The 45,500-nt window shown below is 63.2% G+C and carries 47 protein-coding genes and 1 tRNA gene (1 of these 48 only partly in view); 17 read left to right on the forward strand and 31 right to left on the reverse strand.

Features of this window, described 5'->3' with window-relative positions; all coding sequences use genetic code 11:
* Positions 1–10, forward strand: the 3' portion of a protein-coding gene (locus AC3A4H_RS05810) for a hypothetical protein (protein WP_487765823.1). The gene continues 251 nt to the left of window position 1, outside the view; the window shows 10 of its 261 coding nt (coding positions 252–261); its start codon lies beyond the left edge, outside the window; its stop codon occupies positions 8–10.
* 45 nt (positions 11–55) lie between these two features.
* Complete coding sequence (locus tag AC3A4H_RS05815) at positions 56–610, forward strand: HPF/RaiA family ribosome-associated protein (protein ID WP_487765824.1); 555 nt, start codon at positions 56–58, stop codon at positions 608–610.
* 154 nt (positions 611–764) lie between these two features.
* On the opposite strand, the gene AC3A4H_RS05820 is transcribed toward AC3A4H_RS05815, so the two are convergent.
* On the reverse strand, positions 765–1,085 hold the full coding sequence (locus AC3A4H_RS05820; RefSeq protein WP_348779682.1) for a GYD domain-containing protein: 321 nt from the start codon (positions 1,083–1,085) through the stop codon (positions 765–767).
* Between the two features lie 250 nt (positions 1,086–1,335).
* On the opposite strand from AC3A4H_RS05820, the gene AC3A4H_RS05825 reads away from it, so the two are divergent.
* The 5 genes from AC3A4H_RS05825 (at position 1,336) to AC3A4H_RS05845 (ending at position 6,415) form a co-directional block, all read left to right on the forward strand.
* Positions 1,336–2,019, forward strand: a complete 684-nt coding sequence (locus AC3A4H_RS05825; protein WP_487765825.1) for a dienelactone hydrolase family protein — start codon at positions 1,336–1,338, stop codon at positions 2,017–2,019.
* Between the two features lie 4 nt (positions 2,020–2,023).
* The gene (locus AC3A4H_RS05830) at positions 2,024–2,689 is read left to right on the forward strand and encodes a phosphoribosyltransferase (RefSeq protein WP_487765826.1); all 666 of its coding nucleotides are present in this window, start codon (positions 2,024–2,026) and stop codon (positions 2,687–2,689) included.
* A gap of 246 nt (positions 2,690–2,935) precedes the next feature.
* Complete coding sequence (gene nirK, locus AC3A4H_RS05835) at positions 2,936–4,390, forward strand: copper-containing nitrite reductase (protein WP_487765827.1); 1,455 nt, start codon at positions 2,936–2,938, stop codon at positions 4,388–4,390.
* A 161-nt stretch (positions 4,391–4,551) separates the two neighbouring features.
* Positions 4,552–5,232, forward strand: coding sequence for an HhH-GDP family DNA glycosylase (locus AC3A4H_RS05840; protein WP_487765828.1), 681 nt, complete (start codon positions 4,552–4,554; stop codon positions 5,230–5,232).
* Entirely contained in the window at positions 5,207–6,415 is a 1,209-nt protein-coding gene (locus AC3A4H_RS05845; RefSeq protein WP_487765829.1) for a CapA family protein, read from the forward strand. The genes AC3A4H_RS05840 and AC3A4H_RS05845 overlap by 26 nt, the downstream gene beginning before the upstream one ends.
* A 14-nt stretch (positions 6,416–6,429) precedes the next feature.
* Here the strand turns inward: AC3A4H_RS05845 and AC3A4H_RS05850 are convergent, their stop codons facing one another.
* Together AC3A4H_RS05850 and AC3A4H_RS05855 are read right to left on the reverse strand one after the other, a co-directional pair.
* Positions 6,430–6,885: a DUF3775 domain-containing protein gene (locus AC3A4H_RS05850; protein ID WP_487765902.1), complete on the reverse strand. Its 456-nt coding sequence runs from the start codon at positions 6,883–6,885 to the stop codon at positions 6,430–6,432.
* Positions 6,886–7,058: 173 nt separating this feature from the next.
* Positions 7,059–7,526, reverse strand: a complete 468-nt coding sequence (locus tag AC3A4H_RS05855; protein ID WP_487765830.1) for a YbhB/YbcL family Raf kinase inhibitor-like protein — start codon at positions 7,524–7,526, stop codon at positions 7,059–7,061.
* A gap of 211 nt (positions 7,527–7,737) precedes the next feature.
* Here AC3A4H_RS05855 and AC3A4H_RS05860 point away from each other — a divergent pair, with 211 nt between their 5' ends.
* Positions 7,738–8,712 carry a complex I NDUFA9 subunit family protein gene (locus AC3A4H_RS05860; protein ID WP_487765831.1) on the forward strand — a complete coding sequence of 325 codons (975 nt, stop codon included), beginning with the start codon at positions 7,738–7,740 and terminating at the stop codon, positions 8,710–8,712.
* Positions 8,713–8,804: 92 nt separating this feature from the next.
* On the opposite strand, the gene AC3A4H_RS05865 is transcribed toward AC3A4H_RS05860, so the two are convergent.
* The 5 genes from AC3A4H_RS05865 to AC3A4H_RS05885 all read right to left on the reverse strand — a co-directional run bounded on the left by AC3A4H_RS05865 (position 8,805) and on the right by AC3A4H_RS05885 (position 14,850).
* A complete protein-coding gene (locus AC3A4H_RS05865) occupies positions 8,805–10,085 on the reverse strand; it encodes an amidohydrolase family protein (RefSeq protein WP_487765832.1) in 1,281 nt (426 codons plus the stop codon).
* Complete coding sequence (locus AC3A4H_RS05870; RefSeq protein ID WP_487765833.1) at positions 10,082–11,026, reverse strand: ABC transporter permease; 945 nt, start codon at positions 11,024–11,026, stop codon at positions 10,082–10,084. Before AC3A4H_RS05870 ends, AC3A4H_RS05865 begins: the two co-directional genes overlap by 4 nt.
* Positions 11,026–12,075: an ABC transporter permease gene (locus tag AC3A4H_RS05875; RefSeq protein ID WP_487765834.1), complete on the reverse strand. Its 1,050-nt coding sequence runs from the start codon at positions 12,073–12,075 to the stop codon at positions 11,026–11,028. The genes AC3A4H_RS05870 and AC3A4H_RS05875 overlap by 1 nt, the downstream gene beginning before the upstream one ends.
* Positions 12,065–13,627, reverse strand: coding sequence for an ABC transporter ATP-binding protein (locus AC3A4H_RS05880; protein ID WP_487765835.1), 1,563 nt, complete (start codon positions 13,625–13,627; stop codon positions 12,065–12,067). Before AC3A4H_RS05880 ends, AC3A4H_RS05875 begins: the two co-directional genes overlap by 11 nt.
* 185 nt (positions 13,628–13,812) lie before the next feature.
* Positions 13,813–14,850, reverse strand: a complete 1,038-nt coding sequence (locus tag AC3A4H_RS05885; protein WP_487765836.1) for a BMP family protein — start codon at positions 14,848–14,850, stop codon at positions 13,813–13,815.
* Between the two features lie 274 nt (positions 14,851–15,124).
* Here AC3A4H_RS05885 and AC3A4H_RS05890 point away from each other — a divergent pair, with 274 nt between their 5' ends.
* Both AC3A4H_RS05890 and AC3A4H_RS05895 read left to right on the forward strand, forming a co-directional pair.
* On the forward strand, positions 15,125–15,271 hold the full coding sequence (locus AC3A4H_RS05890; RefSeq protein WP_487765837.1) for a hypothetical protein: 147 nt from the start codon (positions 15,125–15,127) through the stop codon (positions 15,269–15,271).
* Positions 15,272–15,332: 61 nt separating this feature from the next.
* Complete coding sequence (locus tag AC3A4H_RS05895; RefSeq protein ID WP_348779668.1) at positions 15,333–15,530, forward strand: hypothetical protein; 198 nt, start codon at positions 15,333–15,335, stop codon at positions 15,528–15,530.
* A 5-nt stretch (positions 15,531–15,535) separates the two neighbouring features.
* Here the strand turns inward: AC3A4H_RS05895 and AC3A4H_RS05900 are convergent, their stop codons facing one another.
* Both AC3A4H_RS05900 and phhA read right to left on the reverse strand, forming a co-directional pair.
* Positions 15,536–15,796, reverse strand: coding sequence for a DUF982 domain-containing protein (locus tag AC3A4H_RS05900; RefSeq protein ID WP_487765838.1), 261 nt, complete (start codon positions 15,794–15,796; stop codon positions 15,536–15,538).
* 163 nt (positions 15,797–15,959) lie between these two features.
* Entirely contained in the window at positions 15,960–16,793 is an 834-nt protein-coding gene (gene phhA, locus AC3A4H_RS05905; protein WP_487765839.1) for a phenylalanine 4-monooxygenase, read from the reverse strand.
* 121 nt (positions 16,794–16,914) lie between these two features.
* Between phhA and AC3A4H_RS05910 the strand changes: the two genes are divergently transcribed.
* Positions 16,915–17,391: an Lrp/AsnC family transcriptional regulator gene (locus AC3A4H_RS05910; RefSeq protein ID WP_487765840.1), complete on the forward strand. Its 477-nt coding sequence runs from the start codon at positions 16,915–16,917 to the stop codon at positions 17,389–17,391.
* A gap of 2 nt (positions 17,392–17,393) precedes the next feature.
* On the opposite strand, the gene argB is transcribed toward AC3A4H_RS05910, so the two are convergent.
* From argB to AC3A4H_RS05930, 4 genes are all read right to left on the reverse strand, one after another.
* The gene (gene argB, locus AC3A4H_RS05915; protein ID WP_487765841.1) at positions 17,394–18,293 is read right to left on the reverse strand and encodes an acetylglutamate kinase; all 900 of its coding nucleotides are present in this window, start codon (positions 18,291–18,293) and stop codon (positions 17,394–17,396) included.
* 78 nt (positions 18,294–18,371) lie between these two features.
* Positions 18,372–18,872, reverse strand: coding sequence for a peptide-methionine (R)-S-oxide reductase MsrB (msrB, locus tag AC3A4H_RS05920; protein ID WP_487765842.1), 501 nt, complete (start codon positions 18,870–18,872; stop codon positions 18,372–18,374).
* Between the two features lie 90 nt (positions 18,873–18,962).
* The gene (locus AC3A4H_RS05925) at positions 18,963–19,706 is read right to left on the reverse strand and encodes an anti-sigma factor (RefSeq protein WP_487765843.1); all 744 of its coding nucleotides are present in this window, start codon (positions 19,704–19,706) and stop codon (positions 18,963–18,965) included.
* Positions 19,691–20,230, reverse strand: coding sequence for a sigma-70 family RNA polymerase sigma factor (locus AC3A4H_RS05930; RefSeq protein WP_487765903.1), 540 nt, complete (start codon positions 20,228–20,230; stop codon positions 19,691–19,693). Before AC3A4H_RS05930 ends, AC3A4H_RS05925 begins: the two co-directional genes overlap by 16 nt.
* Before the next feature lie 120 nt (positions 20,231–20,350).
* On the opposite strand from AC3A4H_RS05930, the gene AC3A4H_RS05935 reads away from it, so the two are divergent.
* Positions 20,351–21,886 carry an amidase gene (locus AC3A4H_RS05935; protein WP_487765844.1) on the forward strand — a complete coding sequence of 512 codons (1,536 nt, stop codon included), beginning with the start codon at positions 20,351–20,353 and terminating at the stop codon, positions 21,884–21,886.
* A gap of 66 nt (positions 21,887–21,952) precedes the next feature.
* Here the strand turns inward: AC3A4H_RS05935 and yihA are convergent, their stop codons facing one another.
* The 5 genes from yihA to rpmH all read right to left on the reverse strand — a co-directional run bounded on the left by yihA (position 21,953) and on the right by rpmH (position 25,792).
* On the reverse strand, positions 21,953–22,597 hold the full coding sequence (gene yihA / locus AC3A4H_RS05940) for a ribosome biogenesis GTP-binding protein YihA/YsxC (protein WP_348779914.1): 645 nt from the start codon (positions 22,595–22,597) through the stop codon (positions 21,953–21,955).
* 23 nt (positions 22,598–22,620) lie between these two features.
* Positions 22,621–23,259 (reverse strand): CatB-related O-acetyltransferase, encoded by a 639-nt coding sequence (locus tag AC3A4H_RS05945; protein WP_487765845.1) that lies wholly within the window; start codon positions 23,257–23,259, stop codon positions 22,621–22,623.
* Between the two features lie 214 nt (positions 23,260–23,473).
* Complete coding sequence (gene yidC, locus AC3A4H_RS05950; protein WP_487765846.1) at positions 23,474–25,279, reverse strand: membrane protein insertase YidC; 1,806 nt, start codon at positions 25,277–25,279, stop codon at positions 23,474–23,476.
* A gap of 9 nt (positions 25,280–25,288) precedes the next feature.
* The gene (gene rnpA / locus AC3A4H_RS05955; RefSeq protein ID WP_487765847.1) at positions 25,289–25,642 is read right to left on the reverse strand and encodes a ribonuclease P protein component; all 354 of its coding nucleotides are present in this window, start codon (positions 25,640–25,642) and stop codon (positions 25,289–25,291) included.
* Between the two features lie 15 nt (positions 25,643–25,657).
* Positions 25,658–25,792 (reverse strand): 50S ribosomal protein L34, encoded by a 135-nt coding sequence (gene rpmH / locus AC3A4H_RS05960; protein ID WP_209710588.1) that lies wholly within the window; start codon positions 25,790–25,792, stop codon positions 25,658–25,660.
* A 371-nt stretch (positions 25,793–26,163) separates the two neighbouring features.
* Between rpmH and AC3A4H_RS05965 the strand changes: the two genes are divergently transcribed.
* The 4 genes from AC3A4H_RS05965 (at position 26,164) to AC3A4H_RS05980 (ending at position 30,529) form a co-directional block, all read left to right on the forward strand.
* Positions 26,164–26,904: a TVP38/TMEM64 family protein gene (locus AC3A4H_RS05965; protein ID WP_487765848.1), complete on the forward strand. Its 741-nt coding sequence runs from the start codon at positions 26,164–26,166 to the stop codon at positions 26,902–26,904.
* A 56-nt stretch (positions 26,905–26,960) separates the two neighbouring features.
* On the forward strand, positions 26,961–28,388 hold the full coding sequence (locus tag AC3A4H_RS05970) for a dihydrolipoyl dehydrogenase family protein (protein ID WP_487765849.1): 1,428 nt from the start codon (positions 26,961–26,963) through the stop codon (positions 28,386–28,388).
* 26 nt (positions 28,389–28,414) lie between these two features.
* Positions 28,415–29,893 (forward strand): ATP-binding protein, encoded by a 1,479-nt coding sequence (locus AC3A4H_RS05975; protein ID WP_487765850.1) that lies wholly within the window; start codon positions 28,415–28,417, stop codon positions 29,891–29,893.
* Between the two features lie 559 nt (positions 29,894–30,452).
* Positions 30,453–30,529 (forward strand) — tRNA-Arg (locus AC3A4H_RS05980).
* A gap of 246 nt (positions 30,530–30,775) precedes the next feature.
* On the opposite strand, the gene AC3A4H_RS05985 is transcribed toward AC3A4H_RS05980, so the two are convergent.
* From AC3A4H_RS05985 to AC3A4H_RS06030, 10 genes are all read right to left on the reverse strand, one after another.
* On the reverse strand, positions 30,776–31,099 hold the full coding sequence (locus tag AC3A4H_RS05985; RefSeq protein WP_487765851.1) for a hypothetical protein: 324 nt from the start codon (positions 31,097–31,099) through the stop codon (positions 30,776–30,778).
* Between the two features lie 77 nt (positions 31,100–31,176).
* Positions 31,177–31,905 (reverse strand): MFS transporter, encoded by a 729-nt coding sequence (locus tag AC3A4H_RS05990; protein WP_487765852.1) that lies wholly within the window; start codon positions 31,903–31,905, stop codon positions 31,177–31,179.
* Between the two features lie 65 nt (positions 31,906–31,970).
* Entirely contained in the window at positions 31,971–32,282 is a 312-nt protein-coding gene (locus AC3A4H_RS05995) for a hypothetical protein (protein ID WP_487765853.1), read from the reverse strand.
* Between the two features lie 313 nt (positions 32,283–32,595).
* Positions 32,596–33,297, reverse strand: a complete 702-nt coding sequence (locus AC3A4H_RS06000) for an ASCH domain-containing protein (protein WP_487765854.1) — start codon at positions 33,295–33,297, stop codon at positions 32,596–32,598.
* Positions 33,298–33,335: 38 nt separating this feature from the next.
* Positions 33,336–35,015 (reverse strand): hypothetical protein, encoded by a 1,680-nt coding sequence (locus AC3A4H_RS06005; protein ID WP_487765855.1) that lies wholly within the window; start codon positions 35,013–35,015, stop codon positions 33,336–33,338.
* 206 nt (positions 35,016–35,221) lie between these two features.
* A complete protein-coding gene (locus AC3A4H_RS06010; protein ID WP_487765856.1) occupies positions 35,222–35,815 on the reverse strand; it encodes a hypothetical protein in 594 nt (197 codons plus the stop codon).
* Positions 35,816–35,845: 30 nt separating this feature from the next.
* Complete coding sequence (locus AC3A4H_RS06015) at positions 35,846–36,625, reverse strand: glycosyltransferase family A protein (RefSeq protein WP_487765857.1); 780 nt, start codon at positions 36,623–36,625, stop codon at positions 35,846–35,848.
* Positions 36,622–38,883 (reverse strand): FkbM family methyltransferase, encoded by a 2,262-nt coding sequence (locus AC3A4H_RS06020; protein ID WP_487765858.1) that lies wholly within the window; start codon positions 38,881–38,883, stop codon positions 36,622–36,624. The genes AC3A4H_RS06015 and AC3A4H_RS06020 overlap by 4 nt, the downstream gene beginning before the upstream one ends.
* A 107-nt stretch (positions 38,884–38,990) precedes the next feature.
* Positions 38,991–39,911, reverse strand: coding sequence for a glycosyltransferase family 2 protein (locus AC3A4H_RS06025; RefSeq protein ID WP_487765859.1), 921 nt, complete (start codon positions 39,909–39,911; stop codon positions 38,991–38,993).
* Positions 39,898–41,298, reverse strand: coding sequence for a UDP-glucose dehydrogenase family protein (locus tag AC3A4H_RS06030; protein ID WP_487765860.1), 1,401 nt, complete (start codon positions 41,296–41,298; stop codon positions 39,898–39,900). Before AC3A4H_RS06030 ends, AC3A4H_RS06025 begins: the two co-directional genes overlap by 14 nt.
* A 305-nt stretch (positions 41,299–41,603) precedes the next feature.
* Between AC3A4H_RS06030 and AC3A4H_RS06035 the strand changes: the two genes are divergently transcribed.
* The gene (locus AC3A4H_RS06035; RefSeq protein ID WP_487765861.1) at positions 41,604–42,755 is read left to right on the forward strand and encodes a glycosyltransferase family 4 protein; all 1,152 of its coding nucleotides are present in this window, start codon (positions 41,604–41,606) and stop codon (positions 42,753–42,755) included.
* Between the two features lie 75 nt (positions 42,756–42,830).
* Here AC3A4H_RS06035 and AC3A4H_RS06040 read toward each other — a convergent pair whose 3' ends face one another.
* Positions 42,831–44,855: an acyltransferase family protein gene (locus AC3A4H_RS06040; RefSeq protein WP_487765862.1), complete on the reverse strand. Its 2,025-nt coding sequence runs from the start codon at positions 44,853–44,855 to the stop codon at positions 42,831–42,833.
* A 112-nt stretch (positions 44,856–44,967) separates the two neighbouring features.
* Positions 44,968–45,500, reverse strand: a 533-nt coding sequence (locus AC3A4H_RS06045; RefSeq protein WP_487765863.1) for a hypothetical protein, incomplete at its 5' end; no start/stop codon positions are given.

Below are 45,500 nucleotides of genomic sequence, written 5' to 3' on the forward strand. Positions count from 1 at the left end.
CCGCATGTGAATTCTCTGCCAGTCGGCCAGCCGGGTAAAACGAGAGAGCACCACCATGGAGATAACCCCTCAGATCCGGTTTCGGGGCATGGACCCCTCGCCTGCCGTGGAAGCCGCTTTGCGCGAACGGATCGACCGGCTGGAGCGCTTCCACGAGCGCATCACTTCCTGCAACGTCGTGGTCGAGGCCCCGCACCGGCACGGGCGCAAGGGCAAGATCTACCATGTCAGCGTCGAGCTCACCGTGCCCGGCCGCCAGATCTTCGTGGGCAGGGAGCCGGAGGAGAACCACGCCCACGAGGATGTCTATGTCGCCATCCGCGACAGCTTCAATGCCGCCCAGCGCCAGCTCGAGGACGCGGTGCGCGAGATGAGCGGCCACCGGATCAAGCCGCATCCGGAGAAGTTGCAGGGAACGGTGGTGCGGCTGGTGCCGGAAGAGGGCTTCGGCTTCATCGCCGCGCCCGATGGCCGCGAATTCTTCTTCCGGCGCGAAAGCATGGTATCGCCCACCCTGTGGGAGAAGCTGGAGACCGGCACGGACGTCCACTTTACAGAGCATGAGGGCGAAAAGGGCCCCTACGCTTCCGCGGTTGCGCCGGTCTCATGAATTCGAGTTGGGGGCGGCCCTTTGCAGCCATGCCCCTGCGCGCGGCCGTTTGTCCGCACGCTTTCCTGGCCCAGTTCTGTCTCGGCTGCGAACGGCAACCGCCGTTCCCGCCCGGCGAACTGCCGTTCCGCTTCCGGCGATGCCGCCTTCGCAATCAGCCGCTGCTGCTGCCGGCCGGCTTGATGTCACGCACCATGGCGATGAACTGATCCCATTCGGTGGCGGCCCAGATTTCGGTGGTTGCATGGCCGAAGGTGCGGATGATCGTGGCGACCTTGGTGGCAGCCTCGATGTCGGGTGCGGTGAATATGTCCAGATAATCGGTCGGTCCGAGGACGACGTAGCTCGCTTGCCACTGCGCCTGCGGGCATTCGCTGCGAATACGCGTCATCACGTGGTGGCTCAGTTCCTCCAGCGAGCGCGGCGACTGCAGCGCCTGGTGGTTCAGTCGGGTCAGCATGACGAAGGTTGCCATCGGGGCTCTCCCATCAGATCCGAAAGCGCGCATTCTGGGCGTGGGGCGGCGGAGCGGCATTGACGGATGTCAACCGCACATCGCATTTGCGTCCGGATCAGGGAAAACCTGCCATCAGGCGGGCTGCGCGCCGATGAACGATCTATATTCCCCGCCAGCGGGGCTAGAATAGCGCCGAGCCGCAGCGCTTGATCGCGATCAACGACAGCCGCGACCGAATCCTTCTAGCTGGCAACGGAGGAACGTCGTGATGCGCGCCGAAGACAAGCCATCCCATAGCCCGCTGAAGATCGCCGAGGTGAAGATCCCTCCGCTTGGCCTGCCCGGCACGTTGCGCGAGCCGTCCAATCCGCGCGGCATCGTCGTGTTCGCGCATGGCAGCGGCTCCAGCCGGCACAGCCCCCGAAATGTCTACGTGGCCGAGGCACTGGGAAGGGCCGGCTTCGCCACCCTGCTCTTCGACCTGCTGACGACCGACGAGGAGATGGACCGAGCCAACGTGTTCGATATCCCGCTGCTGTCGACGCGGCTGGTCGCCGCGGTGGACTGGACGGCCAGGTTCGAACGAACGCAGGGCCTGCCCATCGGCCTGTTCGGCGCGAGCACCGGCGCTGCCGCAGCGCTTGTCGCGGCGGCCGAACTGGCCGAGCAGGTGGCGGCGGTGGTCTCGCGCGGAGGGCGGCCCGACCTGGCCGGAACCGCGCTGGCGCGTGTGACCGCGCCGACCCTGCTCATCGTCGGCGGCGCCGATGTCGAGGTGCTGCGGCTGAACCGTGCGGCTTATGCCCTGCTGGCTGGCCCGAAGGAACTGACGATCGTGCCCGGCGCCACCCACCTCTTTTCCGAGCCCGGCGCGCTGGACATGGTGGTCGATGCGGCGGGCGGCTGGTTCGAACGCTATCTCGACGAGGCCAGAGCTACCGAGCGGAGGTGATGCCATGCTGTTTTCAGATCGCATTCAGGCCGGCAGGCAATTGGCTAGGGCACTAGACCGCTATCGTGGAAAGGACGTTGTGGTGCTGGCCCTGCCAAGAGGTGGCGTTCCCGTGGCCCGGGAGGTTGCATTGCACCTCAAGGCGCCGATCGACCTGCTTCTGGTGCGAAAGATCGGGGTTCCGATGCAGCCCGAACTTGCCATGGGTGCGGTCATCGACGGCGACGACCCTGTCGTGGTCCGCAACGACCATGTCATACGGCTTGCCTGGATCTCGGCCGACGAGTTCGAACAGGCCTGCCAGAAGGAGCTTGCCGAGATCGAACGCCGGCGCGCGCGCTATGTCGGCAAACGGGCGACGATAGAGGTCGCCGGACGCGTGGCGATCATCATCGATGATGGGGTCGCGACCGGGGCGACGGTGCGGGCCGCGATCGGTGGCCTGCGGCGGCGCAACCCCAGCAGGATCGTCGTGGCCGTGCCGGTTGCCCCACCCGAAACGGTGGTTGCCCTGCAGCAGGAGGCTGACGAGGTGGTCTGCCTGGAGCAGCCCAGGTTCTTCGAGGCCATCGGCTTCTATTACGCCGACTTCAGGCAGGTGAGCGACGACGAGGTGATAAGAATACTGGCGGCTCCGACCGGGGCAGGCTCGTCGCAACCGTCCCCATAAGGCCGCGCGAGCCATCCGCCGCACCTTGCAAGCCGGGGCAGAAATTCCCAGACACATCCATTTTGCGGACTTGGTAAAACCGGCGTAATCTCTTTTTCTTCGCAGTTCTCCTACCGGCCAACAATGGAGCATTCCATGTTCAGCAAGTATAGGATGCCTGCAGCCAGCTTTTTTTCCTCCATCACCACACCAAGCAAAGCAGAACGACCTGGACGCCAGATCGGACATTGCCTATCCGGAGCCGCATTGTTCGCCTTTCTGCTGCTATTGCCGTTCGCACCGGCCCTTGCGCAGACGCACCAGCACGCCGCACCGGCGCAAACGGCCACCCCCTCCAGTACAGAGCCGGCCGCCGCTGCCGCCGCACCACAAGCTCCCGCTGCGGCGGGTGCCGCCGGCGAGGCAGTGGTGAGCTACCACAATCCGAAGATCTTCACGCTCAAGACCGGCATCGCGGCGGGGCAGATGGTGTATCTGGGAGTTGGTGGCGACATAGACGGCCAGGTCAATCCCACCCTCATGGTGCATGAGGGCGAACTGGTGCAGATCAACCTGATCAACGGCGAAGGGGCCGAGCACGACGTGGTGATCGACCAATATGCGGCTCGCTCCTCCGTCGTGGTCGGCAAGAATGCTTCGTCCACCTTCTCCTTCACGGCCGGCAAGGTCGGCGAATTCGCCTATTACTGCTCGATCGCCGGGCACCGCCAGGCGGGCATGGAGGGACGGGTCCAGGTCATGCCCGGTCCGCGCGAGGCCATGGCCTCGAACGCCGCCGACATCGTCCGCGATCCGGCCGACCTGCCGGGCCCGATCGGCCAGCGGCCACCCAAGATCGTCAAGGTGGACCTCGAAACGGTCGAACTCGTGGGCAACCTGGACGACGGCACCACCTACACCTACTGGACTTTCAACGCGAAGGTGCCCGGGCCGTTCGTGCGGGCGCGGGTGGGCGATACGGTCGAGGTTCACCTGAAGAACCCCACCGAAAGCGTGATGACGCACTCGGTGGACTTCCACGCGGCCACGGGCCCGGGCGGCGGCGCGCATTCCACGCAGACCGACCCTGGCAACGAAACTGTCGTGACCTTCAAGGCGCTGAAGCCCGGCATTTTCGTCTATCACTGCGCAACGCCCAGCGTGGCGCACCACATCACGAGCGGCATGTATGGTCTGATCCTGGTGGAACCCGAGGGCGGGCTGCCCCAGGTCGACCGCGAGTTCTATGTCATGCAGGGCGAGCTCTACACGGTCCTGCCCTTCGGCACCAAGGGCGAGATGGAGATGGACTATGACAAGCTGATCTCCGAGCGGCCTGAATATTTCCTGTTCAACGGCGCGGTCGGCTCCCTCACCAAGACGCACCCGCTTTATGCGAATGCGGGCGAGACGGTGCGCATCTTCTTCGGCGTGGGCGGACCGAACTTCACCTCGTCCTTCCACGTCATCGGGGAGATCTTCGACAATGTCTATTCGATGGGCAGCGTCGGCTCACCAGCCCTGACCGGCGTGCAGACCACGACCGTTCCGCCTGGCGGTGCGACGATTGTCGACTTCAAGGTGGATCGCGGCGGCCACTACGTTCTGGTCGACCATGCGCTCTCGCGCGCCGAGCGCGGCCTGGCCGGCTATCTGATCGTCGACGGTCCCGAAAACGACGAGATCATGCACGCCGGCCCCGCACAAGAGGCCTCTGACTAGGAGAGGCCCAGCGGCACCACCGCAGGCGGCAAGCCTTGCCCGGCTCGGTAAGGCTTGCTGCCATTTGACCCCGATCAGTGCGGCGAGGTGCCGGTGCGCTCATCATCGGCTCGTGCCCGGCTTCTCCCCCCGAAAGAAGCCCACATGCCGAGGGCAAGCCCATGACGAAAACCGCCCGCACCGGTCGCAGAAGCGATGCCGCACCTTCGCTGGCCGCGCAGCTTGAAGGCAACCGGCTCTATTCCGAGGAGCTCGGCCTCGACCTTGGTGAGCGCGCGGACGACACCTACTTTCGCTGGTTCCTGGCCAGCATTCTCTTCGGCGGCCACATCTCGGAGACAATCTCGCGGAATACCTATCATGCCTTCGAACGGCACGGCTTGACCACGCCGCGCAAGATCGTCGACGCCGGCTGGGACTTTCTCGTCAATCCGATCATGCGAGAGGGCGGCTATGTCCGCTACGATGGCAGGAAATCCGACCAGGTGCTGCGGGACTGTCGCAAGCTGCTCGACGACTATGGCGGCTGCCTGTCGAAGCTTGAGGAGGAAGCGCACACAAACGCCGAACTGGAGGAACGCCTCGACGAGTTCTACGGCGTTGGCCCGGTGACAGCCAACATCTTCCTGCGCGAACTGCGCCCGTTCTGGCCCGCCGCAAATCCCGACCCTCTGCCCGAGGTGACAGAGACGGCGCACCGGTTCGGCATCGATCTTTCCGGATACGACCGCAAGAGCCTGGTTTTCGCGCGGGTCGAAGCGGGTCTCATGCGGCTTCGCCACAAGGCGCCGTCGGACACTGAAAGCAGCGTCGCCCATGCCGCAGGCGGCCACCGACGCTGACGTGGCAGGTTACCCGACCGTGCGCGGCAAGGAACCTCAAGGAAATGGTGAAGCGGAGCAGGCATTGCGGCTCTTCCTGTGCGGAGACGTGATGATCGGCCGCGGGATCGATCAGATCCTGCCGCATCCCTGCGACCCGGCCCTGCATGAGGGCTACACCAGATCCGCCATCGACTATGTGAGCCTTGCCGAGGCTGCACACGGGCCCATCCCGCGCAAGGTGCCACCCGCCTATATCTGGGGCACGGCGCTCGACGAACTGGAGCGGATGCGCCCGGACGCGCGCATCGTCAACCTGGAAACCAGCATCACCTACAGCGAAACCTACCTCCCGAAAGGCATCAACTATCGCGTGAGCCCGCCCAATGCCCGCTGCCTGGCCGCTGCCGGCATCGACTGCTGCACCCTCGCCAACAACCACGTTCTCGACTGGGGACGTCGCGGCCTTCTCGACACATTGGCCGTCCTGAAGGAACTGGGGATCAGCCATGCAGGCGCCGGCCACGATGCCGCCGAGGCCGGCGCCCCGGCAGTGATCGACGTAGCGAGCAAGGGCCGGGTTTTGGTCTACTCGTTTGCATCGGCCACCAGCGGCACGCCGCGCGACTGGGCCGCCGGCGCCCAGACCGCGGGCGTGAACCTTCTGCCGAACCTTTCGGAGGCGACCGCCAACAGCGTGTGCGCGCAGATCGCCGCTGCCAGAAAGCCTCGCGACGTGGTCGTGGCGTCCGTGCATTGGGGGTCGAACTGGGGCTACGAGATTGCCGAAAGCCAGCGGCGTTTCGCCCACGCACTGGTGGAAACCGGCGGCGTTTGTGTCGTGCACGGGCATTCGTCGCATCACGCCAAGGCACTGGAGGTCTACCGCGGCGGGCTGATCCTCTACGGCTGCGGCGACTTCCTCAACGACTATGAGGGGATCAGCGGATACGAACAGTACAGGGACGACCTGCCGCTGATGTACTTTGCCGATTTCGACCCGGCGAGCGGAGGTCTTTTCGCGCTGGAGATCGTACCGCTCCAGATCCGCCAATTCCGGCTGGTCCGCCCCGACGCGGGCGACGCTTCATGGCTTGCGCGAACCCTTGCCCGGGAAAGCGAGCGGTTCGGGGTTCGCGTCGACCTTGGGCCGGATCGCAGCTTCGCCATTTCGTGGCCAGGAGCGACGGCGCGGCCAGCGTGAAGGCTCGCCGAGCCTCAGAGGCGGCCCATTTCGAAATCCTCGCAGGAATAGCCCAGCATCGACAGCCCCTCTTCGAGGAAATCGGCAAGCAGCGGCGTTCCGAGCAGATACTCGGACGTGCGGTCGTTGTGTGCGGCGGCGGCTTCCTCGCGCACTGCTGGCCAATCGGCGACGGTGTAGTCCTCGCGCCCGAGCCAGGCGAGGGCCACGAGGTCGATCTGCTCGTCTTCCGACAGGGAGTCGACCAGCGAAGCGATCTCCTCGGTCACCGGATCGTCGTCGTGGTTCTCAAGCACCGCGGCTTCCTTGTCGTCGGTCGGGTTCGACCCCGGTTCCGGTTCGGTGAGCTCGTCCTTGGCGTCGAACTCGCGCATCTTGATGATGATGAAGCAGACCTTCTCGGGCGAGATGGTGAGCGCCGGCTCGAGGGTATCGTCCGGCTCGTCGGACTGGCTGGAGCGCTTTTGCATCATTTCCACCTGCATTTGTCGAACGCCTCAATGCGCTCCCGTTGCGTTTCAAACCCGGCTTGTCCGGTGAATGAACGGCAGCCGAGCCACGGCGCTGAAATTGAAATGTGCCTTGCCCGGCGGCGGGGCAAGAGCGAGCGTCGGGCCCACTGAAATTTTATCGTGAGACCTGCCTAGCGCTGGAACAGGCCGATCAGTTCCGCCGAGCCCAGGGCATGGCCGCGGGCGAGTGCCGCAACCCGCGCGCATGTGGCCCGCCCCGCCACGTCGAGGCGGGGAACGCCAAGCGCCAGCAATCGGAAATGATAGTGGTGGACGCCGTGCCCCCGCGGCGGGCAAGGGCCGCCATAGCCGCTTCTGCCGAAATCGTTCGTGGCCTGGCGCAATCCGCTCACCTGCTGGTCGGCCGGCGCGAGCCCCTCGGGCAGCGTGCGCCAGTCGCCTGGAATGTCGAACACCGCCCAGTGGTGAAAGGTGCCGCCCGGCGCATCCGGGTCCTCGCATACGAGGGCGAAGCTTTGGGCACCGGCCGGCGGTTCGGTCCATTCGAAGGGCGGCGATAGGTCCTCGCCGCTGCAGGTGTATCTGGCGGGAACGCTGGACCTGTTCTGGAATGCGGGGCTCGTCAGTTGGAAGGTCATGACCTTTCACCCTTTCGGCAGGAAAGCCGGCTGGATCCGGCGCCAAGCCCTGATCGGCGGTCTGGAAAAATGCGCCAGCTCGCCGCGCGCTTCCTTGATGCGGGTCAAAGCAATGGCGGCGGCCTGCCGAGGCAACGTGCCCTTTGCCTTTGTGGCGAAAATCATTATGAACGAGCCAGACCAAGCCAGAAGGGCACCACCGGAGCCAGACATGACCGAAATCCTTCAGATTCCGCCACTCGTCACCGTTTTCGGAGGGTCCGGTTTCATAGGCCGTCACGTCGTGCGCGAACTGGCCAAGCGCGGCTATCGCGTGCGGGCTGCCTGCCGCAGGCCCGATCTCGCCGGCCACCTGCAGCCGCTCGGCCATGCCGGCCAGATCCAGCCTGTCCAGGCCAATGTGCGCGTGCGCTGGTCGGTCGACCGTGCGGTTGAAGGCGCCGACCATGTCGTGAACCTCGTCGGCATCCTGGCCGAATCCGGCCGGCAGAGATTCGCCACCGTGCAGGATTTCGGCGCCCGCGCCGTGGCCGAGGCCGCCCGCGCCGCCGGCGCCGGCCTGACGCATGTTTCCGCTCTGGGCGCGAATGCCCAGTCGCAATCGGCCTATGCCCGCACCAAGGCGGCCGGCGAACGCGCGGTTCGCGAGACGATCGCCGACGCGACGATCTTCCGCCCGTCCATCGTGTTCGGCCCTGAGGACGATTTCTTCAACCGCTTCGCAAATATCGCGCGCTTTTCGCCGGTGCTGCCGCTGATCGGCGGCGGCACGACGCGCTTCCAGCCGGTCTATGTCTGCGACGTGGCCGAAGCGGTGGCGCGCGCGGTGGAAGGCAGCATCGAGCGCGGCAAGACTTATGAACTCGGCGGCCCGAACGTGATGACCTTCCGGCAGTGCATGGAAGAGATGCTCGAGGTGATCGATCGCCGCCGCCTGTTGGTGCCGGTGCCGTGGTGGCTGGCCGAACTGCAGGGCGCGGTGCTGGGCATGCTTCCGGGCAAGCTGCTGACGTCGGACCAGGTCACGCTTCTGAGATCCGACAATGTCGTGTCGGCAGAGGCCGAAAGCGAAGGCCGCACCTTTGCCAGCCTCGGCATCGAGCCGAATTCCACCGGCGCGATCCTGCCGAGCTATCTGTGGCGCTATCGCGCGGCGGGTCAGTTTTCGCGCAGCAGCCTGGCCTGAGCGGGTCTGCGAATCCCGCCAGGGATTCGCGCTTTTCCCGAATTTTAGTTGATAGCAAAGGGGCCGCTTGTGCGGCCCCTTTGTTTTTCAGGTCACGGCGTCTGGTGACGCCGGTTGACGCTGCCAGGACGGCCGGAGAGCGAAAGCTGCGTCTCCTGCTTCTGGCGCGTGGCGACCACCTTGCCCTTGGCGACGACGCACAGCCGCTCGGCACGCAGGCGCAGCGCCTCGACCGGATTGCCGGCGTCGAGCACGACGAGACTCGCCGTCTTGCCGACTTCGAGGCCGTAGTCGTGCAGGCCCATGATCTCGGCATTTGTCTTCGTGACCATGTCGAAGCATTGGCGCATGTCGGCCGGGCTGGTCATCTGCGCCACATGCAGGCCCATGAAGGCGACGTCGAGCATGTCGGCGGTGCCGAGCGGATACCACGGGTCGAGCACGCAATCCTGGCCGAAGCCGACCTTGATGCCGGCCTTCAGCATTTCGGGCACGCGCGTCATGCCGCGGCGCTTGGGATAGGTGTCGTGGCGGCCCTGGATGACGATGTTGATGAGCGGGTTGGGGCAGGCGGAAACGCCCGCCTCGGCAATCAGCGGCAGGAGCTTGGAGACATAGTAATTGTCCATGGAATGCATGGAGGTGAGGTGCGAGCCGTTCACCCTGCCCTGCAGGCCCAGCCGCTGCGTCTCATAGGCAAGCTGCTCGATGTGGCGCGAGTTCGGGTCGTCCGTCTCGTCGCAATGCATGTCGACCATCAGGCCACGCGCGGCCGCGATCTCGCACAGCTCGGTCACCGAGCGGGTGCCGTCGGCCATTGTGCGCTCGAAATGCGGAATACCGCCGACGATCTCCACGCCCATGTCGAGCGCGCGGATGGTGTTTTCGCGCGCGGTGGGCGAGCGATAAAAGCCGTCCTGAGGGAAGGCGACGAGCTGCAGGTCGATATAGGGAGCGACCTCCTTCTTGACCTCCAGCAGCGCCTCGACGGCGAGCAGCCGGTCGTCGCAGGTGTCGACATGGGTGCGGATGGCAAGCAGGCCCATCGAGACGGCCCAGTCGCAATAGGCAAGCGCGCGGCTCTTGACGGCTTCATGGGTGAGCATCGGCTTCAGCTCGCCCCACAGCGCGATGCCTTCGAGCAGCGTGCCCGAGGCATTGATACGCGGAATGCCGTAGGAGAGCGTCGCATCCATGTGGAAATGCGGATCGACGAAGGGCTGCGAGACGAGGTTGCCGGTGGCATCCACCACATCGGCCGCTTCCGCGTCGAGCTTCGGCTCGATGGCCGCGATCTTGTCGCCCTTGATGCCGATGTCGGCGGTGTTGCCGTCCGGAAGAATGCCGCCACGGACAATCAGGTCAAAACTCATCTCTCGCCTTTCTGGTATGGGATCATCAGCGCCTTGGGATAGGTAGCGCGGCGCGCCACCAGGATCAGCGCCAGGATGGACAGCGCATAGGGCATCATCAGGAACACCTGATAGGGCACCACGCCGCCGGAAATCTGCTGCAGGCGGATCTGATAGGCGTCGAAGGCGGCAAAAAGTATGGCGCCGAGCAGCGCCTTGCCCGGCCGCCACGAGCCGAACACCACCAGCGCGATGCAGATCCAGCCGCGGCCGTTGATCATCTCGAAGAAGAAGGAGTTGAAGGCCGACATGGTGAGGAACGCGCCGCCGACCGCCATCAGCGCACTGCCGACCATGACCGCGCCCATGCGGATACCGGTGACGCTGATACCCTGCGCCTCGACGGCGGACGGGTTTTCGCCCGCGGCGCGCACCGCCAGGCCGATCGGCGTGCGGTAGAGCATCCAGGCGACGATGGCGACCGTGGCGAAGGCCAGGTAGGTGAGCGGCGTCTGCGAAAACAGCGCCTCCCCCAGCACCGGTATCTTCGACAGGCCGGGGATGGGCAGCGGCTGGAAGGGCTCTATCTTTGGCGGCGTGGTGACCTGCGGCAGCGCCAGCCGGTAGGTGAAGTAGGTGAGGCTGGTGGCAAGCAGCGTGACGCCGATGCCCACCACATGCTGCGACAGCCCGAGCGGCACGGTGAGCGTGGCATGGAGCAGGCCGAACATGGCCCCGGCAAGAGCCGCGACGGCCACGCCGGTCCACAGGTCGCCGCCGGAATAGACGGTGAACCAGCCGGCGAATGCGCCGGCCGTCATGATGCCTTCGATGCCGAGATTGAGCACGCCCGCGCGCTCGCAGATCAGCTCGCCCATGGTGGCGAAGATCAGTGGCGAGGCAATGCGGATCGCGGCGACCCAGAAGGATGCGGTGAAGAGGATTTCGAGGGCCTGCTCCATCACTTCCACCTCACCCGGTAGCGCGTCAGCAGAATTGCCGTGACCATGGTGAGCAACGCGGTCGCCACCATCACCTGCGCGATATAGCTCGGCACGCCGGCCGTCCGGCTCATGGCGTCGGCGCCGACGAAGATGCCGGCCACGAAAATGGCCGAGGCGATGACGCCGAGCGGATTGAGCATGGCGAGCATGGCCACCACGATGCCCGAATAGCCGTAGCCCGGAGACAGGTCGAGCGTCAGGTTGCCCTTCAGACCCGACACTTCCGAGAAGCCGGCAAGGGCCGCGATGCCGCCGGACAGGATCGCCGTCTTGATCAGCACGCCGTTCACCGGAATGCCGGCGAAGTTGGCGGCTTCCTTGTTGTTGCCCACGGCGCGCATTTCGTAACCAAGCACCGTCTTCTTCATCACCACCCAGGCGACGATGGCCGCGACCACGGCGATGACGAAGCCGTAGTGCAGGCGCTTGCCCTGGATGATGCGTGGCAGTTGCGCCTCGGCGATGACCTTCGACGACTGCGGCCAGCCAAGGCCGGTCGGGTCCTTCAGCACGCCTTCCAAAAGCATCGAGACAAACAGCAGCACGATGAAGTTGAGCAGCAGCGTCGTCACCACCTCGTCGACGCCGAAGCGCGTCTTGAGGATGGCGGGCCCGAGCAGCAGCAGCGCGCCGGCCGCCATGGCCGCGATCATGATGATCGGGATCAGCAGATAGGACGGCAGCGGCAGCGCACCGGTGCCGAGCACCACCGTCACCACCCCGCCGATATAGAGCTGCGCTTCGGCACCGATGTTCCAGAGTTTTGCGCGGAAGGCGACGGCCACCGCAAGTCCGGTGAAGATGAGCGGCGTGGCGCGGGTTAGCGTTTCCAGCAGCGCGAATTGCGAGCCCGCCGCCCCCTTGGCGACGAGGTAGAAGACTGAGAGCGGCGAGGCGCCGGCCGCCAGCACCAGCAGCGAGGTAATGATGAAGGTCGCCACGATCGCGCCAATGGGGAACAGCAGGGTGACGCCGAGCGAGGGCGCGGGTTTGGGTTCAAGCCGCATCGTTCACCTCGCCATGGCCGGCCATCAGTTCTCCGAGTTCTCGGATGCTGCGTTCACCGCGCTTGGAGGGCGAGGAAAGCTGCCCCTTCGACATGACCAGGATGCGGTCGGACAAGGCCAGTATTTCCTCCAGATCTTCCGAAATCAGCAGGATCGCCGCGCCCCGGTCGCGCGCTTCGAGCAGCCGGCGATGCACGAAGGCGACGGCACCGACATCGAGCCCGCGCGTGGGCTGGTTGGCGAGGATCACGGCCGGCTCGGAATCGAGCGCGCGGCCGAGAATGAGCTTTTGCATGTTGCCGCCGGAAAGCAGCCGGATGCGCGCCTCGGGCGAAGGGCATTTGACGTCGTAGTCGCGGATGATTTCCTCGGCAAAGGCGCGCGCCGCCTTCCAATCCAGAAAGCCGTGGCGGCTGAAGCGCGGTGTGGCATAGCGCTCGGAAATGACGTTCTCGGTGACGCTCATGTCGCCGATGCTGCCGACCGCGTGGCGATCCTCCGGGATGCGGCCGATGCCGCCGGCAAGGGCGGCGCGCGGCGACCAGTTGCCAGCCGTCGTGCCGGCGATGACGATCTCGCCCGACGCCGGCTGCAGCGTGCCGGCAATGAGCGCCGCAAGTGCGGATTGACCGTTGCCTGAGACGCCTGCCAACCCGGTGATCTCGCCGGCGCGCAGCGCGAGCGACAGGCCATCGAGGTTCGTGACGGTACCTTGCCGGGCGGTCGAGACATTCTTCAGTTCCAACACGACGGGGCCGGTCTTCGGCGCGCTCACCGGCGGGCTTGCCACTTCCTGCCCGACCATCAGCGCGGCAAGCTCGGTGCGGTTGGTGGCGGCGGTCATGCGCTCGCCGGCCAGCGTGCCGGCGCGCAGCACCAGCACGCGGTCGCTGACGGCCATGACCTCGTTCAGCTTGTGCGAGATGAAGATGATCGACAGGCCCTGCGCGACCAGGAGCTTCAGCGTGCGGAACAGCGCGTCGGTCTCGGCCGGCGTCAGCACCGCCGTCGGCTCGTCGAGGATGAGGATGCGCGCGTCGCGATAGAGCGCCTTGAGGATTTCGACGCGCTGGCGCTCGCCCACCGAAAGGGTGGCGACGGTCGCGTCCGGATGCACGGCTAGGCCGAAATCGGCCGAAAGCTTGTCGATGCGCTGGCGGGCGGCGGCGCGATCGAGGCGCAGCTTCCAGGGGCTCTGCGTGCCGAGAGCGATGTTCTCCAGCACGGTCATGTTCTCGGCGAGGGTAAAATGCTGGTGCACCATGCCGATGCCGGCATCGAGCGCCGCACGCGGATCGCCGGGCGGCAGCGGCTTGCCGAAGGCTTCCACCGTGCCCTCGTCAGCCACGTAATGGCCGAACAGAATGTTCATGAGCGTGGTCTTGCCGGCGCCGTTTTCGCCCAGCAGCGCGATGACCTCGCCGCGCCTCAGAGAAAAGGAAATGGCATTGTTGGCCACCAGCGGCCCAAACCGCTTGGTGATGCCTTCGAGGCGCAGGACGATTTCCGCCTGCGGTAGTGCATGATCTTCGACACCGGGCGACGCCGCCAAATCACCAATCCCTCAATCCTGGCAAGGCGCCAGCCCCACCGCTGCCTGCGCTCCATTCCGGGTGCGGGCGCTGCCGCCGACACGCGTCAGCGCAACCGAGGCGTTACCGCCCCGACCGCGCACTGTCCTTCATGCGAGCTTGAGGCCACCTTTTCGCTGCAAGCAGCGAAAAGGTAAAGCCGTTCTCAGTTGGATTTCGGCTCGGAATCGTCGATTTCAACAGTGAAGGAGCCGTCCTTGATGGCTTTTTCCTTCTCGGCGACCTTGGCCATGACCTCGGCCGGCACCTTGCCCTCGAAGGTGCCGAGCGGGGCAATGGAGCAGCCGCCGTTCTTCATGAAGGAATAGACGCCGTAGTCGGCGGCCTTGAAGGTTCCGGCCTTCACCTCGGCGATCGCCTTGTCCAGCGTCGGCTCGAAGTGCCACAGCGCCGAAGCCACGACCGTTTCAGGATAGTCCGCCTGGGTGTCGATGACGTTGCCCACGGCCAGAACATTGCGCTCCTTGGCGGCGTCCGAGACGCCGAAGCGCTCGGCGTAAAGCAGGTCGGCGCCGCCGTCGATCTGGGCGAAGGCGGTTTCCTTGGCCTTGGGCGGATCGAACCAGGAGCCGATAAAGGCGACCTGGAACTTGGTGTCCGGCGCGCTTTCCTTCACGCCGGCCATGAAGGCGTTCATCAGCCGGTTGACCTCGGGGATTGGATAGCCGCCGACCATGCCGATGTTCTTCGACTTGGTCATGGCGCCAGCGATGATGCCGGTGAGATAGGAGGCGTCCTGGATGTAGTTGTCGAAGGGCGAGAAGTTCGGCACGGCCTCGTCGGGCTTGAAGCTGGAGCCCATCAGGAAGGCAACGTCCGGATAATCATTGGCGACCGCACGGGCGGCATCTTCCACGCCGAACACCTCGCCGAGGATGAGCTTGTAGCCGGCCTCGCAATATTCGCGCATCACGCGCTCATAGTCGTTGTTGGAGGTGTTTTCGGAATAGACGTACTCGATCTCGCCGCGGTCCTTGGCGGCATTGGCGGCCTTGTGGATGCGGCTGACCCACTGCTGCTCGACCGGCACGGTATAGACGGCAGCGACCTTGAGCGGTTCGTCGGCAAACAGGCGCGCCGGGAACCCCGCCACCGTGGCAAGCGCTGCGCCAGCGCCCGCGGCCTTCAGCACCGAGCGGCGCGAGACGCCGGCAAATTTCGTCGCATTCTTGTCGTTCTGCATCGTCCACCACCCTGGCTATCGGGTCCGGGCCCAGCCCCGCCCCGCGTCTTGTCATCCGCGCGACGGTATTCGAATTTCCGAAACCCGGCAATCGGCCTGCAAAACCTTTCCACCGCTGGCGTTTCGGCCTGGCAAGGCGCATCATCGGCCATGCACCGCGGTACAACTTTTGGTTTTTCCGACCTCAACACCTATATCGGTGGTATGGTTCTCCGCCAGCGATGGAACGCAATGACGCGGACCCCTGGCTCTTCCCGAAAGGACCCGCAACACGATGGCGAAAAAGCCGAACTATGGCCAGGAGCGCAGAGACCGCGACCGCATCAAGGCCGCCAAGAAAGCCGAGAAAGCCAACGCCAAGGCAAACAAGTCCGCGAGCAAGCAGGACGAGGTGAGCGAACAGGAGACAAAGCAGGACTAGGGGCTCCGCGCCGCCAAGCAGCGGGGCGGGAGCTTTGCATCGATCAAGTCAGGAGTATGAAATGAAGCCTCTCGCGGCCGAACAGAAATTGGACAGGACGGACGCGGCAGCGCGCCAGATCATGAATGCCGAGCAGGCGGCTCGAGAAAAGAAGACCGCCCGGCTACGGGCACTTCGGCAGGAGAAGGAAGAGGCGGAGCGCGCAGAAGCGGCGAAGAACCCCGCTCCGGTGAAGCGCGCGCCCAAGAAGGGCTCCTAGCCGGGTTACCCGGGCGCCTTGTCGCTGATCAGCACATCGGCCTCGCGGGCCGCAGCGATGAAGGCGCGCCTGGCTGCCATGACCGGCTTGTGGCCCTCCATGGCGTCGTGGCAGGCCTGAAGTGCGGCGCGATGCTTGGGACTTCTTTTTCCCGGCCAGTTGTTGAGAAGAAAATCCGAAGCCTCCTGGGCAGTCTTCAGGATTTGGTGATTTCCCGTCTCACCGAGTTTTACGGTGAGCGGAACTTCAAAGCGATCATTTTGCATGGCCTGCTCTTACGCCCTTGCGCAGGCGAAAGCGAGCTTCGAAACGCTTTTCTTGGCGGCACTTCGTCTCGCCCTTGCGCCCAGCCGGTTCTACCGAACGAAAACTGTCGCACGCAAAAGCGCCTCGGTGCCTTGAAGCCGCCGCCTGCGCTGTGGGCGGCCTTCAAACCATGGCAGGGTCCAGCGGCGCCTCGTCCTTGCGTCGCGCGATAAGCTCGGCAAGGTCGGCATGCAGGAACGCATCGCGCAGCGCTTCGAAGGACGGTAGCACGAAATAGGCTCGCTGGAACTTGTCGATCTCGTAGGTCGTGCGCATCACCGTCTCCAGGTCGAAGGGCACGCGGTGTGCATCCGGGCTTTCGACCGCGAACTGCAGCTCGCTATAGGATGACATCAGCCCGGCGCCGAAGGCCTTGAGCGGCTGGCCGGCCTCCTGGATGAGGCTGTACTCGGCCGTGTACCAGTACAGCCGCGAGATCATGTCGTGGCCGCCCAGCTCAATCGCGCCACTGGCCCTTTCGCCGTACTGCTGCATGAAATCGGCGAAGGCCGGCTGGGTCAGCGCCGGCACATGGCCGAAGAAATCGTGAAACATGTCCGGTTCGACGATGTAGTCGAGTTCCTCGCGCCTGCGCAGCCAGTTCGTGACCGGGAAACGCCGGTTTGTCAGGTGCACGAAAAAAGGTTCGGCGGGGATCAGCCCGGGCACGGCGACGAGCTCCCAGCCGGTGAGCTTGCGCAGCTTGCCGCTGACCTCGTCGATATCCGGGATACGCTCGAGCAGCCCCAGTGCTTCCACGCCATCGAGATAGGAGCGGTGCGCTAGCCGCCTCGTCAGGCCGGTCTGGCGGTCGCACAATATGCGCCACACCTCCTGGTCGCTGTCGCTGAAGGCATAGTCCTGCTGCACGGTGAAATCGGCGCGGCAGACGGAGTAGTTGCCGCGCAGTCCCTGAGCCGCACATTCGCGGGCATAGGCTTCCACGCTGATATTCATGGCCAAAATCCTCCACGCCGCGAAGAATACCGCCGATTGTGGGGCGCTTTTTGCCTAAGCCATCGTTCTGGGCCGGAAATTGAGGTATGTTGCCATCCTGGAACGTCTTGTCGGAGTGAAAATGCCTCAGTTCGACGAATTCGAGATCAGGATGCTCGAAATCCTGCAACGCGACGGCCGCAAGTCCATCTCGGAACTGGCGCAGGAAATCGGCCTGTCGAACACGCCCTGCGCCCGCCGCTTCGAAGCGCTGCAGCAGGCCGGAGTCATCAAGGGGTTTTCGGCGGCGATAAGCCGGCGCGCGGTCGGGCTGATGGTGGAGGTGTTCATCCAGGTGCGACTGGTGAGCCATAGCGACGACTCGCCGGAGCGCTTTACCGCGGCGGTACAGCGCATGGACGAGGTCTCGGCCTGCTGGACGATGACCGGCGAATACGACTTCCTGTTGCACGTGATGGTGCCGAGCGTGGACGACCTCAACGATTTCGTCATGCACCGGCTGATGCGCCTGCCGGGCGTGCGCGACGTGCACACCCAGCTCGTTCTGCAGAATATCAAGGGGCCGGGGCACGTTCCGCTCCGGCATCTGCGGAAATAAGATCAGGGAACGATCAGCGTTCCCGCACCGTGCTCGGTGAACAGCTCCAGCAGCACCGAATGCGGGGTCTTGCCGTTGAGGATGACAACGCCTTCGACGCCGCGCTCGATCGCCTCGATGCAGGTTTCGACCTTGGGGATCATGCCGCCGGAGATGGTGCCGTCCTTGATCAGCGCCTTGGCCTCAGCCACCGTCAGCTCGTCGATGAGGTTCTTGTCCTTGTCGAGCACGCCCGGCACATCGGTGAGGAAGAGCAGGCGCGAGGCACCCAGCGCGCCGGCAATGGCGCCGGCGAAGGTGTCGGCGTTGATGTTGTAGGTGTGGCCGTCGCGGCCGGGCGCCACCGGCGCGATCACCGGGATCATCTCCGAGCGTGCCAGTAGATCCAGCAACGTGCGGTCGACCTCGACCGGCTCGCCGACGAAACCGAGATCCAGCACGCGCTCGATATTCGAGTCGGGATCGACCATGGTCTTCTTGGCCTTTTCGGCGAAGACCATGTTGCCGTCCTTGCCGCAGAGGCCGATCGCCCATTCGCCCTCGGCATTGATGAGCGCGACGATCTCCTTGTTGATCGAGCCGGCCAGCACCATCTCGACAATCTCGACCGTCTTCTGGTCGGTGACGCGCAGGCCGCCCTCGAACTTGGATTCGATGCCCATCTTGGCCAGCATCGCGCCGATCTGCGGGCCGCCCCCGTGGACGACGATGGGGTTGACGCCCGACTGCTTCAGTAGCGCGATGTCACGGGCGAAGGCCTTGCCGAGCTCGTTGTCGCCCATGGCGTGGCCGCCATATTTCACCACCACGGTCTTGTTTTCGTAGCGCTGCATGTAGGGCAGCGCGGCCGAAAGAAGGTTCGCCTGCTCTGCCGCCTTGGCCGCAATGTCCGTCGATGTCATGAGAGGCCCCCTTCGGATGGAAATCGGCGGTTACTTAGCGGCAAAGGCGGCAGTGGGCAATCGGCAAGCGGCGAAAGCTCATGCTGTTGCGGGCCTGAATTTCAATGCCACGCCATTGAGGCAGTGGCGCTTGCCCGTGGGCGGCGGGCCGTCATCGAAGATGTGGCCCAGATGGCCGCCGCAGCGGCGGCAATGCACCTCGGTGCGCGTCATGAACAGGGAGTTGTCCTGCCTGGTGCCCACCGCGTCCGGCAGTGATTGCCAGAAGCTCGGCCAACCGGTTCCGGAATCGAATTTCGCCTCCGAGGAATAGACCGCAAGGTCGCAGCCCGCGCAGTGATAGGTGCCTTTTCTCTTTTCATGGTCGAGCGGGCTGGAGCCGGCGCGCTCGGTGCCTTGCTTTCGAAGAACGGTAAACTGCTCGGGCGTCAGGATCTTGCGCCATTCGGCTTCGGACTTGTCGACCTCGAATGTCTCCGCCCAGGCATGCTCCGGCCCGACGCCGCGCCGGAACATCAAGGCGCCGCCGGCTGCAGCCGCCATTGCGGCACCGGCCATTAGAACACTGCGACGATTCATCTTCGGCCCTCCTTTGCGCAAGCTAAGCGAAATCCAATTCGAAGCGCCAATCAACTCCGATTGAGCGCCCAAGCCAAGGTGCAACGCTAGTCATATGCTTTTAAGCTCGCCCGTCGCGATGATGGGGCCAGTAGGCTGGCCGGACGGAGAGCCGCCGGCAGGCTCCAGGCTGATGGCGAGAGAAGCGCCGGCGATGAACTCCTTCTGGATATCGGGCGATATGGCGACATGCGCCGTGTCGCCGGCCGGCAGCAGGCCGACGGATACGGGCGCCTTCGCGTCCTGGATCACCCATAGCTGGAAATCGTGGCCTTCAACCCTCTCCCCGGAAAGACGCGACAGCCTGGCTTCGCCGCGCGGCGCATCGAAGACGGCGATGTAGCGGACCTCGCCGCCCTGCCCGGCCAACGAAGCCACGAGGCTGATATCTAGCGGGGTGCCGGCGCGCATGTGAATGCGGCCTATAGTCAAGGGCAGCGCAATCGCAAGGACGGCAAACGCGGCGGCAATGCCCCAAAGTTTGCGTCGCCGCGGCCGCGGCCTGGGGGCCGGCTCTGCATCGGCGGGCGGCGCAGGCTCGGGAAACAGCCGCCGGTCGATCGCCGCCTTCACGGAGGCAGGAGGCTCGACAACCGGATACCCGGACGCGAGGGGTGAGAAATGCATCGCCCATTTGTCCACCACCTGCGCGAAACCGCGTTCGCTGTCGATGCGCGCCCGCACCGCCTGCCGCCTGTCGGCGGGCGTGACGCCCAGTACATATTCGGCCGCGATCAGCTCGTCGCCGACGTCTGCAGGGGCATCCCTGCCGAAAGGCCTTATCGGTCCAGACATTCCTTCAGCCTCAGAACGCTGTGGCGCAGCCAGGTGCGCATGGTGCCGGGCGGAACCCCGTGCCGCGCCGCCAGTTCGGCATAGCTGTCGCCGCCAAGATAGGCTTCGCGAAGTGCCGTTGCGCGCGCCGCGTCCAGTTTTTCCAGGCAGCGGCGGATGCGCGCCGAGGCGGCACCGGCTTCCAGCATTTCCACCGGGTCCTGGGCGGAGACGACTGAAGCGCCGACAATTGCAGCATCGCCCGGCGGCCGCCCCTTGCTGCGGAGGCGCTCGATGGCATGGTTGCGGGCAATCCCCACCAGCCAAGCCATCGGGCTGAGATCCGAGACGGCGAAGCGCCCGGCCTCCTCCCATATGCGGCAGAAGACTTCCTGCAAGGTCTGCTCGGCTTCAGCCGGGTCGTTGAGCATGTGCAGGCAAACGCCAAAAAGCCGCGCGCTGGTCTGCCGGTACAACAGGTCGAACGCCTCCCGGTCGCGCATGCCAATGCGGACGATAAGCGTTGCAATATCCTGCTGGGCCATCGCCGCGTAACTAGTGCTCCACGCCGGATTTGCAACGACAAGGGCCACCGGCGCGCGATTGCGAAGGCGGCGCATGCCGGCTAGGCTTTCGCCATCGGCAATGTCTTGGGAGGGGGTGGCATGTCGCTGGAATCCGTTCTGTGGGAGTACGACGCCACGGCGCTGGCCGGGCTGGTCAGGAAAGGGGAGATTTCCCCGCCCGAACTGGTCGACGCCGCAATCGCGCGGGCGGAGCGTACGCAACCGCAAATCAACGCCACCGCCGAAAAGCTCTACGAAGCCGCTCGCAGCCGTGCCAGTAGCGTCGACCGCTCGCTGCCGCTGGCCGGCGTGCCGACCGCGCTGAAGGATTTGGGCATCGCCATGAAGGGCGTGCCCAACCATTCCGGCAGCAGGATGCCGCCCTTCGTGCCGGACTATGATTCCGTGCTCACGCAGCGCCTGCTTGCCGCCGGGCTGATACCCATCGTTACCAGCACCACGCCTGAACTCGGGCTGCGGCTGGTGACGGAATCGGCCGCCTTCGGCGTTACCCGCAATCCGTGGGATACCAATCACATCACAGGCGGCTCGTCGGGAGGGGCTGCGGCACTTGTGGCCGCGGGCGTGGTGCCGGTGGCGCATGCCTCCGATGGCGGCGGCTCCATCCGGGTGCCGGCGGCCTGCAACGGTCTGGTGGGGCTGAAGACCTCGCGTGGGCGCATTCCGCTGACGCCGCTGGCCTCGGAGGCCTGGTATGGCTTCGTGGTGGACCATGCGGTGACGCGCTCGGTGCGCGACAGCGCGCTGCTGCTCGACCTGACCCATGGCCCCGACGAGCTGGCGCCCTATGCGGCGCGCCCGCCGCGCGGCTCGTTCTCGGCCGCTGCCGCGCGCGACCCCGGCCGGCTGAGGCTCGCCGTCTACCGGCAGTCGCCGCTCGGGCTCGAAATCTCGCACGAAACGCTGGCGGCGCTGGACACTGCAGTCGCGCTGGCGCGCGAAGGCGGCCATTCGGTCGAGGAGATCGGCCTGCCTTTCATCGGTCGCGAATTCATCGCCGATTTCGCCAAAACCGTCGCGTCCGCGGTAGCCGGCACCTTGGCTGGCGCGGCCCAGCGCACCGGGCGGCCGGTTTCCGGCGAAGTCGAGCGCGCCACGCGCGTGCTGGCCCGCTATGGCGAGCTTCTGTCAGCCGGCGAGATCTATGCCGGGCTCGAGCGCCTGCAGGCGGCCTCGCGGCAGCTGTTTGCGGAAACCGCCCAGTATGATGCGGTGCTGATGCCGCTGATCGCACACCCGCCGCTCGAATGCGGAGCAATGGACCCGAAGGGCATGGACGCCTTTCTGGAGGACATGCTCGACAAGCTGCGGCTGACGCGCCTGTTGCGGCTGAAGCCGCTGCTCGGCCAGCTTCTGGACAACAGCCTGTGGTTCACCCACTGGCCGGCCATCCAGAACGTTTCCGGCCAGCCCTCGATCGCGCTGCCGGTGCATGTCACCGCCGATGGCCTGCCGCTAGGCATACAGGCGGCGGGGAGGCCCGGCGACGAGGAGACGCTGTTGTCGCTGGCAGCGCAGATGGAGCGACTTTCGGGCTGGCTGAACCGGCGCGCGCCGCTGCTGCGCCCCGCGCCACTGGGCGGAGCGAGTCGCAACCAGGTCGAAGCGCTTTGACGCGATGGCAGTGCGGCCGCACGTCCGGTGCGCCCGCGCCACACCCGGGAACAGGTACGCGCGGCCTCAGCCGCCACGCACGGCAAGGGCGATCGCCTCGCGCAGCTCCTCCATGCCGTCGCCCTTCTCCGATGAGGTGGCGATGATGGCCGGGAAGGCTGCCGGGCGCTTGCGGATCTTTTCCTGCGTCTCTGCAATCAGCCGCGGCACGCCCGCGGCCTTGATCTTGTCGGTCTTGGTTAGAACGATCTGGTAGGAGACGGCGGCCTTGTCGAGCAAGGACAAGACCTCCTCGTCGTTCTTCTTGATGCCGTGGCGCGAGTCTATCAGCACATAGACGCGCTTCAGCGTCACGCGTCCGCGCAGATAGTCGAACACCAGCTTCGTCCAGGCATCCACCTGGTCCTTGGGCGCCTTGGCATAGCCGTAGCCGGGCATGTCGACCAGCGCCATCGGCGGCAAGTCGCCGTCCTTGCCGGAGAATCCGTCGGGCACGAAATAGTTCAGCTCCTGCGTACGGCCCGGCGTGTTGGAGGTGCGCGCAAGCCCCTTCTGCCCCACCAGCCCGTTGATCAGCGACGACTTGCCGACATTGGAGCGGCCGGCGAATGCGATCTCCGGCGGGCCTTCCGGCGGCAGGAACTTCATCGACGGCACGCCGCGGATGAAGACCCACGGTGCGTTGAAGAGGCTGCTCGCCACGGGCGGCAGGGTTCTGGATTCTATCTGTTCGGTCACGCTGCTTGCTCCAGCCGGGATATGTCGGCGCCGCGTATGGCATCAAGGTTGCGGGTCACCTTGTCAACCGGCCAGTCCCACCATGCCACCGCCAGCAGGCGCTCCACGGTCTCCGGATCGAACCGTGTCTTTACCACCTTGGCCGGGTTGCCGGCGACGATTGCATAGGGCGGCACGTCGCGACTGACCACTGCCCGCGCCGCCACGATCGCGCCATGGCCGACTGTGACACCGGGCATGACCAGTGCTTCCATGCCGATCCACACATCGTTGCCGATCACGGTGTCGCCGCGCAGTTCCTGCGACCAGGTGGCCGGATCGAAGCCCTCTTCCCAGCCGTTGCCGAAGATGTTGAACGGATAGGTCGAAAAGCCCGACATGGCATGGTTGGCGCCGTTCATGACGAATTTCGCGCCCTCGGCGATGGCGCAGAAGCGGCCTATCACCAGCCGGTCGCCGATGAACGGATAATGGTAGAGCACGCATTTCTCGACGAAATGCTCTGGCCCGGCCGGGTCGTCGTAATAGGTGAAGTCGCCGATCTCGATATTGTCGGCGTCGACCAGGGGTTTCAGAAATCCGACGCGCGGATGAAGGGGCATAGGATGCTTGATGTCGGGGTTTGGGCCATGCATGGGCAGGTTCCGTCGTGAAAAGCTTCGCAAAGGGATGAAAACGAATGCGATCCGCTCTGGTGTGCCGACACCCGACGAAACGGATCCTGCCTAGCTGATCATCGAAACCACTCCTGCAGAGGCCCCTGTTTATCGGCCGCTACCGCCCGCGTCCATAGCCGGCAACGAAAAAGCCCCGGACGATGCCGGGGCTTTCGAGAGGTCGGGGCGCCCGCTATTCGGCGGGCTTTGGTTTCTTCTTGAACATCCCCGCGAGGTTGTCCCACAGCTCGATCTTGGCCCCCTGGCGTTTCATGATCACGCCCTGCTGGATGATCGACAGCGTGTTGTTCCAGGCCCAGTAGATGACGAGGCCCGCAGGGAACGACGCCAGCATGAAGGTGAAGATGATCGGCATCCAGGTGAAGATCATCGCCTGCGTCGGGTCCGGCGGCGTCGGGTTCATGCGCATCTGCAGGAACATGGTGACGCCCATGATCAGCGGCCAGACACCGATGTGCAGGAAGTCCGGCACGGCATAGGGCAGAAGACCGAACAGGTTGAACAGCGACGTCGGATCGGGCGCGGCCAGGTCGTGGATCCAGCCGAAGAACGGCGCATGGCGCATCTCGATGGTGATGTAGAGCACCTTGTAGAGCGCGAAGAACACCGGGATCTGCACCAGGACCGGCCAGCAGCCTGCAAGCGGATTGATCTTCTCCGTCTTGTAGAGCTCCATCATCGCCTGCTGCTGCTTCATCTTGTCGTCCGCGTATTTCTCGCGGATTTCCATCATCTTCGGCTGCACCTTCTTCATGTTCGCCATCGAAGCATAGGACTTGTTGGCGAGCGGGAAGAACACGGCCTTCACCAGAACGGTGGTGGCGAGGATGGCTAGGCCGAAATTGCCGAGCATCTTGTAGAGATTGTCGATGAGCCAGAACATCGGCTTGGTGATGAAATAGAACCAGCCCCAGTCGATCAGCAGGTCGAACTGGCGGATGTTGCGGTCCTTTTCATAGGCATTGATCTTGGCCACTTCCTTGGCGCCGGCAAAGACCAGAGTCTCGACGGTGCTCGACTGGCCGGGCTCGACGGTCACCGCGTCGCTCATGAAGTCAGACTGGTAGCGTGGGCGGCCATCGTCGAAATAGCTGAAGCGCGGCTGGAAGGGCTGCTTGGACGACGGCACCATGGCCACCGCCCAGTACTTGTCGGTGATGCCGAGCCAGCCGTCGTTCGACTTGCCCGGAACGACCTGCTTGTCCTTCTCGATCGACGAGTACTTGATCTCGTGCAGGCCTTCATCGCCGGTCACGCCGATGAGGCCCTCGAACAGCACATAGGTGCTGGCCACAAGCGGCTTGTCGAAGCGGATGACGCGGCCATAGTTCGAAAGCGAAACCGGCGCCGAACCACCATTGGTCACCGTATCGGAGACGGTGAACATGTAGTCGTTGTCGACGCTGATGGTGCGCTTGAAGGTCAGGCCCTTGTCGTTGGTGTAGGTAAGCGTCACCGGAGTGGCGGGCGTGAGCACCGCGTTGGGCTCCGCAGTCCAGACCGTGTCTGGCCCGGGAACGCTGCCGGTCTCGGCGTTTCCGACGAAGCCGATCTCGGCGTAGTAGCCGTTCGGCAACGTCGACGGGTTCAAGAGGTCGATATTGGGCGAATTCTTTTCTACCGTGACGTGGTAGTCCTTCAGCAGCACGTCGTCGATGCGCGCGCCGGCGAGGTTGATGGAGCCGGAAATGCTCGGCGTGTCGATCTTGACGCGCTGGGCGGAAGCCACGGCGTGCTCGCGACTTTGCGGCGCGGTGCCTTCCGCGCCGGGCATACCGGGCACACCGCCCTGCGGCAAGGCCGGAATTTCACCCGACGCGCCGGGTTGCGTCGACTTCTGGGCCTGGACGTGCTGGGCCTCGATGCGGGCCGCTTCGCGCTCCTTCTCGACGCGGGGGTTCATGTAGAACACCTGCCACAGCGTCAGGATCAGCACGGAAAGCGCGATCGTGATTAAGAAATTCCGGTTGTTTTCCATCGAAAACCCTTAACGCGTTCCGCGAATTCTTCGGGAGATTTCGGCAGCAAGCTGCTCGAAGGGGGCTGTCAGAACGTCTTCCCGCCCCACGATCACATAGTCCTTGCCGGGCATCATGTCACCTGCGGCGTGGACGCGAACCGCCTCCTTGAGGCGGCGGCGAATGCGATTGCGGACAACCGCATTGCCAACTTTCTTGGTCACTGTGAACCCGACGCGCGGCGCATCATCGTTGCCGCGGTCCAGAACTTCCAAGAGGAAAAGCCGCCCGCGTCGCTTTTCGCCACGCCGGACGGCCAAAAACTCTGCTCGCTTGCGAAGCCGCAGCGGAGACGGAAATTCTGTCTTGCCGGCATCCGGCAATGTCTCGTCTCTCGCTTAGGCGGAGAGCCGCTTGCGGCCGCGGTTACGGCGTGCGGCGATGACGGCACGACCGCCGGTGGTGGCCATGCGCGCACGGAAGCCGTGGCGGCGCTTGCGGACGAGTTTGGATGGCTGATAAGTACGCTTCATTTATTTTAATACCGCGGTGTGCGGCCCTTCTTAATTCTGTCACACGGTAACAGGAGCTATGCCGAGCCTCGTCTTGGACGCAATCGAAACCGCGCCGGACTTGTTGGCCCATGCGTGAGCGGGCTTATAGTAAAGATGCCCCCTGTGAGTCAATTGGCGGCTTTTGTGCCGTCAACATTGGCAACATAGTCACAAACGGGTGACCAGCCTCGCCAAGATGTTCAACACAGGGTGATATGACGGGTAGCGAGTTGTACCCGTCCACAAAGCTGCCCAACTGAGGAACACAACGAATTGGCCTCTTGCCGCGACCCGCTGCTCGGAACCATGATGGCGGCCGGGCTTCTAGCAAAGAGGCGACCAGGATAGACATGATCGAAGATTGCGACACGGGCAAAGGCGCGCCGGGACGCTGGCGATTTGCGCCGCTCGCAATCGTCGCGGCCGGTTTGGTCGTGGGCTACGCGCTGGGCTGGCAGCACTATCTGTCGCTCGACTACCTCGCCGAAAGCCGACAGGTCCTGAAGGATTTTGCCGCCGACAACCCGGTTCTGGCGCCGCTGGGTTTTCTGGTAATCTACATCGGCGCGGTCGCCTTCTCGTTTCCGGCTGCATCAATCCTGACGATCTTTGGCGGGTTCCTGTTCGGCTGGCTGTTCGGCGGCGCGCTCGCCATCGTCGGCGCCACAGTGGGCGCGACGGCGATCTTCCTGGCGGCACGCTCGGCCTGCACCGCCTCCGTCCGGCGGCGCCTCGGCGGGTTTGGCGAAAAACTCTCCGCCGGGTTCGAACGGAACGCCTTCGGCTATCTTCTGGTGCTGCGGATTGCGCCGTTCATCCCCTTCTTCATGGTCAACATTGCCCCCGCCCTCTTCAATGTCCGGCTGGGCACCTATCTCGCCGCCACCTTCATCGGCATCATGCCGGCAGCCTTCGCCTATGCCTGGCTTGGCCAGGGCTGCGATAGCGTGCTGATGGCCGCGGAGAGCGCCGGCCAGCAGGTGACGCTGGGCGATCTGGTCACCCCGCAGATAACCATAGCCTTCATCGCGCTTGCGCTTGTCGCCGCCTTGGCCACCGTCGTAAGAAGGGCATGGGCGTCGCGCCTCTGACATTCATTTCGCAACGGCGCCCGCCCGTATCCGCGTTCCGTGCAACAGGCGGGAGAATGACCAAGACGCTGACACCGGACATCTGCGTCATCGGCGCCGGCTCGGGCGGGCTGTCGGTTGCGGCCGCCGCCGCGGCCTTCGGCGTCAGTGTGGTGCTGGTCGAGCGCGGGAAGATGGGCGGCGATTGCCTGAACTATGGCTGCGTGCCTTCCAAGGCGCTGATTGCGGCCGCGCGGCAGGCGCAGGCCATGCGCAGCGGCCAGCCCTTCGGCATCGGCGCGGCCGAGCCCGAGATCGACTTCGCGGCCGTGCACCGCCATGTGCGCGACACCATCGCCGCGATCGCCCCCAACGATTCCGCCGAGCGCTTCACCGCGCTGGGCGTACAGGTCGTCAAGGCGGAGGGCCGGTTCAAGGACCGGCGCACGCTGATGGCCGGCGACATGGAAATCCGCGCCCGCCGCTTCGTCATCGCCACCGGCTCCTCACCGCTGATTCCGCCGATCCCCGGCCTCGACGCCGTCGACTACCTGACCAACGAGACGCTCTTCGACCTTGCCGAAATGCCGGAACATCTGCTGATAGTCGGCGCCGGCCCCTTCGGCCTCGAAATGGCGCAGGCCTATCGCCGGCTCGGCGCGCAGGTGACGGTGGTCGAGGCAGGCAATGCGCTTGCCAAGGAGGACAAGGAGCTTTCCGCCGTCGTGCTCGCGCGGCTGCGCAGCGAAGGCGTCGACATCCGGGAACATACCCGTGTCGCGTCGGTGGAACGGCGCGGCAGGCACGGGGTGCGGCTGCGCCTGCAGCCGGATGCACGCCCCCGCATCCTGGAAGGCACGCATCTACTGCTGGCCACCGGCCGCACGGCAAACGTCGCCGAACTGAGGCTCGACAATGCCGGCGTCAGGCACGATGCCGACGGCATCAAGACCAACGCCCGGCTGCGCAGCAGCAACCGCCGCATCTATGCCGTGGGCGACGCCGCCGGCTCGCTGCAGTTCACCCATGCCGCGAACTACCACGCCGGCCTGGTGGTGCGGTCCATACTGTTCCGGCTGCCGGCAAGCGAAAGGCGCGACATCATTCCCCGCGTGACCTTCACCGACCCGGAGATCGCCCATGTCGGCATGAGCGAGGCCGAAGCGGCGCGCGCATATCGCGCCATCCGCGTGCTGCGCTGGCCCTATTCGGAAAACGACCGGGCCCATGCCGAACACCGCACGGACGGCCACATCAAGCTCGTGACCAGCGGCAGGGGCCGGTTGCTCGGCGTTTCCATAGTCGGCCTGCACGCCGGCGAGATGATCAATTTCTGGGCTCTGGCCCTGGCCCGAAAGATGACGGCGCGCGACATCGCCAGCTATGTGGCGCCATACCCCACCATAAGCGAAATTGGCAAACGTGCCGCCGTCGCCTACTTTATCCCGACGACGCGCAACGCGCTGGTGCGCCGGGTGGTGGGCCTGCTGCGCATGTTCGGCTGAAGGGCGCCTGGAGCAGCGAACGCCAGATGAGTGGCAATGCGGTTACCGATGTCGGCACGGAGGCGGCCCGCACCGTGCCCCTGTCGCGTGGGCTTTCGGCCAAGCTGGTCGCGCTGACGATCATTTTCGTGCTTGCAGCCGAAGTTCTGATCTTCTTGCCTTCCGTGGCCAATTTCCGCCTGCGCTGGCTGGAAGCGCGTCTCGGCACCGCCGCCACCGTTTCGCTGCTGCTCATCCAGAACAATCCGCCCGATCTGCCGCGGCAGGTGCAGGACGACGTGCTGAAATCCATCGGCGCCAGGGCGATCGCCGTCCGCGACGGCGGCGTGTCGCGGCTGCTGGTGGTTTCGGAAATGCCGCCGCAGGTGGACGAGCATATCGACCTCGCCCACACCAGGCCGCTGGAAGCCATGCGTGCGGCGCTGGATACGCTGTTTTTCGGCGGCAACCGCATGCTGCGCGTGTTCGGGCCGGTCGGCGACAGTGACAAGGAATTCCAGCTCATCATTCCCGACGACATGCTGCGCAAGGCGATGCTGATCTATTCACGAAACGTCGCGCTGCTGTCGCTGCTGATCTCGCTGTTTACGGCAACTGCGGTCTTCTATGCCATCAACCGCATCATGATCCGCCCGATCCGCGACATGACGCGATCCATGCTCGATTTCTCGCAGGCACCCGACGACCCCGCACGCGTGATCGTGGCCGAAGGCCGCGCCGACGAGATCGGCGTGGCCGAGCGGGAACTCGCCGGCATGCAGCAGCGCCTGCAAAAGACGCTGAGCGAGCAGAAGCACCTTGCCGATCTCGGCTTGGCCGTCTCCAAGATCAATCACGACATGCGCAACATCCTGGCCTCCGCGCAACTGATGTCGGATCGCCTCGGCCTGGTGAAGGACCCGACGGTGCAGGCGCTTGTGCCTAAGCTGGTGCGGGCGCTCAATCGCGCCGTGTCCTATTCGGAAGGGGTCCTCACCTATGGCCGCACGCAGGAGGCGCCGCCGTCCCGCCGCCGCCTGCGGCTGCGCCAGACGGTGGAGGACGTGCAGGGACTTCTGGGCATCGAGCCTGGCGGCGAGGTCGAATTCGTCAATGCGGTGGACCCGGATTTCGAGATCGACGCCGATTCGGAGCAGCTGGTGCGCGTGCTCACCAATCTGTGCCGCAATTCCGTGCAGGCCATGGCTGCCGACAAAGAGAGCGCCATCGTGAAGCGGCTGACCATTTCGGCGGAGCGCAATGGCAGCGTCAGCCGCATCCTGGTCGCCGATACCGGCCCCGGCCTGCCGCAAAAGGCGCGCGAAAACCTTTTTTCGGCCTTCCGCGGCTCGGCCCGCAGCGGCGGCACGGGCCTTGGCCTGGCAATCGCCTACGAGCTGGTGCGGGCCCATGGCGGTTCGCTGGAACTGGTGGAAAGCGTAGGCGGACGCACGGTGTTCTCGATCGCCATTCCCGACCAGCCCGTGCGCCTGGAAGAGGCGCGCAGCCTGCGCCGGCCGGCGTGATGGCAGGCGCCGACAGCGGCGGCAGCCTCCATGGCGCTTCTCCCTCTCCGCAGCTGGGTGATTCGGCCCTTGACCGGCCGGCCGGCGCCCGAAACGGCCGCTCAAGCATGGAGGCATGGCGAATCGCTGCGTCCTGGTGGCCTGGCAGCCCGCTGTCCGGCCCGGCCGGCGCCCGAAACTGCCGTGAGTTAAGCGCGTATGACGAATCGCTGCGTCCGTGCGGTCAATGCAGCCCGCTGCCCGGCTCGATCTGACAGCCATCGGCCATCCAATGCAGCGATTCGGCGCCGCCGCCCGGGCATGCACCGCAAGGGCGCGACATTTGCGAAACCGCGCCGACGTGATGCCCATGGCCCTTGCGGCGCCAAGAACTCCGACATTCCTGCCTGAAAGGCGTCTCGGGCCGCCACCATCGGGACTGCCCGGCAACATTTGTGGGCAAGCAAAAAGTTTTTCGGACGGTGCTTGCATTTCCTCGTTTCAGCCGCTAGTTAGCACCATCTCTTCGCGACCGGAACAAACGCCGGTCAGCGGCGATCGCCGAAAAGCGATCGATTGCGCGCCCGTAGCTCAGCTGGATAGAGCACCAGACTACGAATCTGGGGGTCAGAGGTTCGAATCCTTTCGGGCGCGCCATTCAATCCCATGAAATCGACGGATTAACCGACAAAAACGGGAATTGCTCTTCATTTCCGCATGTCGCGGCCGCGCTCGACGTGGTGATGGCAGCGCTTGCCGAAAGTAGTACCAATGGCGCTTGCGAGCAGGCATGCGTAATCTGCTGGCCATAACAGGACCGCGATGATGCGGGACTATCTCTCACACCATCCGGAGCAGCTCGGTTCCTTTTCTCCCGAAGCCAGAGTGCCACCGAGGCAGGTCTCAGCGTAGCAGCATCGCTGTCGCGACGATGGCGACGATGGCGAGCAGGGCAATGACAGCAATGACAAGCAGCGCGCTGTTGCTTCCGGGCTTCGGCACACCATCCATCGGCCGCATCGCGTTGGCGAAAGTCGCGGCATTCCTGAAACGCGACGGCTCGGCACCATGAACTGCCGAGGGCTCGGTGTGGGTATTAGCCGCCTCGGCATCCGTTTCCATGGGAGCCGCGGCGGGATCGAAGCCGGGAGTCTTGTCGCCCCTTCGGCCTGCATCAATGTCGGAGCGTTCCTGCTCGGGGGTTCGTTCATCTTGCTTTCTGGTCATTGCGGATTCTCCGAATGAATAGGAACCCTGACCCTGAAATGATGTTCCCGCCAGCCTTTCTTCGCGCACTTGGGAGGCTAAACTGCTGAAGCCGCGGCGCGCGAAGGAACGGTCTCCCGTCGTTGCCGCAACGCGAACATCCCACCCATTATCGAAACACATCCGGCAGCCGCCACGATCGGCGCGAAGCCGATGGGATGGGCGACCGCGCTCGACCCGGCGACCATAACCATGAAGGCAAGCGCCTCGACCCCGGAGAACACCGAGACATCGGTAGCCTTGCGCCCCCCGGAGCAGTAGCCGAGCAGGATGCTCTTGGTAGCCGGAATGAGGCCGAAACTCAGGAAGCTGATCACGAGGACGAGCGCGACAGCGGCCGCGACGACCATCGTGATCAGCGCCGCCTGCGAGACGGCGAAGCCTGCATCGATGAGCATGATGGACTGCAGACCGTAGGTCGTGGCAACGGCCCCGTTGACCCCGAGCGAAATGAGAAGCAAGCGACGTGGTCCGGGGCGCCAGAGGACGGCGAACTGGTTCCGCAGGTTGACGGACGATGGGGGTGGAGCGTCACCTGCGTCGAGCTTCAGCGGCAGCAATACGGCCAGGCCGAACAGCCCGAACACGAAAATCGCTGCAGTGGTGGTGGTCCAGCCATAGTCGCCGAGCCAGTAGAGGATGCCGGCGCCCATCAAGACGCCGGCGGCCGCGAAGGCGATCGCCTTTACCGTCATTCCCTTGGACCTGTCTTTCTCGGCAAGCCGTGTCGCCATCAGGCCCAGGATCGCCGACTGCTGCGTGCCCATGATCGCACTGAGAACGGCAAGCAGCGCAAGGAGGGCGTAGGTCGAGGTCAGCGGATCGACGGCGGTCAGGAACTGGAGGCCGAACGTGATGGCGATTGCGTGGCGATGATCCAGCTTCGGAAGTGGCCCCAGCGCCGGCTGTCGTAGCGGTCGATGAGTGGCGCCCATAAGAACCGAAGGAGCCACGGAAAGCCGGCCAGGTAGACCAGCCCGATCACTTGCGAGGGCTGTCCCGCCTCGCGCATGAACAGCACCGTTCCTTGCCACAGGAACTGCACAAGCGCTGACAGCGAAAGCGTAAGCAGGGCAACGGACAGGAAAATTCCCGGCGCGCTGCCTTCAGAAACTGTATTCCTTGGCAACCCGCTCTGATCCATCGCTCCCCCCCGACCAACGTCCCGAATGGCCCCAAGCCATTGTGTTGCAGGCCACAGACGATCGGAGCTGGTTAAGCCCGGCAAGCTCACGGCGGGCAATCACCAGATCATCACCATAGTTGACAGCTTGATCGTTCCCCTTTGCTGGAAGGGTGCGGAAAATTGCGAAAGACGTCAATCCTTCCGAAGGGCGTAGCTTCCAAGATCAACCGCATAAACGTCCGGGACCTCGATTGCGCCGACCACCTATGGGAAAAGAAGCGCCGGCTGGCGGCCCGCCGCTTCTGAGACCTCCGTGGCTGCGCAGCCCGGATCAGGCGGTGGCAAGAAGCTCGAACCCTTCGCAGACGGTGGCCAGGTTCTCGCGCCAGGGAACGCCCCATTCGGCGCATTGAAGCTCGAAATATTCGCGGTGAACTTTCGCCCAGTAGGCCAGACTGCTGTCGCCCTCCCCTTCGCGCTCGGCGAACGACTGCTCGACCTTATCGAAGGGTCTGACATCCACATCGGTAATGCGGATCAGGAAGCGCGGTTCGGACACGGTATTCAGCACGACCCAGTAGTCGCCGATGTTGCGGCGGCGAATGTTGTTGCGCTCGAAATCCAGATCCAGATGAGCCGTGGCTCGCTTCTTGCCGGCGGTGACCAGGCCAAGAAGCTCATCGTGGTAGGTGGCGAACCTCACATCGGCGAAGGTGCTTGCATGGTACAACTCGGTTTCGATGCCCAGCGCCGTTCGCTGGCGCTCCCAGAAAGCGCGCACTTCCGCTGTTTTTTCTCCGATCATCCCCAATCTCCTCCAATCGACCAAAGGGCTCAACTGCGCCGGCCCCCAAGCCAGCCTCGGCGCCCATACTTCGGGAGATTGGCGCCGGCATAAACCCCCGCGCATTGAATGACGAACATTGATCCCATCAATGCTTTGAGTTGCCAGTGCCGCCGCCTCAAAATTGGGCTTTGCCCGCTGCCGATACCACAGCGAATGGGTTGACCATGTGCTGATCAACGTCGTCATGATCGCGCTGCTCAGACTGGCCGAGCGGCCAGGGGCCTCTATGCTTGGCCGGTCGCCATCTGGAGCGGGCTTTGGGTCTCTTCTGCCTTGCCTGCATTTCCAGCGATGGCTTCGAGATCACTCGTCGCCTGCACGGCAATCTGCAAGGCTGCCTTCATCGTGCCCCGCAGGATAGCGCGCTCTAGCCGATCGCAGTTCCTGACCAGTTGCAGCTGGGCGGTGGTCAGCGGTTCATCGAGCATGCCGGGCCGCCGCCGGCGCACCTCCTCGAGCAGGGCGTCAAGCTCCCTGTCGTCGTCCGCAAGCCAAGACGTCAAGGCCGTGCCGATGGGCGCAAGCGACCACTGGCCCCATTCCAGCACATCGTAGCCTCCATCTGCCCGCGCCACCGTCTGCTCGCGTGCGAAGTCGGGATTGACCAGGCGCAATGGTACTTTTCCAACCAGATCGCGCATCGCAGGCAGGGCATATTGGAACCGCCCCAAGGCCTCGGCTTCTTCATCCTTGTCGACCGCAATATCCATTCGCGACACGAATTCTTCGGTCAGGCGCTCATGCAGGAAACGGTGCGAGGAAGAATAGATCCTGACCAGGGCGTGCGGCGGTTCGAGGCACCATAGATTGGCCAGGAAATCCACCTGGAGCGCGCGCCACTCGTCAGCCGACGGATTTGCACCGGCACCGGCGTCGCGCACCACGCAGGTATAATCGCCGTGGGAGAAGCGCTTCACGACCGGCGCCGCCCACACGGCCTTCCGGTCGACATGACGAAACAGGAGATCCTCGTTCTCCAGCATGCGCAGGTGCCGGGGCGCAAACGCCTGGATTCTCAGATGGCGCGCGGGCGCTCCCTCCATCTGCGCAGCGACCGAAAACTCAGCTGTCCCGCGAATGGCAGGATCGCACCATTCGATCCGCAGCTTCGCATCGGCACCGAGCATGCCGGCGAGTTCTTCGGCAAACACCTGTTCCCGTTCCTGCCGGCCAAAAACACCGCGCAAGGTGCGCTGGTCCTTAGGTTCGGCAGACTGGAGCCGGTGGTCGGGAAACACCAGCGTGTCGATGAGATGCCTTTGTTCGGTGAGCGACGCCGCGCCTTTAACGGTTCCCGAAAGCGCACCAATCAGTTGGCGCACCAGCACGAAGGAGATAATTGCTATAAGTATGTTGTCACTTGTTCCTGCCACGAATGGGTAAAGGATGAGCAGGAAGCAGGAGAGAAATGCGACCGAGGACAAAATTCCAAGATAACTACCGAACTGCTCGGTAATGAAATCGGACAACCTCGTCCGCCTCAACACTGTAACGCCGTCCAGTGCGAAGGCTGTAAACAGATAAAAGCACCAGAGTAGGCCGACGATAAAGATCGCGAGCACAGGGTTGAGCATCGAAAGCGCAGAAAATGCAATGAGAGCAAATAGCGTTTTAGAAGCAACCTGCGTGAATCGAACGTAAAAGTCTCGCGCCTGTTCACGCTGGTTGCTGACAACTGACATGACGCTTGCGGCGGCGAGAAGTTCACCGCCGCCCCTCTCGGCCAACCGCTTTGAGTGCGCTTCCAGAACAAGGGTCAGAACATACGCAGCGACAGCCGCCGCCGATAACCCAATCACCCCCTCTTCCTTCTGGTCCGGCGAAATAAAGAAATGAAAATAGCGCGGAACGCGGCCGGATCCCGCAAGTAGAATTACCTTGAGAGGCAAGAGAAAAGCGAGCATGCGAGTAACACGCGCCGTAGCCAGGGAAGCAACCGTGGCACATGTTGTGCTTCTCGAAACACGAAAAAACCGGCTAATGACACGGCCGTTCCAGTTTATGACATCTCCAACGATTGAGATCAGCTTCATAGCCCCACTGCGCCTTGCCAAAGCAATTGCTGAGGGTTTTTACCTCAACAACCAAAAAATAAGTCTTCGGCGCTTCCTTATGAGACGTCAGATATCCGCGCCAGAGCACGCATAGCTATTAAGCCGCGATCGCGAGTTGGCTTTGGCGCGAGGCAAACAAGTTGCTCGACTTGCCCTTCTATGTCGGCGAATTCCAAGACTTCATGATAGCGTTCGCGCGAGTTCCAATCATGCACCAAAATTCGCGCATCATCGCCGCACCTCCAAAGTGCCTGAAGGGCACACGCCACCCGCCACCTACCATCCACTAGGATAAGGTCCGGCAACTCCGCGAGTTCCTCCCAAATCCCGGCGGAATAGGCCACCCACGATATTCTTTTATCCTGAGTCGCGGGCTTTCCCCATTTCTTTAGTTTTCCCACATCCAGGTAAAATAGCCGGGCTTCTTTCTTGGCTATCCTACCCGCAATAGCCGGATGGGTTTGACATTTTATAATCCATTCCGCATCAGTATCTATGGAATAGATGCGCTCCAAGTCCGATGTCGCTGCAACGACCGTGCTTCCGCCGCATCCAAACTCTAAATATTTTTTCTTACTCTGGATGCATTTCTTAAAAAACACCAATTCACCGGGCGTCATCCGCGGTGCGAAGCTCTCAGGCTCTTCCATGCTCTCCACCCTCCGTGCGATCACAACGCCTCAAAGCTCAATGCCAAATTCTTGAAGTATATTGCCTGGGTCAGTTATTTCTAACTTCGCAATAGCATTGGCTAGTTCACGCTGCCTCTCTTCGGTTCGCACAAGGATGTTGGATAAGTTAAGTTCGTTATTAACATTGTATATGCCAGCAGGAAACGGTACCGGAGCAGTACGTCCGCCGCGCCATTCGATCGTTTCAAATACCTTATGGTTCCTGACCTTGAAGTAAGCCTCCGTTCTCAGCGAGAACCTTGAATATGGGCTTCGCGGCAAATCTTCCGGTCCAAAATATATTATGCCCGAGCTCCCACAAACTTCATTGAAATTCTTCTTCCAGGCTCCCGGGATAGGTGCAACCCGTTTTCCTTTATAGTCCAGCGCGTAGCCTTCTCTTATAAAGTATCCCACTCGATTATTATCTTCATGTACGTACTGAACAAGATCCCTATGGACATAGTCATCCGAGTCCATATACATAAAATACCCCCCTCCGGCCTCCCTGAATCTTGCCGCTATAGCCCACCTTTTGCGGTTTTTATCCTTGCGTCCCTGAGCCGGGTCGGAAATCCTTTTGTAGTCAACGCTTATGAATTCTATTCTACTATCGTTAAATGACGATAGAATTTCAGGAAAGTCGTGCCCCGCGACATACACCCTGAAATCATTCCTGGACTGATTCAGTATCGAACTTACTGTTTTTCCCAGCATTTCATTGAGATGGTGCCACTGTTCGTCCGTTTTCTTGGCCGGGACCGGCATTGCGAACGCAAAATTCGTCATCGAGAACCTTTTTTGAATGAATTCGAGATAGCCTCATGCTTTCTCACGCCTACCGCAATGTCGAGGCTATCCAACATGGAAATAATTGCGTCTTGACGTACACGGTCCCTGCTGCTGCCCCCCGAACGACCTCTTGCTTCGAGATTTGGCATTCCTGAAAATAGACGCCCGACCCAACCGGCCACACCAAACTGTTGAGCTTGCGGCGAAAGCTCACGTCGTTTTTGATCCCAGGGGGCATCTTTCCAGCGATCCCATGGGCCGGGGATGCCAAGTCGCCAGAGTAACTCGACCTTCGAGCGGCGGCCGTAGGGGAAGCTCTCATTGAACTCTTCCTCCGCGTCGCAACGGAACATAAGTTGTGGCTCCTCCACTGGATGCGGCGTGAAGTCGTCTCTCAACAAAGCGGTGTTTTCGGTAATGCGCTCCATCGGCACAGCGAAAAATTTTAGATGCGGCCGTTCGGTGACCGCCTGGCTGATCTGCTGCCATGCCCTGGCGGTCACAAAGCAGTTACCATCCCACGGCAGGATCCATTTCGCCCTTTCGCGCCCATCCCTCAACGCGACGTTGCGCGCACCATTGTTGTTCATTACATAGTTGTTCTTAAGGCGGTAGAGCGCTAGTAGTAGGCGATCCCTTTCAAGCGGTGCCAGCTTTTTGAATTCCTCGCTCGACAGAAAGCCTGGCGTGGGCAAGACATCGAAGTCCCAGCCAATGCCGCGGTATTCTTCCGTTACAAATGGAATGTGAATGAACCGTTGACCATGTTCCTCCAACATGGCGATGATCTGGCGCTCTTCTGCTGGATCGACCATGCGGTTAACGACCCATCGCTTGTCACAAGCAGTCAACTCCGGCTCATTTTCCAGTAGGAAACGAACGTTTTCCCTTGATTGCCCCTTCTTATGGCGAGGATAAAGATCGTTGCCGATGATGCGATAGAGGACAAAGCTGTCCGGCTTCGTATGTAGACCTTTCTCCCGGTATTCCCGCTTCAGCGCCTCCTCGCCCCGCGGGCGCGCGGCCAGAAGCATCTGAAGCGGATCGGCGTTGTCGCCACGGACCAATCGTGCCGCAGCCGTGTCCAGCGCCTTTTTCACCGAGCCTTTCGCACTAATGAGTGCGAGAGAGGACATTCCCCAGGGCGGCAGGTATTCCTTTGCAATTCTGGCGATCCTATCCACAAAGCCCAAGGTGGTTCTGGGCTTAATCCTCGCTTTGGATAAAGATGGGCCACCTAGTCTTCTGCTTTTCGATTTTGCTCCTGACCGAGCGATAGCCTGATCGGAGAGCCGCGGCATCTTCGGCACACGGTTCGGGCCGTAGCGTTTCCCATGCAGAAGTGACTTTGCTTTGCGCATAACAACACGAAAGGGGCCGACAACTCGCCAACTCGTGCTGTTCAATACGCTGGTATATCGTTCGTTTATCTCGCTGCCGTAAGCGATCAGTGCCTCGCAGTCCTTCTCGACCGCCGATAAATCAGCGGAGAGCTTTCTGTTCATCGCCTGCAGGGCCTGCATGTCGTGTTCGCGCTCCTCGATTCGCCGCCGGGCATCGAAAAGCTCATTGGTAAGGCGCAGGGGATTCTCGACCGTGAAGCGCCTGCTCATGAAGGCCATGTTGACGCGGCGTAACACCGGGCTGTCGTCGAGCCACTCATTCTTCTGTTCGTAGATGCGGAAGACGCGGTAGCCGTATCCGGCCAGAATGTCCTCGATCTTGCGGTAGTAGCATTGCTGCTTGTTGTCCGGATTGAACCCGGCCTCGGCATAGATGACGTCGATTGCCTCGCTTTTCAGCAAATCCGAGGCGCCGTTGAGGACCTGCTCCTCGAAACCCTCCACGTCGATCTTGAGGAGAGAGATGTGCCTGCGCATAAAGTTATCCGACAGCACGTCGAGGCTCATGAGCGGCACGTCGAACATGCCCTGTTCCGGCGTTTGCCCCCTCTCCTTGGATTGGGTAACGACGACCTTGGTCATGGTGTCTGCAGCGCGCATCTGAACCACGCCCTGGGAGGCACCCAGCGCGATGTTGTGCAACGTTGCCGCCTTGCCTTTGCCGGGGGCAGCGGCCCGCTCCTGCAATTTCGAAAAAGATGCCGGGTTCGGCTCGATCAAATGGGCTTCGACGATCCGGAGGTTTGACTTGCGGATGGCTTCATAGGTCGCCCCCACATGCGCACCCACATCAACATAAGTCAGCGCCTTTCCATAAAAGAAGGGCTCGATGTCTTTCAGAAATTCTTCCATCGGGATTCTCTACGGGATTGCGACCACTCGTGGATGAAAACTACCGCCTGCCGGCAAAGAGGACGGATGCAGCCCGGACTGGGCCTGGCGCTGCGCTGCAAGCAAAATCATCGGCGCTCCGCCATGCCGCCTGCCTTCAGGCGGACAGCCTCCTGGAGCCCGACAAGCCAGATGCGCAACAGGACCAGGACAGCAACGAGCCGGTGATGTAGCGGATGGGAAGTGGACTTGAGAAAGCGCCAGGCCCCCGCCACCGGCGGATTGATCGTGCCGATGAGCCAGATGCGGCGGCGGCCCGCTGAGCCGCTGGCAAGCTGGCCGCCCTTGATCCGGCGTGCCTTGGTGGCGATTTCCTCCCATGTCGTCCGGGAGGGGTGATCGACACGCGCCTCCTTTGCAAACGCTATATAATGACCGGCGCGGCCCGCGCGCCGGCAGAGATCGGCATCCCCGCCCGAAAACCGGCTGCCATCGAAGCCGCCGAGCATCTCGAATACGGTCTTGGGCACTGCCAGATTGGCGGTGGCAGCGTAGCCGCGCCGAACGTAATGCTCCTGCGGAATCCCCTTGACGATGTCGTAGATCTCCCAGGCGCTTGGCTTCGGAGACCGGCTGACGATGTTGACCGCGCCCGCCACCAGCGTCCCGGCCCCCTGCCTCGCTGCAAATGCACCATGCTTCTCCAGCCAGTCGGCAGCCGGCAAACAATCTGCATCGGTAAAGATCAGCCAAGTGCCGCGCGCGTGCTGCGCGCCGAGATTGCGTGCGGCATAGGAGCCGGGCCGGTCGCAGCGCAGCAGGCGGGTGTTGGATGGCAGTTCTGCGGGTGGCGCAAAGTCCGGCGACAGGTTGTCGACGAGTATCACTTCGAAGCGCTCGGGCGGCAGCGTCTGCGCGCCGAGGCATTTCAGGAGGTCCGGCACCAGGTGCCAGTGCTGGTAAACCGGCACGATAACCGAATACTCGATCATCGGCTGTCCCGAGGCCTCGGGGTAGCGCAACGCCTCGGTTTCTTCAGCCCGCCTCACGAATGCCGTTTCCTGCTTCATCGAGGCTTTGAAGGCTCGCCGATTCGCCGAGCGGTGTCGATGCAGGGCGACCGATCGAGTAGTATTTGATGCCGTATTTGGCCACGAGTTGCGGATCGTAGACATTGCGGCCGTCGAAGATGACCGGCGAGGCGAGCGTATTGCGCACCGCTTCGAAATCGGGCGCACGGAAGCTCTTCCACTCGGTGGCGATCAGCAGGGCTCCGGCCCCCCGGAGCGCCGCCTCCTTGGTGCCGCACAGTATCAGGTCGTCGCGCTGCCCATAGATCTCCTGGCATTCCTGCATAGCCTCGGGATCGTAGGCCTGCACCTTGGCGCCTGCATCCCACAGCGCTTCCATCAGCTTGCGCGAGGGCGCTTCGCGCATGTCATCGGTGTTGGGCTTGAATGCGAGCCCCCACAGCGCGAAGGTTTTGCCCGCCAGGTTCCCGCCGTAGTGGCGGCGCACCTTCTCGAACAGCACGTTCTTCTGAAGATCGTTGCGGTGGTCGATCGCCTTCAGAACGATGGGCTCGAAATCCGCATCCTGGGCTGTCCGAATAAGGGCTCGCACATCCTTCGGGAAGCAGGAGCCGCCATAGCCCATTCCCGGATAGATGAAATGGTAGCCTATGCGGGGATCGCTGCCGATGCCGCGCCTCACCTGCTCGATGTCGCAGCCCAGGCGCTCGGCGATGTTGGCCACTTCGTTCATGAAGCTGATCTTCGTCGCCAGCATGCAATTGGCGGCATATTTGGTCAGTTCGGCGCTCCGCACGTCCATGACGATCATCTTCTCATGGTTGCGGTTGAACGGAGCATATAGTTCGCGCATCGCCTGCTCGGCCTCGGCGCTGTCGGTGCCGACGATGATCCGATCCGGCTTCATGCAGTCGGCCACCGCCGACCCCTCCTTGAGAAACTCGGGATTGGAGACCACGTCGAAGCGAAGCTCGGCGAGCCCGCGCTGCGCAAGCGTCTTTGCAATGGTCTCCCGAACCTTGTCGCAGGTGCCGACCGGCACAGTCGACTTGCCGACGACGATCTTGGGCGTCTCCATCTCGCGGCCGATGGTTTCCGCGACCGAGAGGACATATTTCAGATCGGCCGAGCCGTCTTCGTGAGGCGGCGTACCAACGGCGATGAAGAGGATCGAACCGTGCTGGATCGCCGCTTTCGAATCGGTCGTGAAGCTCAGGCCGCCGGACGCGCTGCACTCCCGAACGATATTCTCGAGACCCGGCTCGTAGATCGGGATGATACCTTCGTTAAGCCCTTGAATCTTGCGCTTATCGACATCAACGCAAACGACCTGATGGCCTGCTTCCGCGAGCACCGCGCCCTGGACGAGACCGACATAACCGGTGCCGAAAACGGTGACCTTCATACAAAATGCTCTTGCTTGTTACGTCACGTCGCTCGATACAGCACAGGTATACTCACGTCAAACAACCCTTGATGGCCGGGTCGCCCCAAGCCACCCTTGTTCGCTGGAAAGCAATTTGACGCACCAGCCCTTCCTTCGCTTGATGGCCAAGCGGTGATCAAGTCTCATGATGGATAGCGTCGCGGCCTGCGCCGCTGGCACGCCTGCGAAACATACATACTGGTTTCTCGTTTATGCGAATTTGGGTTGTCCGAGACCTCGAGCCGATACCGACCGACAGAGATCCTCGGCTTTTCCGCGCCGGAATGTTCGCTCAAGCTCTGGCGGAAAGCGGCCACGAGACCACGTGGTTCACCTCGACATTCAGCCACTACACGCGAGAGAATCGCCCGGCAGGCACCTTTCAAGTTAACGATGGCTTGACGATCAACGTCCTTCCGGCGCCGGGATACAAGTCGAACATCGGCCTTCCAAGAATCATTCATAATCACCTGTTTGCGAGGAGATTCCTGAAACACGCGAACTCGGCAACGGTGCTTCCGGATCTGATCGTCACCGACCTCCCGACCACCGAAACGGCGAGCGCTGCGGTTGGCTTCGCCCTGCGCAAAAATCTGCCGGTGGTCGTTTCGATCCGGGACCTCTGGCCGGATTTTTTCGCGGATTTCGTGCCGGCATGGTCGCGCCCCGCCGCGCGCCTCGTCATGAAACCGCTGGAGGCGCAAGCGCGCTTTGCCTGCCGTCACGCAACTTCGCTCATCGGTATATCGCAGGGCTATCTGGCCTGGGGGCAGGCGAAGGGTGGGCGCCGCTACACCACAAGGGATCGGGTTTTCCCGCTGGGGTACCAGCGAAGCGCGGTTCCGACTTCCGCCGAACTGGAGAAGTTCTGTCTCGAGCTGAACGTTTCCCCGGGCCAGCACCTTGTCTCGTTCATTGGTTCGTGGGGGGCGACCTACGACCTGGAACTGTTGCTGGAAACGGCGCAAAAGCTCTCTGGCCGCCCCGACATCGTGTTCCTGCTCGCAGGCAACCACGCCTCGCGGCCCCGACTCTCGGAAGCATTTAGCCGGCTGCCGAACGTGCGCCTGGCAGGCTGGATTGGTCCCGAAAAAGTCGCAGCCTGCCTTGGCCACTCCGCAATAGGTCTGCTGCCCTACGTCGCAAGTGCCCCGCAGGGCCTGCCCAACAAGATATTCGAGTACATGGCCTACGGCGCCTATCAGATTGCCACGCTGGCGGGAGACGCGGCGGCGCTCTACGCCGAGACCGGCGCCGGGACGACCATCCCGAGCGGGGATCCCTCCGCGCTTGCTGCGGCCATCGAAAAAGCTATCGTGGAGAATGCCGGGCAGTCCGAAAGGCAGCGCCGTATCTCGATCTTCGATGAACGCTTCGACGCGCGCAGGATCTACCGCGACATGGTTGCCCATGTCACCGCTCTTGCGCAACGGTGAATTGCAAGCTGCTCACCTGCTGTCAGCGTGTCGAGGCCCCACAGATCCAATCCGAACCGGGGTCGCGACCCCGCATCAACTCCCCGGAGTCGTAGCCTTGGCCAAACGTTGCCCAAGCGTCTGGGCAAGCATGCGTGAGTAGGTGGCCGTGATGTGATGGCGATCGCGCCAGGCTACCACGTTGCCGATTATCGCCGGGCAGACCCTCCTGTCGCAAAGGGCATCGTTCATATCTATGAGCGGCACTTCCGGCTCACGCTCGTGTGCCATACTGACCGGATCCGCTTGCAAGGCCTTTTTCTTCTTGGCCACACAGCGGGCCGGGGTGGAAATGCATTTTGAAGGGTCTCGACCAAAGTACGGCGTGTCCGCAATGGCGATGACGGATATGCCGCGCTTGCGCCAGCCGGTCCAAAGCTCTGCAATAGCCTCTGCGGTGGCCTGCTTGTCGGAAGCCTTATCGCCCGTCGGCCATATGCGTTGCCCCCTGAAACTCGACCAGATGATCATCTTGGGAGGGTCTCGCTCGATCTGATCCAGAACCTGCTTACCCCATTCGTGACAAAGAACCTTCTTTTCGACGTCGGTGTCCCCGGTCATGAATGGCACGGGCATGCATGCCGAGCGCGTGGCCAGCGTGAGTTTCCAGCCATTCGCCTTCGCCACCTCCTCCATTGCGGGCAACCATTGAGCCGCGTGGGAATCGCCGGCCAGGATCACGTGAAACTCGGAGTCCGGATCTCCGTAGACACACTGCCTTGGCACGCTCGAGGCGCTCTGAGCAGGATGGCAGCCGTCTTCATAGGCTTGCGGCTTGTCCTTCCTGAGAGCCGTCGGCGAAGGCACCATCGCAACATCGCGCGGCGCCTTTGCTCCTGACAGCAGCACGGCCGGGCCCGGATAGTTCTTGTCCGCCGTGATGCCCTCGACAAAGCCGGCGTCCTGTGCCTGGACGAACATCACCATGGTTCCGGCGATCATCGCGCACATTGCGGTCGAGGCGCCCCCGGCCATCACCGTCTTCCACGGCATGTAGGCCTTCAGCGAAGTCAAAGGCCCCCTGTTCAGGAATGGCCTCTCGATCAATTCGCGCGAGAGATATGCGGCAAGGATCGTCACAGCGATGATCACCGTTCCTTCGACCAGCGAGAGACGGCCCGGGAACATCTGCAGGTAGAAAATGATCAGCGGCCAGTGCCACAGATAGAGAGAATAGGACGTGTCTCCGAGAAACTGCAGCGGTTTTGCTCTTAGCAGCGAATAGACGCTGAGCGTGGACTTGCTCTCTCCCGACAGCAGCACGAGAACCGCGCCTAGCGTCGGAACCAGCGCGGCATAGCCTGGAAATGCAGTTTTCGACGACATCAGGAATGCCGACGCCACTATCATGAGGACACCGGCAAAGCCGGCCACACGCCGATTGGCTTCGCCAAGTGCAGGCGCGCCGAGCGCGAGCAGCCCTCCGGCCCCCAGCTGCCAAATTCGCGTCTGCGTAACGAAATAGGCAGCCTCCGGATCCGTCGCGGTAATCCAGACGGATGCTGCGAAGGACAAAGCCGTCATGATCGAAAGCACGGCGACGAGACGTGAACGCAGGCTCCACCGGTCAGTCTTGATCCGACAGGCAGCGATGACCAGCAATGGCCAGCCGATGTAAAACTGCTCCTCTACCGACAAAGACCAGTAGTGCTGGACGGGGCTCGGGTCGCTCTCGCTTGCCAGATAATCGACCGCCAGGGAAGCCAGATGCCAGTTTTCAAAGTAGAGGGCGCTGGCAACGATGTTCCACCCCGTCTCCTCCCAAAGGCCTTGCGGCAGGATGATGAGCGTAGCCACCGCGACGGCGACAAGAACCGTGCAAGCAGCGGGCAGCAAGCGCCGGATTCTCCTATCGTAAAAGCGCAGGAGAGATATCGTCCCGGTCTGTTCAGCCTCGCGGAAAAGATGGCCGGTTATCAGAAAGCCGGAGATGACGAAGAACACGTCCACGCCGACAAAGCCGCCAGGCAGCAATGACGGCCAGACATGAAACAGCACGACGCTCATGACGGCGATGGCGCGCAATCCCTGAATGTCGGCGCGAAAGCCTGAACCGCTCATGAGCCCCCTCGCTCCAAATTCCGGCACTTCGTATAGCCGGTTGGAAGCTCGTGGAGAACACCTCTTGGATGCTGGCACCGGTATTCGGGCCGATATCCCCGGTCCATTGTTTTCAGAACAGTTCGCAGTCGCCGGATGCGGGGTTTGGGGGTGTGGCGTTGCCGGCGAGGCGGGCGGCGAGGTCGGCGAGGGTGACGGTGGCGAGTGCCGGGCCGGCGTCGATAGTCTGGCCGGCGGGCATGGCCGGGGCGAGCGCGGCGAGGAAGCCGGCGAGGTTGCGCAGCGTCTGCTCGACCGCGTCGAGGCTCTGCACCGCCTGGACATAGGCCGGGTCGCTTGCCGCCGGGACGCCTGCCAGCACATGCAGGCGCTCGACGGTTGCGGCCAGGTCGGCGAGCTCGGCGCCGACGCGGCCGAGCAGCTCGGGCGCGCGGATGGCGGCGGATGGCATGCCGACGGTCGGCACGGCGGACAGGATGTCGCTGGAATGGGGCTGCATGGCAGCCGTCGGCGTGCCAGGCTGCGGCATAGCGGCTGTCTGCATGGCGGCTGTGGCGGCGGCGCTGGAATGGGGCATGGCGGGGTCTTTCGGCAAGGTCAGAACAGTTCGACGCTGCCGCCTTGCGGCTGCGGCGGCCGGGCGGC

The sequence above is a fragment of the Pseudaminobacter sp. Soil_N_29 genome (assembly GCF_057656055.1).

Bases quoted from the DNA above. Each gene is read 5' to 3' on its own strand.
- AC3A4H_RS05995 (WP_487765853.1), bottom strand. From the start codon at position 32,282: ATGGATCAGAGCGGGTTGCCAAGGAATACAGTTTCTGAAGGCAGCGCG.
- AC3A4H_RS05860 (WP_487765831.1), top strand. From the start codon at position 7,738: ATGACCGAAATCCTTCAGATTCCGCCACTCGTCACCGTTTTCGGAGGG.
- AC3A4H_RS06040 (WP_487765862.1), bottom strand. From the start codon at position 44,855: ATGAGCGGTTCAGGCTTTCGCGCCGACATTCAGGGATTGCGCGCCATC.
- AC3A4H_RS06015 (WP_487765857.1), bottom strand. From the start codon at position 36,625: ATGACGAATTTTGCGTTCGCAATGCCGGTCCCGGCCAAGAAAACGGAC.
- AC3A4H_RS05930 (WP_487765903.1), bottom strand. From the start codon at position 20,230: ATGGCCCAGCAGGATATTGCAACGCTTATCGTCCGCATTGGCATGCGC.
- AC3A4H_RS05820 (WP_348779682.1), bottom strand. From the start codon at position 1,085: ATGGCAACCTTCGTCATGCTGACCCGACTGAACCACCAGGCGCTGCAG.
- yidC (WP_487765846.1), bottom strand. From the start codon at position 25,279: ATGGAAAACAACCGGAATTTCTTAATCACGATCGCGCTTTCCGTGCTG.
- AC3A4H_RS06005 (WP_487765855.1), bottom strand. From the start codon at position 35,015: ATGCTCGCTTTTCTCTTGCCTCTCAAGGTAATTCTACTTGCGGGATCC.
- phhA (WP_487765839.1), bottom strand. From the start codon at position 16,793: ATGAATATCAGCGTGGAAGCCTATGCCCGCGAATGTGCGGCTCAGGGA.
- AC3A4H_RS05970 (WP_487765849.1), top strand. From the start codon at position 26,961: ATGACCAAGACGCTGACACCGGACATCTGCGTCATCGGCGCCGGCTCG.
- AC3A4H_RS05900 (WP_487765838.1), bottom strand. From the start codon at position 15,796: ATGCAAAATGATCGCTTTGAAGTTCCGCTCACCGTAAAACTCGGTGAG.
- AC3A4H_RS05830 (WP_487765826.1), top strand. From the start codon at position 2,024: ATGCTGTTTTCAGATCGCATTCAGGCCGGCAGGCAATTGGCTAGGGCA.
- AC3A4H_RS05945 (WP_487765845.1), bottom strand. From the start codon at position 23,259: ATGCATGGCCCAAACCCCGACATCAAGCATCCTATGCCCCTTCATCCG.
- AC3A4H_RS05885 (WP_487765836.1), bottom strand. From the start codon at position 14,850: ATGCAGAACGACAAGAATGCGACGAAATTTGCCGGCGTCTCGCGCCGC.
- AC3A4H_RS05910 (WP_487765840.1), top strand. From the start codon at position 16,915: ATGCCTCAGTTCGACGAATTCGAGATCAGGATGCTCGAAATCCTGCAA.
- AC3A4H_RS05850 (WP_487765902.1), bottom strand. From the start codon at position 6,885: ATGCAAAAGCGCTCCAGCCAGTCCGACGAGCCGGACGATACCCTCGAG.
- AC3A4H_RS05975 (WP_487765850.1), top strand. From the start codon at position 28,415: ATGAGTGGCAATGCGGTTACCGATGTCGGCACGGAGGCGGCCCGCACC.
- AC3A4H_RS05815 (WP_487765824.1), top strand. From the start codon at position 56: ATGGAGATAACCCCTCAGATCCGGTTTCGGGGCATGGACCCCTCGCCT.
- AC3A4H_RS05935 (WP_487765844.1), top strand. From the start codon at position 20,351: ATGTCGCTGGAATCCGTTCTGTGGGAGTACGACGCCACGGCGCTGGCC.
- AC3A4H_RS05855 (WP_487765830.1), bottom strand. From the start codon at position 7,526: ATGACCTTCCAACTGACGAGCCCCGCATTCCAGAACAGGTCCAGCGTT.
- AC3A4H_RS05875 (WP_487765834.1), bottom strand. From the start codon at position 12,075: ATGCGGCTTGAACCCAAACCCGCGCCCTCGCTCGGCGTCACCCTGCTG.
- AC3A4H_RS06000 (WP_487765854.1), bottom strand. From the start codon at position 33,297: ATGACGACGTTGATCAGCACATGGTCAACCCATTCGCTGTGGTATCGG.
- AC3A4H_RS06035 (WP_487765861.1), top strand. From the start codon at position 41,604: ATGTTCGCTCAAGCTCTGGCGGAAAGCGGCCACGAGACCACGTGGTTC.
- AC3A4H_RS05990 (WP_487765852.1), bottom strand. From the start codon at position 31,905: ATGGGCACGCAGCAGTCGGCGATCCTGGGCCTGATGGCGACACGGCTT.
- AC3A4H_RS05985 (WP_487765851.1), bottom strand. From the start codon at position 31,099: ATGACCAGAAAGCAAGATGAACGAACCCCCGAGCAGGAACGCTCCGAC.
- AC3A4H_RS05890 (WP_487765837.1), top strand. From the start codon at position 15,125: ATGGCGAAAAAGCCGAACTATGGCCAGGAGCGCAGAGACCGCGACCGC.
- AC3A4H_RS05845 (WP_487765829.1), top strand. From the start codon at position 5,207: ATGCCGCAGGCGGCCACCGACGCTGACGTGGCAGGTTACCCGACCGTG.
- AC3A4H_RS05965 (WP_487765848.1), top strand. From the start codon at position 26,164: ATGATCGAAGATTGCGACACGGGCAAAGGCGCGCCGGGACGCTGGCGA.
- AC3A4H_RS06030 (WP_487765860.1), bottom strand. From the start codon at position 41,298: ATGAAGGTCACCGTTTTCGGCACCGGTTATGTCGGTCTCGTCCAGGGC.
- AC3A4H_RS05895 (WP_348779668.1), top strand. From the start codon at position 15,333: ATGAAGCCTCTCGCGGCCGAACAGAAATTGGACAGGACGGACGCGGCA.
- AC3A4H_RS06020 (WP_487765858.1), bottom strand. From the start codon at position 38,883: ATGGAAGAATTTCTGAAAGACATCGAGCCCTTCTTTTATGGAAAGGCG.
- AC3A4H_RS06010 (WP_487765856.1), bottom strand. From the start codon at position 35,815: ATGGAAGAGCCTGAGAGCTTCGCACCGCGGATGACGCCCGGTGAATTG.
- AC3A4H_RS05825 (WP_487765825.1), top strand. From the start codon at position 1,336: ATGCGCGCCGAAGACAAGCCATCCCATAGCCCGCTGAAGATCGCCGAG.
- argB (WP_487765841.1), bottom strand. From the start codon at position 18,293: ATGACATCGACGGACATTGCGGCCAAGGCGGCAGAGCAGGCGAACCTT.
- AC3A4H_RS05840 (WP_487765828.1), top strand. From the start codon at position 4,552: ATGACGAAAACCGCCCGCACCGGTCGCAGAAGCGATGCCGCACCTTCG.
- msrB (WP_487765842.1), bottom strand. From the start codon at position 18,872: ATGAATCGTCGCAGTGTTCTAATGGCCGGTGCCGCAATGGCGGCTGCA.
- AC3A4H_RS05865 (WP_487765832.1), bottom strand. From the start codon at position 10,085: ATGAGTTTTGACCTGATTGTCCGTGGCGGCATTCTTCCGGACGGCAAC.
- AC3A4H_RS05925 (WP_487765843.1), bottom strand. From the start codon at position 19,706: ATGTCTGGACCGATAAGGCCTTTCGGCAGGGATGCCCCTGCAGACGTC.
- rpmH (WP_209710588.1), bottom strand. From the start codon at position 25,792: ATGAAGCGTACTTATCAGCCATCCAAACTCGTCCGCAAGCGCCGCCAC.
- AC3A4H_RS05870 (WP_487765833.1), bottom strand. From the start codon at position 11,026: ATGGAGCAGGCCCTCGAAATCCTCTTCACCGCATCCTTCTGGGTCGCC.